The organism is Fuerstiella sp. (assembly GCA_022447225.1).
Lineage (GTDB): Bacteria > Planctomycetota > Planctomycetia > Planctomycetales > Planctomycetaceae > S139-18.
This window is the reverse complement of record JAKVAZ010000012.1, coordinates 115,344-173,014: the sequence shown is the minus strand read 5'-3', so window position 1 is coordinate 173,014 and position 57,671 is coordinate 115,344. Positions and strand designations below refer to the sequence as shown.

The window sequence follows — 57,671 nt, the reverse complement described above, 5'->3', positions numbered from 1 at the left end:
GGGACGAGCTGCGCCCCTGCGTCCATCAATTCCCTTCTCCGGCACATTGTTGAAATAGGCGTAAAGCTGGTAAAATTCCCGCTGCGACAGCGGATCATACTTGTGATCGTGACAGCGTGCACAACCGGCGGTCAGTCCGAGCCAGACAGTCGCAGTCGTATCTACCCGATCAACGACATATTCCACTTCGAACTCAGCATCCAGACTACCGCCTTCGTCGTTGATTCGATGGTTGCGGTTGAAACCGGTGGCCAGCTGCTGAGATATTGTCGCGTTCGGCAACATGTCCCCGGCCAGTTGTTCGATGGTGAACTGATCAAACGGCATGTTGTCGTTGAAAGCGTGAATGACCCAGTCTCGCCACGGCCACATAAACCGTTCCCAGTCGGCCTGGTAACCGGCACTATCCGCATAACGTGCTGCATCCAGCCATCCAAGCGCCATGTGCTCGCCATAGGCAGCAGAGCCCAGCAGTCGATCAACAACACGTTCATAAGCGTTGGGAGATTCGTCCCGCACAAACGCATCGACGTTTTCCGGAGTGGGGGGTAGTCCGGTCAGCGCCAGTGTCACACGACGTATTAATGTGAAGCGGTCAGCCTTCATCGAAGGCCTGAGTCCCTCCTGCCGGAGCTTTGCAATAATAAAGGCATCGATTTGATTTCCAGGATTTGGCTGTACCTGCGGTACAGGCGGCTGTCGAGGTGCTACAAAAGACCAGTGAGCTGTCCAGTTCGCACCGCTGAGTACCCACCGCCGAAGCACATCGATTTCCTCAGGTGTGGGCTGGTTCGGTGAATCCCGGGGCGGCATTTGTAATTCGTGATCGTGGCTGCTGATCCGAACCAGAAATTCGCTGTGTTCCGGATGCTTCCGATTGATGACACGATACCCTCCTCTGTCAACGAACAGGCTGGCTGGTGTATCGAAACGAAGGTCGGCTTTGCGCTGCTGGCTGTCGGGACCGTGACACTCCAGACAATGATTTGCCAGAATCGGCAGAACGTCCCGGTTGAAATCCGGCGGAGTGGCCCCGTGAACTAGGGTTGCCAACAGGCAATACACACCAGGAACGGTGAAGACATTCGTAGAAAGATTAACGTTGATTAATCGCATGAGTTCAATTGAGTAGTGTCAACCAAGAATAGGGTGGATCACGTTTCCATAGACATCAGTCAACCGAAATCTGCGTCCCTGATGCTTATAAGTCAGGCGTTCGTGGTCAATCCCAAACAGATGCAGCATGGTAGCCTGAAGGTCGTGAACGTGGACCGGATCACGAATGACGTTGTAGCCGAATTCGTCGGTCTCACCGTAGGTGATTCCCGGCTGAATACCTCCACCCGCCAACCAGATCGAAAAACAGCGGGGATGATGGTCGCGACCATAGTTAACGGCTGTTAATTTTCCCTGAGAATAACTGGTACGGCCAAATTCACCGCCCCAAATTACAAGAGTATCATCCAGCAGACCACGTGCCTGAAGATCGCGAACAAGAGCGGCTGATGGCTGATCGGTTTCCTCACACTGACCGCGAATCTGTTTCGGCAAATCTCCGTGCTGGTCCCACCCCCGATGAAACAACTGCACACATCGGACACCTCGTTCAACAAGCCGCCGCGCCAGAATACAGTTGGCTGCGTAGCTGCCGGGCTGTCGTGACCGGGGACCATACATTTCAAACGTGGCTTCGGTTTCGTCTGCCATTTCGGTCACTTCCGGAACTGATGTCTGCATTCGATACGCCATCTCATACTGACGAATGCGCGCCTCCGTCTCAGAATTGCCGAATTCATGTTCGTTCAATTCATGAAGTCGTCGCAAGTGATCTAGCTGATTTCGGCGAGCTGCAGCCGTGATACCCTTCGGGTTGTTCAGGAACAGAATCGGGTCTCTTCCGGACCGAAAGCGAACACCCTGATGGCTGGCCGGCAGAAAACCACTGCCCCAAAGACGTGAGTACACGGGCTGACCGCCCTGTCCTCGCGTGGTCATGACTACGAATGCCGGGAGATTGTGATCTGCAGTGCCCAGGCCGTAGCTCAGCCACGCACCAACGGAAGGACGTCCTGATAACTGAGTTCCCGTCTGTAACAATGTGATTGCCGGATCGTGATTGATCGCATCAGTGTGCAGTGACTTCACAAAACACAACTGGTCTGCAATCGCAGCCGTACAGGGCAGGAGTTCACTGAGCCATGCTCCGGATTCGCCATGCTGCCGGAACCTGAAACGGGAACCCGCCAGTGGCCAGTGTGCCTGACCGGCTGACATGCTCGTCAGACGCTGTCCCTGGCGAACCGATTCCGGCAGATCACTTCCATGGAGCGCGTGGAGCGTTGGTTTATGATCAAACAGATCCAGCTGTGAGGGAGCACCGCTCTGAAACAAACAGATCATTCGCCTGGCACGTGGCAAAAAATGGGCACCCTTCGCCAATGAAACGCCGGTTTCACCACGGGCAGCTCCCGACAACATAAGTTCAGACAACGCCAATGCGCCGACGCCGTATCCGGTCCGTTGCAGCAAATGTCGTCGTGTGACATGGTTCAAAAGCGAATCACGTGGAATCAATGGCTGGCCGGAAAGCGAGCGGCCGGTCGTTGACAGTGCGAACTTTGGATTCAGCTGAGCGGTGACCTCAATATTTCGATTCATTGATTCGGTCCTGTCCATTACCCGGACGCATCATTGCTTGATCTGAAACTCCAGAAAACCCATCATGAGCTGGACGACGGCTGTCATGCCGGCGAGTTCCTGAGGAAGAAGTGTTTCATCGGTTGCTTGTGTTCCGACGTTGACAAGTTTGGCAGCGTCATCCGGATTTTTCCGGTAGATAAGCCGCTGAGCGGCATGGGCAGCCAACAATTCCCGGAGCTCCTCATCTCGGGGAAAACGACCGGTGATTCTGCGAAACGCTTCGACAACAGCCGGTTTAGTGTGCCGTTTTTCCTGGAGCACGCGGGCAGCCAGTACTCGGGCTGCTTCCACGAACTGAGGATCGTTCAGGAGGACAAGTACCTGATTGGGAGTAACGGTGGTTTCACGCCGTGCCACACACACTTCACGACTGACCGCATCAAACGCCATCATGTTGGGAGGTGGAATCGTGCGTTTCCAGAATGTGTACAGGCTCCGACGGTACTGTCCGTCTCCATCATCCGGTGCAAAGGTACTCTGACTGACCTCCTTCCAGAGTCCTTCAGGCTGGGTTGGCTTTACACTGGGGCCACCCACGCGATGTACAAGCAGATCACTGGCCCTGAGGGCCGCATCCCTGATCTGTTCCGCACTCAGTCGATGTCGCGGCCCGCACGCCAGAAGCCGATTCTCCGGATCCCGTTCTGAAAGCGTTTTTCGCGGTCGTGACGACTGGCGATAAGTGGCTGAACCGGCAATCAGACGACATAAAACTTTCACGTCCCAGCCACTGTCCATGAACTGTGCAGCCAGATAGTCCAGCATTTCCGGATGTTCAGGGGGCACACCCTGGTTGCCAAAGTCCTCAGGCGTAGATACCAGTCCGTGTCCAAAGAACATTTTCCAGACCCGGTTAACGGCAACTCGAGCCACCAGAGGATGATCACGGCGAAGCATCCAGTCGACAAGTTCCTGACGGTTACGGGGGGACCGGCGGCCAGGATCAAGAACTGCGGAAGGCACGCCTGCGACGACTTCTTCACCGGGCTGGTCATAAACCCCCCGGTTTAACACTCGTGCGATTGCCGTCTCTGATTTTTCACGCATGACCATAATCGAGCGAAGCGTTCCGACGAATTTGTTTTCAGCCACTCGGGCACTTTGAAGCCTGTGCCTGGCATGCCGGTAGTGTTCGTCTATGCGCTCTCGATAACATTCCCAAACATCATTACGATCAGCAGGCTGGAATTTTCGGTGTGCAATTCCTGTCAGTTCGGCATTCGTCAGACACAGGTCGTAAAGACGAAATTCGTCGACCGCGCCCTGCTTAAAACCGGGCTCTGACATACGAGCACCAACTTCAAGTGGTGCGGTTCTGTCCGGCGGCAGGAGCGTTGTGTCGTACAAATTGTCGCGAACAATATGCAGTGGAGTCAGCGTCCCGTTCAGATGGATATTGATGCCGGCGGAACGACTTGAGCCGTCGTAGGTGATGCTGACATGCGTCCATTCACGACGCACAAGAGATGACCGGGTGGTCACACGCAACGCGTTTCCGGGCCAGAAGTGACACAGACTGAATTCGATTCGCCCAACGGGATCGATGGCCAGTTCGATCCCGCGATGCCCGACCTCCCACACCGGTTTCGTATTATGACAGACCACCATGCGGTCACCGAATTGTTCCGGTCGAAGCCACATCGTTATTGAAAATGGATCCGTTCGTTCGAACTGGCTGTGATCTTTAAGTTGCACTCCGGCATCACCGGAAAAACGTACGGCCTGGTTAATGATTCCATTAACCAGAACTGCTGTTTCCGGCAGTTGATCGCGTGTATCAAACGACAGTTGAAGGACCGGCTCCGGAATGACGGGAGAAAAGGATGTGTTTGTTTCCTGCCATTTCCGAAATCGTGATTCGGCGAGGGACTCTTCTTTAGCCAGCCCCACCTCTGCCCGGGAAATGTTTGCCTTCAAAGCTCGGTGCTGTATCTGCTGACGGTCAGTGTACACAAAGGTGTTGGGTGTGGGCGTTGATGTCGTCTTTTCCGCATAAGTTCCCAGTTCGTCAATGTTGGCGAACATGGCATACAGTCGATAGAAATCCTTCTGTGAAATCGGGTCAAATTTGTGGTCATGACAGCGTGCACATTCGATCGTCAGGCCCAGAAAGGCGGTTCCAAAGGTCTGCGTACGGTCCACAACGTATTCAACAACAAATTCTTCCGGCAGTACGCCACCCTCAGCGTTTTGACGATGCAGACGATTGAACGCCGTAGCAACCATTTGATCCTGAGACGGATTCGGAAGCAGATCACCCGCCAGTTGCCAGCGAATGAAGTCACTGTACGGCAGGTTTTGATTGAAAGCTCTGATCACCCAGTCTCGCCAGGGCCATAAATGGTTTTCGTTGTCGTTGTCGTAGCCAAAAGTATCTGCGTAGCGTGCCACATCAACCCACTGTTGAGCCATCTGTTCACCAAAGGCAGGAGATTCCAGCAGACGACTGATGACTTTGTCCCAGGCAGACTCTGATGTATCGGAAAGGTACGCATCGATTTCATCAATTGTCGGAGTCAGTCCGGTGAGATCCAGGGTGAGTCTTCGCAATAGACGTTCACGATCTGCCTGCGGATTTGGAGCAACATTCTCCTGCTGTAGACGCCTGAGCACAAAGCAATCGACAGGATTCCGGGTCCATCGCTCGGGGTCGCTGACGACGGGCAGTTTTAATGGCGGTACAGACCGAAAGGCCCAGTGTTGTTCGTACGGTGCGCCTTCTTTAATCCATGTCTGCAAGGCCGCAATCTCATCCGCGTCAAGTTGCCGATTGGTATGAGGCGGTGGCATGCGCGAATCGGGGTTAACAGCAGTGATTCGCTGAATCAATTCACTCGCGGTCGTGTCGTGAGGCACAACCGCTCCCGATTCGTAAGCAAGTGCAGAAATATCGAGTCTGAGGTCAGCTTCCTGGCGATTCGGTCCATGACAGAAAAAACAATTGTCTGAGAGGACCGGACGAATATCGCGAGAAAAGCTTACCGTCTCTTCCGCAAACAGCGACACGGCGGAAATCATAAACCATCCCACTGATGGTACCAGCACATGAAGTACTCTGATTCTCAAGAGTTTTACCCTCACTTCATCCGCAGAAGTTCGAGCAATCTGTGTCCGATCGATAAGCTGACACCGATCACCCGAACGAACCGCTCCAGCCGCGGGCTTTCTCGTGTTGACAAATAGAGTCCCGAACACATCTGCCCGGTGTCACCGCACTGCGGTATCAGGCGATACATACAGGGCCGTCCGGATTCATGCTTTTTGTTTTATTGTTCTTCGAACAGCTGTAATGCCAGCAAGGGATAGGCCGTCCCGCTGAATGTGATGAAATGCAGCCGATCTGTATTCAGCGAACGTGTCCACCAGCGACCGGATTCACGCTGATGCTGTTTAAGCCAGACGACGCCGCGGTGAACAGCTTCTGAGGTGCCTGGCACCTTCAGTTGCTGCAGAACAATCAAAACAAGCCCGGTCATATGCCCGTCGCTCATTGCTGCCGATGACGCCGCACCAGTACTGGTATCCAGTAATTCGCTTCGCAGTTTCTCTGCCCGGCTTCCATCCCCCCATTCTTCCGGTAATGCGAAATCTCTCATATTCCACCCACCATCGGAACGTTGGTTCTGCAGAATGACAGAAAGGATTTGCTCCTGCTCCTCCGATGACACAATTCCGTCCATGCGTGTTGATGTCCACAGTTTGAGCACTTTTCCATAATCGTGTGGCGGAGGCGTATCCCGCAGATAGGTTTTCAGACGTTCAATTCGTTCCGTGACTGATTCGTTCACGACGTCAGCCAGCCAGTCCGGGCACGCCGTCAGCGCCATGGCTGCCATGGTTGCCTGCTGATAAGCACTAGATTCCAGTGGAGGCCAGCAGGAGACCGCTCCCCACGCACCATTGTCATCCTGAATCTCCAGCATTAGTTTCAGAGCAGCATCCGTTTCATCGGAAACGGCTTCAGAGACATGAGCGTCCCACTCAGCAAGGCCGGCAGCCAGGTAAATCAACTGTGCGGGGCCAACTCCATCCCTGAGTTCGTCTGCTTCTGTCTGCTGCAGTTCCGCTAATTGTTCAACAAAGAATTCCCGAACCTCGTCGGAAGGTGGCCCCAGTGTGGATGTCAGTGACGGTCGCATGAACAGATACGTACCGTTGGTGTGGCAAGTGATGCACTGTTTCTCCCTTGTCCAGGCTACGGCTCCGTGATCAAGATACGCACCTGCCCGGTCAATCGATAGTTCCGCGATGGGCTCATCGGAATGGGCCGGCGGGATACTGATCCCTTCCGACTCATATTGAGGTTCCGGTGGCTTGGGTTTGTCCGGAGTGACGGAATCATCCTCGGCGTGACATATAGACATCACCATCAGTAACACTGCACAAACCGCACATCGTTTCATTGTTTAAACTCCTGAATCACTAAGATCAGGCTTCTGCGAGTTTTCTCTGAAGAAGCAGCACCTTCACAAGTTTAATCTGTCCACCAGCTGATTGAAGACGGACCATACGTCATTCACTGATAAATCTGGTTTTCAGTCGTTGACTGAATGAACAGCCAAAGCGGGTTGCAGGGCTGGTTAGCGTACAGGATCGCTGCAGTTACCGGCCTGAGCCGTGCACCAAAGAATCGTCCGACATCGCTGTAAAACAGGAACAGGAAACATACTGAACCCGCTTCCTGCATCCTGGATGTATGATCGGAGACCTGTCAAAACGCGAACGGAGTTGCTTCGTGCACTCTGTCCTAGGCGCTGACTCGACGGGGCGGAGACACTGAGCGAAGTGGCACGACGGAGTCCGAGTCAGACGAAGGAAGAAGCGATTCTGTCAGAAGACTCTGTTGTCGCCTTAGCTCGGTCAACTGCTGAAGGATTGATTCCTGCTGCAGCTGCAGATTCTGTTGCCCTTCTTCCAGTTTCAGCATCAGCGAATGCACGTCGTCAATCGGAATGACATCGCGTCGTTCAGATGCGTCGGAATCATCGTACAGCAGACGTGCGGCCAGTTCCCGCCACCCCTCCAACGGCGAATGGTCCAGCTCTTCGACAACCGTAAGTTCTTCTTCCAGAGCATCAACGATTTCTTCCGCAGTGGCTTTTGAGGCATCAACGGTATCATCACCAGTTAAGTTCGACGAAGCCGCTTCACTACGCAACCGCTGGAACACCAGAGTATACGGGCCCATCTCCAGCAGGTCTCCGTCACTCAGTGGCGAATCCTGTACAGGCTCGCCGTTAAGCAACACGGGAGGCGAACTGCACTGGCATAAAATCCGGGCGTTGATGCGGTCTGCAACAATCACAGCCAGCAGCTCGGGAATCGAGTCATGCCCGAGCCTCAAGTGACAAGTCCTGCCGCGGCCGATATTGAACCTGCCCTCCAGCAGGGACTCCAGTCGATGCGGGCAGGATGGTGACGCCACACCGATCCAGGCCACGGCATCTCCATTTGTCAATTGACCGGAAACTCGCACATCACCCTCCGTGGTGACGGATCACAAATTAAGTCAGGGAAGTCAAAGGATTAAAATCCGAACTGCACTTCTCCATTTTGTTAATCGACAGCACAATTGATTCGCACCGAGCAAAACCAGTCAAATACAGCAGTCTACGCAGTAGATTTAGCGGATGTTTCCACGAGGCGTGGCTGCTGTGCCGTTTTTGCGGATGCGGCACAGGCTTCGGCAAGGCCTGCCGGTCGTGCGGTTCTGCTGTGAGTCGTTAAATGTCCTCGATTACCCGACTCTGTAACAGGCTGATACCGCGCATCAGGCATTTGGCCCGTCATCGTGGATAGGACGCCATTCGGGTACTCAGATTCTGTATCGGTTGAATTGCCTGATCGCACATACCGTTGCGCTCTGGTCCTCTGGTCTCAGAGGGATTACCGGCGAAAGATCATATGAGTGCAAACGAATGATCCTTCAACCACGTCGGGATTCCGCTAGAATTGGTCTGAGTGGCGCTCACTTTACTGCGGTTTGTTCGATCTGGAGGAAATGATGCTTCGTGTGTTCGTAAACGGTGAACATCACACGCTGCCCGACAATTTCACAATGGCCGAACTTCTGGAGCGGCTGGGGATCAATAATCGATATTGTGCCGTCGAGCAAAATCACGAAGTAATTCCCAGAGAGAATCACTCTGACACACGTCTAGCTGACGGTGACACACTGGAGATTGTCACGCTGGTGGGCGGTGGCTGACCGTAGTTCGAATGACTATTGAATTTAATCTCAGGACAGACCAGGGCGAACTCAAATGACGGCCGTAGACACCGCGACATCAGACACTGATATCCAGCTGGGAACTCATCAGCTGAATTCACGTCTTTTCGTCGGTACAGGAAAATATAGCTCGTATGAGCAAATGCAGGAATGTCTCGCGCTCAGCGGCGCCGAGGTCGTCACGGTGGCCGTTCGGCGTGAGCGTCTGGTCGACGCGGACGGCCGTAATATTCTGGACTTTATTGATCTCAAAAAATATACAATTCTGCCTAATACAGCCGGCTGTTTTACTGCGGAAGATGCTGTACGAGTTGCCAGACTGGGACGTGAGATTCTCCGAGGACTCGAAAATTGCGGTGCCGACTGGGTAAAACTCGAAGTCCTCGGCGATACCCGCACACTTCTGCCGGATCCGGTGGCAACAATTGAAGCCTGCCGCCAACTGGTTGATGACGGATTTCAGGTGCTTTGTTATACGTCTGATGATCCAATCAGCTCCATGCGGCTCAAGGAGGCGGGAGCGGTGTCGGTGATGCCTGCCGGAAGTCCGATCGGCAGCGGTCAAGGAATTTTGAATCCCGGAAATCTCAAAATCTGCCTGGAATATCTCAAAGAAGACGATGCAGCGTATCCTGTAATTGTCGATGCCGGAGTCGGAACGGCCAGTGATGTTGCGGTGGCTATGGAACTTGGATGTGACGGTGTACTGCTTAATACCGGGATTGCCGGAGCCGCTGACCCACCACGAATGGCCGTAGCTATGCAAAACGCCTGTCTGGCGGGGAGGCAGGCGTGGCTGGCTGGACGTATCGCTCGAAAACTGTATGCCACTGCATCCAGTCCGGACGAGGGTGTAATTGCCATTCGACCACCCGGAATTGACTAAACGTCACGACGGTAGAGTCCATTCGGGAATCATCGATTCTTTCGAGACTACAAGCCAACAGAAAAACTGTGGCGCTGCAGCAGGATTCAGTAACGTCTGCGGAACACTGCCGTTTCTGAGGCTACGGGTTGGTTCCGTCCCGTTTGGAAATGGCCCAACTCCGGGAAGCACACTGTTCGTTCCGGACACCGGGTACATCATCAGGCTCAGTACATAACCGCAGTGTGAATTTGAGGGGACGCCGTCGGGAAGGTGCCTTTGAAACGGATACCGGGATCATGATGATACAGAGTCAGTTTACTGTTTAATCATGAAATGGACTGCGTTGTTCCAAGGTCCGTCGCTCGCTCACCAGAAATCAATGCCGAGCCGATTACCGGTGTCAGCCAGATTACCAATGTTTATTCCAGCCCCTGATCGGCAAGCCAGCGTTCGGCATCGAGCGCTGCGGCACAGCCCGTACCGGCTGCAGTAATCGCCTGCTTGTATCGGTCGTCAGCCACATCACCGGCTGCAAATACGCCGTCCACACTTGTGTTGGTGCGTGGAGGCTGAGTCCATGTCAGATAACCACTTTCATTTGTGTCCAGCTGACCATCAAGGAAGTCCGTGTTAGGAGTGTGCCCGATTGCGGAAAAATAGCCGGATACGCTCAGCTGTTCTGTCTGACCCTCGTCATTGACGTTTCGAATGCGTACTCCGGTAACACCATTTTCATCATCGCCGAGTACTTCATCGATCACGGAATTCCACTTGACGTGAATCTTTTCATTGTTGAGTGCCCGGTCGGCCATGATTTTACTCGCTCTAAATTCGTCGCGACGATGAACGATGTAAACTGCAGACGCATACTTGGCAAGAAACGTTGATTCTTCCATGGCACTGTCACCACCTCCGACAACGACGAGCGGGCTGTTCCGAAATCGGGGCAATGCTCCATCACACACGGCGCAGGCTGAAACTCCCATATTTTTGAAACGGTCTTCGGACTCCAGGCCGAGATAATTGGCTCGGGCGCCAGTAGCAATGATCACCGTATGAGTGTCAAATTCGGTTCCGCTCAGGCTTCGAACCTTAAACGGACGATCTGACAGATTGAGTTCAGCGATGTCATCGGTGACAACCTCGGCACCAAAGTTGGTGGCCTGCTGACGCATGAGTTCCATCAGCTCAGGACCGGACACTCCCTGTTTTTCGTGTGGAGCCATGTACCGGCGTTTGCTGTCGTCAATTGACGAGTCAAGGTATCCTGTCATATCACCGGACGGAAACCCGGGAAAATTCTCGACTTCAGTAGTAAGGGCCAGTTGTCCGAGCGGCAATGTTCCTTTCTGGCGATTGTCTTCGTTAAACGCCCCCTCGTAGACCACAGGTTTCAAATTTGCCCGTGCCGCGTAAATTGCTGCCGTCCAGCCGGCCGGCCCGGATCCGATGATTGTGACACGTTCCGTCATGAGAATTCCTCAGCCAGGACACACTCAATGTCCCGTCTTCTTTTACTGCATCAAAATTAAGACCAATAAACTCCGTCACACCGTGGGCACAGATATTCACGGGCACGGCATGCAAAACATACACTCAACGCCGCAAATAAAAAGCAAACCTTCCCCCTGACAGCCGGCCGTTTTGTCTGTTCTATGCCTGACTCACAACCGCTGATACAGATTAGCGAAGTGCCTGAGCGAGGACAACAATGTCATTTCCGGTGCGTAGTCGCGATGGGAACAGGCATCCGTGATGCACATGGCGACGCAGCCCGGGCGTCAATGTCGGCTATGGAAATGGAACACCAACATGAGTCCTTACATCCGGTGTCTGGCCTAGATGTCGTACATGTCGCCCGGCCCGGGCACCAGGGGGGCTTGATCGCAGCAGTCATAAATGAGCTTACCGAGTGATTCAGCAGCCTGCTGTTCCCCGTGGACGATAAACGCCCGGCCAGTGCCACCGTTTCTACGCAGACACTCGAACCACCATTTGAGATCTTCGGCATCGCCGTGGGCCGAAAGTCCGTTAATGGTTTCCACGCGACAGCGGCGTGAATAAGGACGGCCGAAAATCCGGACGGTGTCCCGCTGTTCGACAAGCTGACGACCCAAAGTCCCGCGTGCCTGAAACCCGATAATCAGAATCGTATTTAAGTCGTTTCCGACAGCATGTTTTATGTGGTGAACGACTCGACCATGCTCACACATGCCGCTGGCGGAAATCACCACAAATGGTTCGGAAGAACGGTTCAGTGCAACGCTTTCGCTGCGTGACTGAATATACGTCAGCCCGTCAAAGTCAAACATGTCATCATCGAATCGCAGGGTCGCACGCACATCGTCGTCCACGTGTTGCTGATGCCCGCGGTAGATGTCGGTCAACCGTGTGGCCAGAGGACTGTCGATATAGACCGGGATACGACACAGTGACTGTTCGTTCCGCAGTTCATTCAGCAGATAGACAATCAACTGGGTTCTTCCAAGACTAAATGCCGGAATAACGACTCGTCCCCCCCGCAAAGCCGTCTCACTGACCACACGCTGCAATTCGGCTTTGACGTCACCGGAATGCGGGTGGATCCGGTTACCGTAGGTGGATTCGGTAATCACCACGTCGCAACGGTCGACGGTTTCGGGATCAATCAGTAGCGGTTTGTCCCGACGTCCCAGATCCCCCGTGAACACGATTCGCTTCCATTCTCCGTTTTCCATCAGTTCGAGTTCACAAATCACGGAGCCGAGGATGTGACCGGCATGGCGAAATCTCAATCTCATGTCTTCGGCGGGTACGTCCCAGTTTCCCATTGTCAGGTACTCAAACGACCGGCAGACTTTTCTCACATCGTTTTCGTCATACAGAGGCTTGATTTCAGAAGCACCGCGTTCCCGCCTTCTGTTCGCGTATCGTGCATCTTCCAGGTGAATTCTGGCGGTGTCCCGCAGCATCACTGCCGCAATATCTGCAGTTGCGCGAGTACAGTACACCGGTCCGCGAAATCCGGCAGCGTATAGTGCGGGAAGACGTCCTGAGTGGTCGATGTGGGCATGAGAAAGAATCACGCAGTCGACATGTGGAGGATCGCAGTGGAATTTCTCGTTCTTGAGTCTTGTTTCGCTTTCCGGTCCCTGAAACAGCCCGCAGTCGAGCAGAACCCGCTTGGTATCAGTTTCGATCAGATGCTGGCTGCCGGTGACTTCACCCGCAGCTCCCAGGAAAGTAATTCGCATTCGATGTGTGTCTGTGTAACGATTTAATCGTTGTGTGTCGGATGCTTTAAAAACTCCGTCAACAGTGTGCTGTGACTGTCCATGTGTGACAGACGAATACGCAACTGGATTTCGGTTTGCCTCACATCATCACAGCGGCGACCGTCGTTGTCCGGTTTCATTTCCCCGGCGTTGAATTATTACAGATTAGTACTGTCGGAACTCTCCGGCCGGTCACTTCCGCCAATCGGAACCGTCACCACTGCAGTTGTAGCAGACGCCCCGACTGAGTGACCAGAAACAGACGTTCACCGAGTGGACCTGCGGCGATGCGAGTGGGTGGATCCATCGACAGATCGCCAGCCCACAGCATGTCTCCTTCAAAATTCATCCAGTAGACTCTTGACTCGAGTGTTAAGACGGCCATTCGTCGCCGGCTGGCGGAGACACTGACGGTCGCCGGTATGCCATCCAGCATGAAAGATCCCCGCTGATGTCCGCGACCATTCAACATCTGAATACCGTGGTTAAATCCGGCCAGCAAAATTCGTCGCCCACAACCGGACACGGCTAGTGCTCCAACGTTGCAGGAAAGTTGCTGGCTCCACAATGCTTCACCAGTGAGAGAATAGCAGCAGAGATGACCGAATTCCGCGGCACCGATCAGCCGGGGGCGTTCGGCGACGAACTGTACAAAGTCTAGAGTCTGTGTCGTATTGAATTTTGCTATCTGCTGTCGGTCCGTTGTCACGATATGCGCCCGGGCCGAATTATCACAAATCGCCAAATGACTACCATGCGGAGTGATTGCGATTGAACGCACCTGTCCTGTAATCCTGACATCCCACAACGTCTGCAAACCGGAATCGAAGCAAATGATTTTGTTGTTTCCGACGATCGCCGCGCCAAAATTTCCTGTATCGGCCCAAACAACAGACCTCACACCTTCAAAATTACGATTCGTTTTCAGAAGAGATCCATTCCGGTGCAGTAGTGTCAGTGAGCCGGCTGCCGTGGCCAGGATCAGAGACGCGGCTTCTGCACCGTAAGCGATGTCGACGATACCTTCAGGAAACACATCGTCGAGTACGACCTCTGGAAAAGTACCCTGACTGTTTTGCAGCAGTGCATGTTTCACGTTTTGTACCTACTCAACCGGAACACCGTGACGGGGCTACGAATAGTCAGCTGTCAGCTTCAAAAACCGTTGACTCGTCTCCAGCACGTCATCAGCCGCGTCTTCAAATACATAGTGACCGGCACTAGAAATCCTGTGAACTGCTGCATTCGGAAAACGCCGTTCGAACTCGTAAAGGAACTCAGGTGTAAAACACCAGTCTCTCATACCCCAGATGAGCTGCATTGGTCTGTTTGCCAGTTTCGACAAAGATTCCTCAACCCTGACCAGCGTCTGATAGCTGCGATGAGTGGGTTTCATGGGAATATCCAGAACAAATTCCCTCACGGCAATACGGTTCTCGACAGAATCATAGGGTGCCAGCAGACCCGCTTTGGCAGATGATGTTAGCGGTCGAGTCACCGCCATTTGCACGGCCGCCAGCGAAAACAAATTCATTCGCTGAACACCGAATGGTCCCAGCAGGGGAATCCGACAGGCAGAGATTCTTAGCGGAATTCGGCGACTTCGAAATGCAGCCGTGTTCAACAGAACGAAACGGGAAAACAGATCAGGTTGCCGTCCGGCGCATCCCATGCCAATAGCTCCTCCCCAGTCATGCGCAAACAAGGTGACGTTTCTCAGATCGAGAGCAAGTATCAGCTGCTCCAGCCTTTTGATGTGCTGCTCCAGTGTGTAAACATCTGTCTGCGGTTTCTCTGAAAAGCCGCAGCCAAGATGATCAATCGCGATCACGCGATAATCCACACTCAGGTTTCGAATCAAATGCCGCCAGGCAAAACTCCATGTTGGATTTCCGTGGACCATCAACAATACCGGACCACTGCCCTCGTCAACAAAATGCTGAATCGATGCGCCGATCCGAATCCAGCGGGACGTAAACGGAAACTCTTCCGTAAAACCATCCCGACTCTGAGAAAGGTTCAGCAGGTCATCGGGAACGTCTGTGTCGTCTAATAACACGATTGGTGGCATGACTCAGTCCGCGTCTGATGTGACGGCACACATTAACTGATTAATTCAGCAATTTGATTCAGTACTGCAACGATGTCATCAGGTTCGTGATCAACGGTGAGTGAAAGTCTAAAGCGACTGGAGCCGCTGGGGACCGTTGGAGGTCGAATCGCAGGTACGAACCAGCCGTCGTGCTGTAACTGCATTGAGATCGCCATGATGTCCTGCTCCCCGGGAACCGTCACCGCAAGAATAGGGGCTTCAGCGGGGCCGAGGACGTTTAAACCTGCAGAACGGGCGCACGACCGTGCAAATCGGTTTCGTTCCATCAGTTTCAATCGCCGCTCCGGTTCTGAGCGGACGATCTTCAAACTTTCAAGAGCGGCCGCACACACAGCTGGCGGAAGAGCAGTTGAAAAAAATTGAGTTCTCGCACGATTTCGCAGCCATTCAATTGTGACCCGACTGCCGGCTGCAAATCCGCCCAGACATCCTAGTGCCTTACTGAGCGTCCCGATATGAACATATGGACGCACCTGAACGTCGGCTAAATCACACGCTCCACGCCCGCCGGGCCCGACGACACCGGTTCCGTGAGCATCATCAACAATGACAGAAAGCCGGAACTCATCCGCAATGTCACACAGTTCCCTCAACGGTGCCACACTACCATCCATACTAAACACACCGTCAGTGATCAAAAATCCGAACTGATAGTCGGACCGTATCTTACTGATCTGAGACACCAGATCTCGAAGGTCGTGACGACTATAAACCGAAACCGCTGCCTTTGTGGCTCGCATGGCATCAATCAGACTCGCATGATTTTCCTGTTCACTGAATATCACATCCTGAGGTCGTACAATTCCCTGAATGGTACCCAGATTGGCAGCGAATCCCGTGGGAAACAGCAGAGCCGCTTCACATTCTTCAAAGTCCGCCAGTTGGTCCTCCAGCTCGGCATGCAGGCGGGATCGTCCTGCAATCAGGGCACTGGCGGTCGCTCCCGCCTGACGGCCCGCTGCTTCTGCAAAAGCGGCGCAAACACGTGGATCATGGGCAAGACTCAAATAGTCGTTGGATCCGAAATTGACGAGTTCCTGACCTTCAATGACACATCGTCCGTGTGCCAGACATTCAACCTGCTTGACAAAACGTCTGCGTCCTGATCTTTCAAGGACCTGCAAACGCTGCTGCAGTGCAGTTTCCAGCGAACCTCCCATCAAACGAATTCCCAGTACAGCGTCTCATCTTGGTTTCGCATCAGCCGGCACTGTTCAGCAAGTGAACAGTCGAGCATCCTCAGTGTGACACCGGGCCACGCGCTGACATCGGGCCACTGCCCGCGCAGTTCCAGAAATCCCGAAAACAGACGTGATACGTGACCTCGATCTCCGGAGACAGGACCTTCCCACGTGAGGTAGTGCCGACGGTGAACGGTCAGCGCAGTCGCCGGAATGAGTTTTCCGCCCCGAGGCATTTCGTGAAGCCTCCAGGACGCCAGGCCTGCACCATCTTCAATCAGAAAATCCCAGTGTAAGAAAGGATGATCGTGTTCAAGGAGGACGAACTGTCGGCGCTGCACTGAATTCAGTGCCACGTCATTAGAGGACACATCAGAACAATTGAATTTCGCTGACTCATTCATTGTCATCACCGGAACGCAGGACAGGTCTGCAGTACTGCTACAAGTTCAGGTCTATTCACTCGTGTTCCGAAGTTTCTTTGTCCGTTCTCGTTAGTGAGTCATTGACCAGATCGATCAGGATCTTCGCAAAACGTTCCGGGGTACGAAGACTCACATCATGCACATTGTCAGGAAGTAATTTCTTTTCCAGGTCGGTTAATCACAAATTCTGCCGGTTCCGGAGAACGCACCGAGCGATTTTTCAGTCGCATCTGCATCAAAGTATACCACGCCCTGTCCGACTGTACTTCATCCTGCCTGAGTTGTTAACAACATCCGCAAAGCAGGGAATCACACCAGCTAACCGGCAACCGGATGTCCAGCGCAACACGAAGATCCTCGGTTGAGGCAGACGCACTTTGATTTAGAAGGATAGTTGCACAGTTTTTTCGTCAGCCGCATCTAAACTCAGCAGAAGGTGATCAATTACAGTCTTAATGTCGTTGCGAAAACCGCTTTTTCAGCAGAAACAACGGAGAAGTCGACTCGTAGGAACTGCAGTGAAACCTGCTGAGCAGCATCGCGATCCCGATGGCAGGCCATCAGATACTGCAGAATCAAATGTCTGCAGCGTTCGGTCAGCCGAACTCGCGCCACTGACATTTCGGGACCGTCTTCCGGAGGGTTCTGACGAACATCAGCCCACAACGTTTCAATTTGACTCAGACGAGGACCTGTCACCGGAACACATCTGCGGCAGAAGAAACAGCACCGAATCTCTACAAAACACGTCGAGCCTTCTCTGCAGCAGCAACCGCCAGTTCATCACACCGTTCGTTTTCGGGATGACCGGTGTGGCCCCTGACAACGGTGAACTGGACTTCATGCTTCTGAATCAGTGCATCCAGCGTCTTCCAGCGTTCCACGTTTCTGACCGGTAGAAATTTGTTACCACTTTTCCGTTTCCACCCATGATGTTTCCAGCCTGCAATCCAGGACCGACATCCGTCGGCAACATATTTGCTGTCGGTAACCACCTCGACCCTGGATCGACGACTCAAACGACTAAGGCCTTCGATCACAGCCTGCAGTTCCATTTGATTGTTGGTGGTATCCAGTTCGCCTCCACTGAATTCTTTTTCACTTTCACTGGCCGGATGTCTGAGGATACATCCCCAGCCGCCGGGACCGGGATTGCCTTTACAGGCGCCGTCTGTGAACAAACGCACAAATGACAGCGGGACGTCAACATCAGACATTGATCAGTACTCGACAACATCGAAACCAATGAATGCTCCCGGATTCATTCCGCGAGACCTGGCAGAACGTGATCAGTTACTGCACAGCCCAACCAGTTCACAGAAGCGATCAGCGCTGCTGGTCTTAACGTTCGCGAAAAACAATGCGGCCGCGATTCAGGTCGTAGGGCGACACTTCAACAACAACACGGTCACCAGGCACGATGCGAATAAAATGCTTCCGCATTTTTCCGGCAACGTGGGCCATTACTATATGGCCATTTTCCAGTTCCACACGAAACTGAGTATTCGCCAGCGCTTCGACCACACTGCCTTCAACCTGGATTGCTTCTTCCTTTGCCATGTTATTCCGATAATTCTGAGTATATGTCAGCGGCGAGTCAAAGACATGCTCGGTGCGCAAAACCGGGCAGGGTCCACGCCATCAATAGCTGTTGAGTGGCAGAAATTCGCGGCCATGGTAATCTGCGAAACAGCAGTAACCTCGGCCGAATCAAAACATCCCGAACAGTCGCGAGCCGGACCGGAATTCGACTGCAACCCGTGAACATCCGGTAATGCAATCCGTCATCTCTGGCAAGCGGCAGTGATTCTGACAGAATGAAAAATTTCTGAACTGTCGTATGGTCGCAGTCTCTCGCCGGAAACTCAAGCCGGATTTTGATTTACTGGCAGATCAGAATACGGAATACATGTCTGATTCGGGTTCTCAGTACTGCGACGCCTGATTTCGGCCGGTATCGCCGGTACTCATCAAAGGAGTTCACCTTCAACACCGATGACAAACCCCTACTCTCACATCGAAGAGATTTCACGTGACAGTAACCACCTTGGTGTGGTGCGCATTCCGATCGAACAGGACGTGCCGCTGTCCGCACGTGTCCGCGCGATTGTGGACACGGCTGAATTTCGAAGACTGGCACAGATCAGTCAACTGGCTCTCACCTCTCGAATTTATCCCGGGGCCACTCATACCCGGTTCGAACATGCCTTGGGAGTGTATCACAACTCGCTGGCTTACCTCTGGCAACTGGGTAAGGACGAGCGATTTGCAGCGACGGTATCGGATCATGACGCCGAAGTATTGATTGTGGCGGCTTTGCTTCATGACATCGGACATTGGCCGTTCTGCCATCCGATTGAAGATCTGGCTTTGCCTGATATGCCGCCGCATGAGAAATTCGCCGGCCGGTTTCTTGGTAAAGACAGTGAGCTGACTCGGGTTCTGCAGCAACACTGGAATGTCGAACCATCTGAGATTCTGGACTTGCTGACCAGTCAGTCACCTGAACACAGCAGCCGTCTGCGCCGTTCCATTCTTTCCGGACCGGTTGATATTGACAAAATGGATTACCTGCAGCGGGACAGCCAGCATTGTGGGGTGCCATACGGAAGAAATTTTGACCGCAATCGCCTCATGGCATCACTGATTGTTAATGAGAAAGGAGACGGATTGGCAATTACCACAAAAGGTCGCACGGCAGCAGAAATGATGGTGTTTGCCCGTTACGTCATGTTCAGTGAAGTTTACTGGCATCACGCGGTCAGATCAGCAACCGCAATGTTTGCGCGTGCTTTCTTCGAAATCCGTCATCGTCTCGATCTGTCACAATTGTTTATGATGAATGAACCGGAGATGATTCGTTCACTGTTTGATGCAGCCGACACCAACACAGAACGGCTCATGACCGGACTCTTTGGTTCACATCGACGCCTGCACAAACGACTGGCCGAATACAGTGTCTATAGCCAGAATCATCTGTATCAGTCATTGCGACGGATGCCCTACGAAGATCTGGTCCGGTGTTCCAACCGGCTGGCCGAACTCCTGGGTTCCGCGATTAATGAGCCGGTTTCTGAAACAGACGTATTGATCGACGCGCCTCCAATTCATCGGGAGGTTGAATTCAAGGTAGACGTTTACGACTCTCGGTCTCAAACTTGGCAGAAACTGGTTGATGTGTCGCCGATCGTCAGCGCCATGTCGAACACCGCGTTCGACGACTGTGTGAAACGCGTACGTGTTTTTGTGGCAGAGCCTTTGATTGAACGACTCAGAAAACTTCCGGATCTGGAGCGTCTGGTTCAGGATGCAATCGATCATTAAGTTCGCCCGCACTCCGTATACCTTCGTCGTCACCACAAACGATCGGCCGAACCTGTTTCAGGTCCCGATTCGTCAGCGAGTAACCGCGGCGTTTGTGATGTTCTTCCGTACTGACCATTTACTGAACCTGAATGCTGCACATAATCGATTAGTTCCGTCAGAACAGCATGCCGAGGCGTGTCAATGCTGTCCGGACTCACGTGTTCACTGCCCGTTAGGCAATTGACTCGACTCTTCTGCTTCGTAGAATGTGCCCATGTCTCATCGAACGCTCATCGCGATTCCAGTCTACAACGAAGTTGCACATGTTGTAGCGGTTCTTGACCAGGTCAAATATCATGCGGATCGGGTTCTTGTGGTCAATGATGGTTCCGACGATGGAACCGCTGAGTTACTGACCGCAATCGACGGAATCACAGTTGTAGACCACCCGGAAAACCTCGGTTATGGTGCTGCTCTGGCAACGTCGTTTGAACACGCGGTGTCAGGTGGGTTCGACGTACTGGTCACAATGGACTGCGACGGACAGCACCAGCCGCAGCTGGTGCAGCGGATTGCTGAACAGGTATATGCAGATGGAGATCCCTGTGACATGGTGTCCGGATCAAGATATCTGCAGCCATTCTCCGAAAATACGTTTGTTCCGACGGAACGCCGAGAAATCAATCGTCAGATCACAGCCTGCCTCAACAAGGAGCTAAATCTCTCCATTACAGACGCGTTTTGCGGTTTTAAAGCTTATCGTGTCTCTTCTCTGGTTGATCTGGAAATCACTGTAACTGGTTATGCAATGCCACTGCAGTTGTGGGTTCAAATAGCCGATCTTGGCTGGAACATCAGAGAGTTCCCTGTTCCGCTGGTGTACACCGACGAAAATCGAAGTTTCGGCGGAACCCTGGATCAGGCAGAACAACGCATGTCCTACTACCGTGCAGTGCTGAACAGTGAACTGGAACGACGCGGAATGACTCAGCGTTTTACCGCAGAGTGTGGTAAACAGTAACCGACGATTATTGATCCTGTGCTGAAACACTCTGACCAAACTCCGGCATCGAAGGTCTGCCTGTGTGCGGTCGGATCTCCCGAAAAGGTCATCACGGACAGCTCTGGTCCGTCGGGCTGTGTGTGTGTTCCCTCGAATCCGTTGGCCGAGGAAACCGAGTACATGCCGGGCCACTGCTGCTGAATTGGTGACCCCGGGTTTGTCCGTAGTAGTCGATTCACCTGACAACCGAATCTTTCGTACAGATCGACAAGACGCCAAAGAACAGTAACAGCATAATTGAAACCCCTGGCAGACGGCAGTTTCTTTACGGCCGGCTAACACAAAACATTACCTTCTCGAGTGAGTCACTTATCTGAATCCTGCGCGGATTGCCCCTGTCGGTAGATTTCGGATCAGTTGCAAGTTTGTTCGTCCGACACCCCGTTCCTCGTCTCTTACATGTAAAGGCGAATCCAGTTGGGGTTTTCCACCCTTCTTAATCACGATGAGAACCGCATTCTCCTGCCATTCTCGGACGAATTGCCACGACGGCACTCGTATATTGCCGCGAGAAGGATCTGCCAAGTACACCCATTCGCCGTCGAACCCACGGAAGAGCACAAAATGATCGTAACCATTCGTTACGATACCCACGATCAGCGGAATTTTTGACTTCGTCAGTTGATCAAAACTAACCCGTCCGATCGTTGACAGGTAACCCCGCCTTACTGCCAGACGACGCAGGTCTGTGATTGCCAGGCCGTTTTCAACACGTTCAAAAAGTTCTTCCTGCGGCAGCATTTGACGCAGATCTTCGATCAGGATTTCTTCGGTGACCCGGTCCTCCCAGTAATAGCGCATCATGGTACCGAGAATCGCCGCACCACACGAAAAATCCCGTTGCTGCATGAGAATGTTACGGTTTCGTCGTTCTATCCAGTTTTGCACCGGCTTCTGAAAAGAACGGTTTCCGTCCCGTACTGGTGCACCGTCATACTGGGCCAGTGTCGGACGGCAGAGGACTGTCAGCAGCAGAACCACTATCGACAGACAACACCTGACTCGCAATGCCGGTATTGACGTCTTTGGAGCAATCATGTTCTGCATGGGTCCCATAGCCCAGTCCGCCTTATTCCCATGTTTCAATAACATGCGGGAAGCATCCCGTAACAAATCCGATTGTCCGAATCCGTGTGGAACCGCCTCCGCCATTCTTTCCCGCCTGTGCTGCTTCTGCTGTCTGCGAGGTCCGAGTCCTTCAGACGCAGTACGACAAATACGGGATTAATAGGTCACGACCCAGCCCAATGTCGCGGTACTGGCATCATCAGTCACGCCAATCTGAATAAATGGTTCCTGCAAACAATCGCCATCCGCAATGGTTACTGCAAAACGCATCGTGATCGGTTCAAGCGTCGACTCCGGCAGGCGCTCGTTATTAACCTTCGATGACAGAACGTAGGCTCCCAGTACTGCACTACTCAGAGTAACTTTGTTATTTACCGCAAACCCCACACCGAATCGATAGTTGAATTCCATTCCTGGCTCCACATGGATCGTTCGGCCATGGAATCTATCATCAAACTGGTAAACCAGGCCAAAACCGTGAAACACAATCAATGGATCAATCGTACGAATAGACGTAAGACTCGCTGACAATGCAAAATGGCCAAGGCCCATTTGCGCTTCGGGTTCCAGAAAATTGGTCAGCAAAGTCGTATTGCCGGTTGGAGCTGTCAACGCAAGCGAGCCAATGGTATCCGGCTCACCAGGACCCGGATCACCCAGCACGCATGTCGCTCCAACGGTTACATCGCCTATCCACCCAACATTGTCGACGGCATCATATCCCGGAAATGCCACCTCATTCTTGCTCCATCCTACTGGAAGGTTGGCGAAAAGTTGTACACCATCGGCGACCCCGTAACGCAATGCGAATGGCACGTACAGAGTCCGTCTTAACAGCCGCGCGTCCACGACATCATCCGGTCCGGACACGTAGTCAAGATAAACGGGTCGTCGGTTTTCGTACAGCGAATAAACAAACCCAGTATCAAACTGTGATTTACCAGGTGGAAGTAGCGGACTGATGCGTCGCAGAAACGCATAACTTCTGTCTTCCGGCGCCTCACCGTACTTTTCATTATCTGTATCAGCGGTTGGGGGCGCGTTGTTCTGAACACCCTGGATCTGATGGGGCACTGGTGGTGGCACTGGTGGTGGCACTGGTGGTGGCACTGGTGGTGGCACTGGTGGTGGCACTGGTGGTGGCACTGGTGGTGGTTCCGACGCCGGTGAATTCTGCACTGGAACCGGCCCCGGTACGTCCTGCTCACCTCTATCTGACAGGAACTTAAAGAGACTTTTTGACCGGATCGACTGAACGAACAAACTGTGACCACCCAGGCGAGTTTTTGTCTCCTCCCCAATCTCTGTCCGGAGTGACTGGACGACGACATCGTGGCCGCCTATTGGAACCGTCTGGGACAACGATGCTTCGATCTCTGCCTGGCTCAGCCAGGTGAATCTCGGAGGAATTTCCGCTCCACTACAAGCAACGCACCAAACGAGACCGAAAACTCCAACCAAACATTCACCGTATCGTCGGATACGTGAACTCAATTTGCTGCATCGGTTGTCGACACATGTGGTCATTATTGACTTTCCGCCAACAAATCGCGTCAGGGCTTCACTTACGCATCCATGACACCAGTTTGATCTACTAGCACCACTGATCGGCCCGGATTGCGAGAATCCCTTAGACTCATGAGATACGGGGAATTCGTTTTTACTGACAACTGCAGCAAAATCGGCAACCTCTTCCTAAACTAGCTATCTAACCGAGACGACAGACATGCAAAGTAAATGGCCACCTGTCAACGCATGGAGAAATAATACGTTAGGAGGTTTAGGGGCGATTTTATTGATCCGAACGGTTATTCCGGCGCTTAATAATCGGCTTAATGGTCACGATCGCGCAAGTCGATTGTTCGCAACGGCAGACTGACTTTGACGCCTGTTCTCAGTTTCGTTGAAGAAATAATCCGGTTCATGAAATGACCTGGTGTTATCGCGAGACTCACTGCCACATCTACAGGCTTTCGGGTGAGTGGAAAACGGAGAATCAAAATGAATGTACGTCAATTCTGCGCAGCAACAATGACAATTATTGCCGCAGTTTCTGCCGTTCAAATGCAGGCAAGGCTCCATGCTGACACCCCATTGTCTGCTGTATCCGAACTACCTCGCTGGTGGAACGCAGAAAGTAACGTTTTATCGGACACGAAGATTCAGAAATCGGGGTTGTCCACTCCTGTGATCACCTTAACCAAGCACACAACACCGAGTGATCGAACTCGGTGCGGTTCGTGTGGTAAGGGCTGTAGTGATGTAGAATGTGGGACCGACTGCTGCAGCGACTGTTGCACAGCAAGTTGTTACCGCACCTGTGAACCCGACCATCTGTTCAGTTTTGGGATCGATGCAACGTTCCTGCATGCGGAACTCAATGATGCCACAAGCTCAATCCGAACTTTTGATGAACTTGGGGACTCGATCCAGAATATGTCTGCCAATGTTGGGGACAACGCGGAACTAAATGGTGCACCACGAATCTGGCTCGGAGCCGAGCGAGGCTGCTGGGGAATCAGGGGACGATGGTTTGACTACCGTGCAGGAGATGGACATCTTGGCACCCCGAGTGCGTTGCCTGACCTGATTGGTATCAGCAGCCATCTACGCGCCTATATGGGCGACATCGAGCTCACTCGAAAATTTTGCACTCCGATCGTCACAGGCCGCTTTTCGTTCGGTGCGCGACGGGCATCCATCAACTCACAGACCGGTGTGCTCCTTCGAACCACTGTTAATCCTGCTACGGTCCAGGGCGATGCTTATGATTTGTCGGCCACCGCAGATACCGACCGAAGTTTTGACGGTAACGGCATCGTGATGGGTATAGAAGGCAACAAACCGATCGGCGATCCATGTCATGGCCTGAGCTGTTTCTTCCTGGGCAGAGGGTCCTACCTCTGGGGCAACGCACGGGCAACGTCCGCAACCTCGACCAGCATTTCAACCCAAACGCCCCTATCGGCCAGCAACAGTAACGACTTCGCTGTTGCCGGGACGGACGAAGCTGAAATGTCCATTGCTGAGATACAGGTTGGTCTCCAATGGACACATCAACTCGAGTGTTCCTGCGCCATCGCCTTTATGCGACTTGGCCTCGAGTGGCAACACTGGGCCGGGAATTCCGACGTGCGTACAGGCAGCTTCGGAAGATCGTTCGCCAATCCTGGACCGGAGATTAATGCCTTCGCCAATGCGGGAGACCAAACTCTGAATTTAGTCGGTCTGGCTGCAAGTGCGGGCTTCACGTACTGATCGCAAAATCGCAATCAACGGCACAGGTCAGTCACCAACAGACACACAGAAAGCCACAGTCAGCAGCGGTGCCGACTGTGGCTTTTTGGTATCGACAGTTTCTCAATCAAACCGCGACACAAACAGGACAAATCCGGATAATCAGGACGAAATCCGAAACCTTCGATGTGTCTCTATCGTGCCGCAATCGATTAACGACTGCTTGCCCATGCTCCGCCGGCACTGCCAACTTCCACGGATCGGGTCAGTGAAGAAACGTCGCCATTAGCGGCCACTCGTTCTCGCACAAGAACGCCGTAAGATACGGATTCTGATCCACCGGCAGAATCCGATGTGCCCCGATTCAATGAACCCGCCTTGTAGCGGTTGATTGTTCCGCTACCGCCAAACGGAATGCCCACGCCGGAAGCGCTTCCGCCGCTGACGTAAGTGAATGAACCCTGACCGCGAACATTCATTCCATCGACGTCTGAAACGACCTGGACGTCGGAAAGTCCAAATGCACTAAGCATCGTCTCTGAAATCTGACCATCGGCGGCAAACGCCTGAGTTGCTGTAACGGCCAGGACCATAGCCAGACCTGTAACTATCTTGCTCATCTCTCGTACCCCTAAGTAAAACATATGTATTCCGGAATATCCGTTCCGGGCCGGCCCGCTCCATCGACTGCAATCGCAGTTGTCCAATATGGGCCAGCTTGGGTCTGGGACTGACCCTGTGTCAACGATTGAATTTGTGAAATTGTTCGATTGACACTTCCAGTCCGGTCACTCCGGTTGATGCGTTTCACGCCAGGAACGTCATCAGTGAATACCAACTTCAATGAACACCATTAATATGGGGTAATCACATCATCCGAACGCAGGACGTTTCTACGAGATCGACTGCCGTGCCAGGGGGATTTCGGACTTCGGCAACCGTCGTTCTGCGAGAAATCGTGCCAGAACGTCGGTAACGACACGTCAGCGACGATCGGCTTCAACAGACCTGTCACTGAAGTGGGGCAAAGCCAATCCCCTCGCGTGGATGGCGACAATTCAGCGATCCGGGGCACTCCTCCCGTCTCCAAAACAATCATCCAGGTCACGTCAGGGAATAATATTCCTGAATCGACAGTCGCTGGTTTCAGGCCGCCGGTAAACGGCAACAACTTTCATGCCATCGACGAATTTCTCGTCTGTTTGCGACGTGTTTGGCACGGATGAAGAATCGGAGCGGAGCCGGATATACCGAATTTCATTCTTCGGTGAATGCGATAAACACGCCGTGCTGTTGCCTATGTCGCAACGGCTGCCGGCTCCGTGACCAATCTCCGGAGCATTCCTGCTGGCTATTGCAAAAAGAAATTCACAGCCAGCAGGTGATTCATCCGGTTCGGGAGTGATCGGCGATCGATGAATTGATTCAGATAACCGATCTCAACGCGGGATTTGGTCTGTTCCGGACAGCGATTCCATCCGAAGCCGAAAAATACACGGTTCTGGTTGAAACCGGCCCGTGTACCGAAATCGGTATCATTCAGATGAATGAAGACTTCATCCCAAAGCACCATGGTCAATCGTTTGTCCACGGAAATCGGTGCCCGCGCAGCTGCAAACTGCCGAAAGCGAAGTCCGGTATCTTCACCTGTTGTTAGAAACCGCTGCTCGAAGCGTGGACGCAATCCAATACGGAAGTCACCCATCTGGTGCGACCACGTTAGTTGTTGCCAAATACGGTTTTCATCGAAGGTTGGCCCACCACCGATTGGATCGGTGCGGATCCAGCCATAGCCCATCCACGCTGTGGTACTGTCAGTGAGTTTATAACCGATTCCTGGCCGGACAATGCTGACGTCGAAGCCGTCCGAATCGTCCTGAAAGCGGGCATGTCCGTCGAACCACCACCGCCAGCGTGACGGAATGTCCGAATCCGAGTAAATATCGCCCTGAGAAAACACGGCCGTCCACCAGCCCTCATCTTCAATCGTCTGAGCACGCACGGGCGACGACAGCAATCCATGAATCAAAAGGGCCAACAGCACCAAAATATGACTTCGACGCAACATGGTGATCCTCCCTGAATCGACACTCTTTATCGTCACCGGAGATCTTCGACCAGTAATCATCTGCTATGAATGAAGATTTCAGTCCGCACAACCCCGAAGTTCTCCGGCGGAATCTGCAACTGCGCCTGTTTTTCAGGGCTTCTGACAGACGATGACTGAGTCAGCAGTCAATGCCGCCTCGCAACATCCGACGTTCACCGGCATGAATACCTCAGGCCGGTTTGGAAACTCTGAGAAGACGCGACAGAAGCCCACTGGCCGAGCACGTGGAAGCGGCGACCGAAGGCGAAGGTCGAGACCTGGCGTCGATGAACAAAAATGATTTTGCCCAAGATTTGTCCGCCAGGGCCACTGAAATGGTCGAAAACGGCGAATCCACCAATGAAAAAACACCGGGGAATTCCGGTGTTTTTTCAGGGTTTCGCTCCGGTTCGGAGGAACAAGGTGGACCTAACTGGACTTGAACCAGTGACTTCCACGATGTCAACGTGGCGCTCTAGCCAACTGAGCTATAGGTCCGCGATACTGAAATGTAGCTGTTTTCACTCATGATTTCAAATCTTTTGAATTGAGTTATCCCTGATGGCCGGTCTGCGTAACTTCGGTTTATGGAACAGCCGTCGTGACCCCCATTGATTGATTCCGCAAACAATCGGTCGGAACGCATCCATTCAAACCGAACACAGCAAACGTGTAAAACTGTGGCGTATTGTCAATTGAAATGAACTAATGCTACCCGAAGGATTCAAGCTGAAGTTGGCGGCACCTGTCAGAGCACAGTGGAACATTTAATTTCTTTCGGATCCGGTCTGTACCGACGTTATTGTCCCGCTCTGACATGTTGTTATCCATCACGCAAGCCAGGAATTAACAGATTGCACATCACCCCATTTTCCTGATGAGTTGCGAGTTAGCAGTGTGTGCAATCCGATCTTCATTGGACTTCCGTAGCCGGAAACGCCATAAAACCACGTCTGACTTCGAACAACTTCTTTATAGATAATTCTGACGTCATGCTCGCAGGTCATTTCACCGAACGTCGAACTGTAAAACTCATTGAAGTCGATGAGCCGCAACTTCCGTCTGCTTCCGAACAGCCCGGACAAATAATCTTCCAGCCGGAATTGACGTGTCTGTGTGGATCTGATCTGCCGTTCTTTGACGGGGATTTCGAAGGCCACGATATCCCGTATCCTCAGCCGGTTGGTATGTCACTACACGAAATGGTGGGTACCGTTGTTGACACTAACGGAAAACGCTGGACTCCAGGCACGCGAGTGCTGGCGGTTCCCGTTGAACAAAAAGGACTGGTGGAGCGATATGTTCTTGATGAATCGCGTTCTATAGCGCTTGATCCGCGATTGTCCGATGAAATTGCGTTGATGGCCCAGCCCTTTGGTACGGTGATCTGGGCACTGCAGAAATTGCCCAATATGATCGATCGCGATGTGGTAGTTCTGGGACTGGGGCCAATCGGACAGATGTTTGTCACCGGACTCAGAAACATGGGTGCCCGACACATCATCGGTATCGATCCCCTTTCGGATCGCGCCGAAATTGCCACGCAAATGGGTGCCACAGAAGTGATCAGCAGTCACGGTAAAGATGCGATCGAACAGGTCAAAGCAATTCTGAATGGTGAATTGCCACAGGTCGTCATCGAAGCCGTCGGGCACCAGGTCCACGCTTTCGACGCCGCCGTTCAACTATGCTGCGATCATGGTGATGTTCTTGTTTTCGGTGTTCCCCCACTTTCCACGCAAATTAATCTGCGGGCTGCGATGTGGAAGAACGTACGGGTCCTCACGTCAATTCATCCCACATTTGAACGATCGTTTCCGCTGGCCATGCAGTGGCTGGGTGAAGGGCGAGTGGATTTGTCACCCCTGCTGACCCATCGATTTCCTCTGGCCGACATTCAGCAGGCCTTTGACCTGTTTCGTGACCGCAAAGACGGGGCAATTAAGGTCCTTGTCGAGTTCCCGGCGCTGATTCATGGTCGACCAGCCTGAATTACCAACGCTCGTTCCGAACAAATTGCCTCATCCGGCAGGCTTGGCAAACCTGGTCGCCGCGAACACACAGATACACGCGGTCAGAAAACCAGGGATTGACGACCGTCAGTCTTGCAGCAGTTTTCCCGTTATCTCTGTCCACAGCGAGTCAATCTCTGAGATTGCTCTGGTGGGGCGACCTGCCTTGCGAAACCAGTATCCGGCATTTCCCACGTCCCCTTCAATCAGATGCAGGAGTGCATGAATCCACGAGCCCACAGGTGTGTGGATTTCCTGTGCGATATTGTGAGCCTCCTCCCAGTGTCCGGATTTGGCGTACCACATTGCCTGAAGCTCGAGTGTCAAATTCAGCGGAGGTTGATCCGCAAGTTCGATAGAAGCCTGAAACTGTTCGACTGTTGTCTGGACCATAGAGCACTCGGACGCTGCAGAAGCAAAACAACAGTGACGACTGTTGTTGAAGTTGAGTAAGTTTATCGTGTTTGTCCCGTCGCGAAAGCCTGCAGATGAGACACTTAGCACACGATTCCCGATCCGCATCGTGTATTGGTGACAGTTACCCGTACCATCTGTTGTCTGACCGACTGTTCAATATCCGCCGTAAAATTCCTGAAGAATTCGTAAAGAGGTTTCCCGGGTCACAGGAGTGGTCAGGAACGACCGGTGGGACGGGGTTAACGTTTCCACCTGAGGTGTTGTTGATCAACGTCTGGCCGGCCGTGAATTCCAGGCTCGATGTTCGTTGGGGAGAAGACACAAAACTTTCATATCCGGCCCGCTGCCCATACGGCCAGCTGTTCACGGTTAATTTTGACATTGTGACGCGTGTCCACCGGCAGCGCTGCACGAAACAGGATCCTGTGAATTTCCGCCGTCAGAGGGCTCAGCGCCCCAAGTTCCCGCAGTTCCTGCTCAAATACTGCAATCTCAGATGCGTCCCCCGGAAAATCTCCCTGTTCCGGCTCCACTACAATAACGGGGATCTGCCTGCCTCTCTCTCCAATCCCTACCAGGGCACATCGGTAAACGTGATCGTGCTGGTTGAAGATGGCTTCACAGCGCACGGAATACATCGGACCGACGGAGGTAAAGACCACATGAGCTTTTCGACCACAGAACCAGAGTCGTCCGATTTCGTCGAAATATCCCACATCCCCCATTCGATGCCAGAATGTGTCTCCGTCCTGTATTTTGGCAAGCCGGGTGGCATCCGGTCGACGATAGTATTCGCGAGTCGCCACGGGACCGCGGACGATAATCTCACCGATGTCACCAACAGATAATTCGTCTGCGTCCTCGATCGACGCAATCGGATCAAACGTGATTCGCACGATCCGGACGGTCATTTGTTCGAAGACGTAACCAACACAGGTACCTGCTCCCTGCGATGTGGGTCCTGCGGTGGATTCCAGCACCTCCCTGCCCCCGATAGCTGCGACCGGCAGACATTCCGTGGCTCCGTACGGGGTGTGGATATCGGCCGACTCAGGTAATGCATTCGTCATTCGTTGCAGGACATGGTTTGGCACCGGGGCCCCTGCCGACAAAATGCGACGCACCGTCGGGAGTCGAATTCCGTGTTCACTGCAATGTCGCCCGATCCGATTCCACATCGCCGGTGAACCGAATGCCTGAGTCACTGTCTGCTCCTGCATCGCGGTAAGAATCTTCACCGGATCAACGTGAGCAGGTCGTGCCGGATTCATCTCGGGCACAACGGTCGTCACCTGCATTGCCAGGTTGAACAGAGCAAATAGTGGAAAGCCAGGCAGATCCACTTCCCCGGGTTGAATAGCGAAGCGATCCCGAATCAGATCCACCTGTGCGTCGAACATACCGTGTTCATACAGCACCCCTTTCGGGGGCCCCGTGCTTCCGCTGGTAAATATAATAGCCGCAGGATCCGTGGACGTTGTCTCCGGCAGTGGTACGGAATCATCCGCCCCCAGTCTCAGCAGATCACTGTAACTGGTACACCCCAGCAGTCCGGCTGCCCGTCCAACACAAACATTGACCCTTGATGCACGGAATCGTCGGAACATGATCCGCCGAATCACCTGAACAATTGGAATTCCACAGAATCCATCCGGCTCGATTTCATCGAGACAGTCAAAGATCCGGGAACGCCCCATACCAGGGTCAATCAATGTACAAATTGCACCACTGCGGAATATCCCAAACGTAAGAGCAATGAACTCCAGAGAGGGAGGAACCATCAGCACCAGACGCATTCCAGGCCTGATCCCCAGCCGGATCAGCCCACGGGCAATCTGACTTACCGTGCAGTCCAGTTGTTCAAACGTTATCTGATCGTAAACGCTGCGCCCGGAAGCATCTCTGCGCTGAGGAACCAGAACAGCCTGTCGGTCAGGGACCAGCCGCGCCGATATGGTCAGTCGGTCTGCGATGTTCAGGTCCGACTCTGTCATTGATTTCGTCCTGTCTTCATACCGGTAGCATAAAAAAGACACTGGGGCATTTTCTGAACAAAGCCAGGTGTATCGGCAAGCTTAATTATCCCTGCACTCTCTGGGTTCATCAAATCAGCCTGCGAGACGGCCCGCAAGCTTATGATTGAAGTTCTCCATGAATCAAATGTTGATGCATTAATTCAATTTTGAGCCAGTCTGTTCGACAAACCTTCCCTGCGGTGCTTAAACCAGACCGAGTAATGTAAACGACTCACCAGGACACACAGGTCCGGCATACGACCCAATGCAATTGTCTGTCGATGGTGTCAGGCGACATGTCATATATTTCTGATGCCTGATTCCCAAACAGGTTAATACTGAAACACCTGCCGAACTTCCGGCAGAATAATATTATTGGAACACTGTGCTTGCGGAGTACTCAACAGCGTGGTTCCGGAAATGCCGACTTACGTCCGTGATCCCTATTGTGAAAAACAGTCGCTTGTCCTGGTGCGAACGCAATCCTCGTCTGAGAACACAGGAGCAACAATTCCCAAACCAGACTGGTCAGTGTCAATCCGCCGAATCGAATCCGTGTGACGTCACTGTCAGGCTTACCATAACATTCCCTGAACGGTTAAGCGGTCGACAGCTGTCAAACTGGAATCCTCTTAAAAACGGGTTGATGAAATGCGGGGACAGCGGAAGCCAGGTGCTGAAATGATGGCTGGCAGGGATTCATTGAGCCACTCGGATCAGTCTTCCTGCCTGCGAAACCTGAGAGTCTCCCTGAATAACGACAACACCATCGCCGTGCCTCTTCGCCCTCCTGATCCCGACAAACTCAATATATGCTTTCCTATGACTTTGCGTTCGGGGTCGAATCGAGCTGAAATCAGTGATAAATTGGTGATATCAATTTATTGGCTAATCGGAGCTGCCTCCAATGCGAGCTGCCTGCCTTGTCGTACTTTCAACTGTTATTTCAACCTCAGGTGTCACAGCGAATGAACTTCAGCTGCTTCCTTCAGAAATTCACCTCAGCGGCCTCAATGCACGACAGCGAGTGATCGCTGAGTGGTTTGACGGGACCATCGCATACGGTTCTGCCAGTAACTGTCGACTAAAAACCCGCGACGCGACCATTGCAGTGGTAGAAAACGGAATCGTGCTGCCTGTGTCGAAAGGCGTTACGGATCTACAGGCATTCGTCAACAATGAATTACGAGCCACTGTCCGCATCACCGTTACTGACACGGCGTCGGACCGTGACTGGTCATTTCGCAACCATGTGCAGCCGGTCCTCACCCGACTTGGATGTAACAGCGGAGCCTGCCACGGAGCTCTGGCCGGCAAAGGAGGATTTCGCCTGTCCCTGCGCGGCTACGATCCGGAAGAGGATTACTTCAACATGACCCGACAGCACCTGGGGCGTCGCGTCGATCCGACGAATCCCGGGATGAGTCTCATTCTTGTCAAACCAACCGCAGCGGTCGCCCACAAGGGGGGGCGTCGAATGGAAACAGATTCCCTGAATTACCGTGTGATTTCTGACTGGATCGCCAGGGGATATCGCGGACCACAGCCGTCTGACCCGACTCTGCAACAGCTTGAAATTCTGCCCAAACAGGTGATTCTGAGAAACGAAGATTCACAACAACTGCTGGTGATTGCTCATTATTCAGATGGCCATTCAGAAGACGTAACCCACTGGGCTCGATTCGCGTCTTCCGACGAGGCCGTTGCTCATGTGGATGCCGACGGTGTCACCACGATCGTTGGCCCCGGTAAAGGGGCGGTGACCGCATACTTTGGCAGTGAAGTCGTGATTTCCCGGATCACAGTCCCCTTCGAACAGACGGTTGATCCCGGAGTTTATGAAACGGCCGGTCGGCGAAACTTTATTGACGAGCTTGTGTTGCGGCAGTTACGACGCCTGAACCTGGAACCATCCGCACAAACAACCGATGAGGCATTTATTCGTCGGGTCCATCTCAATACAATTGGCACACTCCCGACGGCTCAGGACGTCCGTGATTTTCTGATGGACCAAAGTCCGGTGAAACGTGACGATCTGATTGAACGACTGCTTGCTCGTCCCGAGTTTGTCGACTACTGGACATATCAGTGGTCTGATGTGCTGATGATCAACGGCAACCTGCTTCACCAGCAGCAGGTGAAAGCCTACTACAGCTGGCTGCGCGGTCATGTGGAAAAAAACACACACTGGGATGAAATCGTCCGTGAGCTGGTGACGTCAAAAGGATCAGGTCTTCAATACGGGGCTACCAATTTCTATGCCCTGCACCAAAAACCCGAAGACATGGCGGAGAACGTGAGCCAGGCCTTCATGGGGCTTTCGATTGGTTGTGCCCGCTGCCACAACCATCCACTCGAAAAATGGACCAACGATCAGTATTACGCCTTTGCCAATCTGTTCTCCCGCGTACGTGGCAAGGGCTGGGGCAGCGGATCCGGCGGTGACGGTAAACGCACACTGGTCACGGTATCAACCGGGGAACTGACACAACCCCGCACCGGAAAACCACAACGACCCACACCACTCGATGGAACACCGATTTCCTTTGAGGACACTCGCGATCGGCGGAACCACCTGGCTGACTGGCTGGTGTCCAGGGAAAACACAATGTTCGCACGTTCGATCACGAATCGTGTCTGGAGAAACTTCATGGGCATAGGACTTGTGGAGCAGGTGGACGACATGCGAAGAACCAATCCGGCCAGTAACGAAGAACTGCTGGCGGCACTTGCCGCGTATCTGGTCAGTGTGGATTACGATCTCAAATCGCTCATGCGCCGGATTCTTCAGTCAGAAACGTATCAACGAAGCAGTGAAACTCTGGTAACGAATCAGGGAGATACTCGGCATTACTCACGTTCATTTCCGCGTCGCCTGATGGCCGAAGTCATGCTGGATGCAGTGAGTCAGGTTACGTCGGTGGCAACACCGTTCACCGAACTCACAGGTCCAGGTGGTAACGTACGCCCGACGGATTTCTACACTGAAGGAACTCGGGCGATCCAGCTGTACGATTCTGCGGTTGATTCCTATTTTCTGAAAACGTTTGGACGTAATCAGCGACGGATTACATGTGAATGTGAACGCAGCAACGACCCCAGCATGGTGCAGGTGCTGCATATCTCAAATGGTAACACTCTGAATGAAAAGCTCACGGCTGAAAACAATCGGATCACCAAATGGCAGGCCGAATTTGAAGGCAACGACTCCAAACTGCTTGACGAGATGTTTCTGACGGCACTGTCTCGTTTTCCGCAGGCCCATGAACGGGCAGAACTGGAGAAAATGCTGGACGCCACCATGCCAAAGGACCGTCGCCAACTGCTGGAGGACATCCTGTGGGGCATGCTGAGCAGTCGTGAATTTTTGTTTACGCATTAGCGATAAATGAAATCACGCAGCGCACTGACAGTCGACGCCGGGGGGACTCGCACCGCACGTGCCTCCTTCTGACCGAACTATCGCCATCAGGACTGTGCTGATGTTCTAATCTTCTGCCAGCCAGGTATGTGCAGCCGCTTCGTCTTCTGCGTCAAAGTATTTGATGCTCGACATGGTGAATGGTTTGCAAATCGCTGCCATCCATTTTTCCCACGACGTTTCACCAACCATAGCAATCTTTTGGATTTCTCGGCAGTGTCGTGTGGCAAACTTAATGTCTTCCCAAACGGCCCCCGCTTCCCAGCCGTGGAAGTCGTGCATCACAAACAGAATTCGAATGTTTCCCACGCTGCTGATGCGTTTGTCGACTTCCGGCTCCAGAGTGTGGTAATCAGCAGCAGACAGTTTGCCGCTGACTGTGACTGATAACGTACTGGTGTCGGTGGTGAGTTCGATGGTCATGCGGATCTCTTTAAGTCTCGCCGAGCAGTTGTCCAGTCCACAACAGGGTTGTGGTGCTGTTATACGTCCGCCATCATCGAAATTCGACCGCGTGTAGCGGAGAAGCACAAGTCAGAACAATAGATGCCGACTCCTGGTAACACGTGCTTCTCAGCGAGAGCACACCGCAAAGCCCCCATGTTGCCGGTTTTCGCCCGGGTGCTTATCTGTTTCCTGTGTTAATAAACAATGTTTCGCACCGGTCTGATTCCGGAACTGCATATCTATTTCATTGCAACAATATGCACCCGTTGTGCGTCGATCGCCAACTCGTCGGTATCCGTGTCGCAGATGGTGCCCTGGACAACGAGCAATTCGCCTTCCGCAACCCCCAGAAGTTTTCGTGCATCCATCGGAACCAGCTGTCCATCACCTGCCATGCAGCGCACAAGAGCGATATGGTCCATAATATCCCGTCGGCAAAACGGACACTGATGCGGATTGTGATCCTCAGATCCGTCATGCCCCGTGGCATCAGTGACAACGAAGGCCGCCTGATCCCGGGTCCACGGAGACATCTCGCCGGCATTGATTCTTGCGCGAACGACAACAACGCTGCCCGCTCCAAGTTCTCCAGAGGCGAGACGTCCCTTGATTTCACTAATGGGAGTGGCGCCGGTTGGAGGTTTCTGCACGAGCCATTCTGCTCGCATAGACGTTACTTCATCACTCAACGGAACATTGCATCCACTGCCAGCGATCGCCATGCACAACAGTATCAACAACGGAACTCGTTCACCGTACCGTGATCGAAGTAAATTCATGACGAAGTCCTCGTCTTGAAGCTCAGGAGGATTAATTCAACGATTCCGGGATCTGTAACAGCCCGAACAGCTGCAGTCCTGCAGGAAGAGGGCCGATTCGCCGTTTGGGCTGTTACAGCTAAACAATGTTTAAGAATGCGGTGCAGGATCATTCCTCCTCCGCCTGGTTTCCTAGGGAATCCGCGGATTCAGTGGATTCATTCGGTGCCCCAACGGACAGAGTCGCTTCCCGCAGTGCTGACAGCGCCGTGTCAATCTGGTCGGAAACTTCACTGTAAGTCTTACCCTCGTCTCCGTGGAGAGTACTATCAACAGCACCAAACAGATCGAACAGTGATTTTATATTTTTTTTGACGAGGTCCCGCTGTTCGTCCGAGAGTTCCTGTCGTTCGACGAGTGCGGCGATGTCCTCAAGCAGGTGTCCGACATCGTGTAGCGGACCATGGGCGGTATCAATATCGTCTGCGGCAAAGGCATCACGTACTGTGTCACGCAACTCGGTCAGTTCCTTAAGTCCTTCTTCAAGAGTGCCCGGATGGTCGTGGCCTGAATGACTCTCCTCTTCACCGTGGTCATGCTGGCCTGTGTGATCCGGGGATAATGTCGAGGTGCCGGATGTTGAGTCTGAACAACCGAGGATCAGCAGGCTCAGCAAAGACGCCGTCAGGGTTAGTGGGATTCGTCGCATGGTTTCTCCAATTTCAGAGTATGGTTCAATGATCAGAAAGTAAGTGCAGATATTAGTGTTTCGGCCGCAGTCTGCCGGGGCAGAGTACCGAGTTGTCGAGCTTCACATAAATACTGATATGCAGGAACAGGCCATCGTCCTGTACAGGGGCACTGTACCGTGCGGGAGCTTCGCCACTCGTCCGGCCCCATGGTCACACAACCGTGTCACAGGATACCTCCCGAAATAAACGCCAGTTGGCGCCACAGACACTGATGGATCACCAGTACCGTGGGGAACAGCCACCAATGCGCCGCCCCGGTGCGTTCTGCCATTGACAGTGACCAGGCAGGCATAACACCTGAGTTTGACAGATTATCCTCTCCGGGGGGGCCTAACATTCCGGTGTCTTCCGAAGACGAATCTTCGTCAGTTAACAGCATCGTTAAATACAAGATCAGTTTCATGGTTGCACACAGCACACTGATCATGACGATGGCCTGCCAGCCGAGTGCCAGCCCGGCCAGAACCCATGTGAACAGATGCTGAGGGACTCCGACCAGCCTGCGAATCGTGTATCCGGCCACCAGACCGGTTAAAGCTCCGTTCAACAACGGCATGATCACCTTTGTCGTGTATCTCCACGCAGGACCGCCGGCCTGCGAATGGATATCGAAGGTAAACGGCAACAAATGTGGACACGTAAGGACTACGACAGTAACCAGAGTCAACGTAATGACGATGGCCCGGCTCGGCACACACTTCTCGTCGCGTTCCATCATTGTCCAGCACAGCGTGGCACAAATCACAAAACAGTGAAACAGATACAGCCCAACCAGATCCCATTTGGTATAGAACAAAATCCAGAGTACTCCGGCATAGGTGTTCGGAGGACGTCCAGGAAGATTGGTACCACCGGTTATCAGTTCCACGAAGTACAGCAGCAGAAACAACAGGCCGATAGTCAGTTCTACCAGTGGATATCTCGCCGAAATCATGGTTTGGCAGTTGCGACACTGTCCGTGCAGCTTAAGCCAGCCGATCAGTGGCAGATTGTCGCTACTCAAAATCTCCGCACTGCACTGCGGACAGTGCGACGATTTCGCGAGTACCGAAATCCCGAGTGGAACGCGGTAGATTACCACGTTCATAAAGCTGCCCACACAGCTGCCAATCACAAAAAACCAAATGGCGCTCATTGATTCGCAAAACCGAAACAGCATGTTTTGAAGTAGCGACAGCCGGTCCAGTTCGAGATTTGGATTGGGAGCCGGGGGAGCCTGCAGATAGGCTGCTTCCTCGACAAGCGGAACGATGATGGAATAGATAAGAATAAAGCCAGTCGTTCCCCACTGAAGACATCGTGTCCCATGGCGGACGAGCCCGGCATGAATATGTGTGCGGCTGTCGGGAGTTTGCAGCAGTCGATTGATCTTAAACACGATTTCAGCCAGATCCACACAACCAAACAGTCCCAGCAGAACCATGGTAATGCGAAGGGAAAAAATTCCGTCGCTGAACAACGTTGTGTTGATGGGTTGCTGGAACCGAAGGGACCATGTCACCAGGCCCAGTAGCGTTAAATTCACCAACGGGAAATACCATCGCCACGTCACCCCCCTGATCGAACGCAGAGTGATCCATGCCGAAGTCGTGATGCCGATGATCATCACGTTCGGACGTTCGATCGCTGCCAGACAGGCCACTGCAATGAACACCGCATGCACGATTACCAGCATCCGGAGATATTCCGAGTACAGCACGGGTGGTCGGTCTGCTGAATAAACGTAGCAAGTCTTCATCACGATTTGCTTCCTGCAGTGACGGCAGACCCGTCACTGGAAACTATCTTTGGCGGACAGCAACGTATGCACCGTTGATTGCGCAGATGTTCAGATACCATCAGCCGCACTTTTTATTGTTCTGTTGGAATGAGTCCTCATGATGGCAGTCATGAGGAGCAGCCTGTTTTTTGCGTATGGAACAGTCTGGATGCCTGACGGGTGCTGTACTCTTCCGCTGCCGCACAGTCAGCCATCAAAGACGGGACTGACCGCACACGGCTCTTCGATGATTGCTGTCGGTGCGGACGCAGATACAGAGTCAGCACACACTGCAGGTCAGTCAAATTACTGGCCAACGCGAAAAATCAACCTGCACAGACTGTCGAAGACAGACAGCACAGAAGACCCGGCGTTCCTCGGAACGACCAGCGAAACACCGCATTCAGCCTGGTCCGCTCCCCTACGAGCGATGTCAACGCAATGCGGAGCACGGAGACCGACTGGTCAGCCACGGGGAGGGCCGCGCACAGGAACCCTAAAGCGGCGGAGAATATGGTCCACCGGTGCCGTCATCGGCCCCGCAAAGGCAACTTGACGGGTGCACAACGGAGTTTTTGTAACTTCAGCGTTGAGTTGAGCTGCAAACAACACCCTGCAGATCGGACATTCAAGAGGATCATGCGGCCGGTCTGGAGACTCGGAAGGGCAACCGTTCCGGTCCGTACAGACCTCGGAATCACTCTTTGTCTTCCGCGCATGGTGATCGTCGCTGCAGGCAGAACTGGTTGAGCGCACAGAATGATACTGGTGGCAGCAGACCACCTGAACCTCTGTGGTGGAATTCCCTGCGCGAGGCGACGATCCGGTAGTCGGACACGCAGTGTCAGAGGAATGCTCACAAGCGGGATGCAGCCATTCAGCAGCCGGCAGCAACAACTGAGAAATGGCTGCCAGGAGTACAATCACCGTCCTGAATAAATTTTGAACCCTGCACATGCGAACGATTTGCAGTAATAAGGCTCCAAGTTTGACCGATTATCCAAATGATACGCTCAGTGGGCATGAACCAGCAACGCAAAGTAATGGAATTCGACAGGAGACTAAAAAAATAGAATGACTCAAAGAACAGTACGAATTCGACGCGAAATGTTTAATCGCGGTGGCCACCGTTGTACAAACACGGCAAACGGGGACAGCCAGCCGTTGATCCTGACTTTACGGCGGAATGATACAGCTCTGCGACTGTTCGCCGCATAACACGGAAGGCGAAGCTTCCGCAGCCAACACAGGCTTGTCGAAAGACATAGAACACCAGTCGTCGGACCTGAGCGGCGTTGAAACATCCAACGTCTGGATACGAAAGCTGCCGGACGAGACCTGCAGGGGAGATGTCCAGCAGCGAACTCATCCGAACCCAGCAAACAGTATTTTTTTCTGTTTTTGTTTACCCCCGTTTGGAACCCTGTGATCCTGTCCGGAACGGCCTCCGATTTCCGTGAGGTTACTCAGAGTCCCCACCACCTCCCGGAAAGTCTCGGCGCGCCGGAGATACCTCCTAACCGGATTACGGTACACGAGCAAAACGACCGACCGGTTATAGTAACTGAGTCATAACATGGCAGGGTGTTCGAAAAGTGCGACCGAAGGGCTATGCTGCGGGCTTCAGAGCTGCCGGAGTGGAATCATGATGCCTCCCAACTGCTGTCTGTGTGATAAAGGACTCGAAACCGGGGCCGAATGCAAACTGCTCTGCTTTCACAAAACTCCAGAGCAGGAAAACTGGTACGCCGAAGCCGATTCACGTCTGATTCCCGACCACCCGCCGAACTGTGCATGGTTCTGCAACGATCATATTGACGCCGCGGAGGCACTTGTCGATCTTGACCTGGATCAGGCATTAGAGATTTTGCGGACCTGAGTGCACGGCAGACACGAAACTCCTGATCAGACGCCGGGAGATTTATCAGCAACCATACAGCGATTTCCGCCAGGCAAATCTGCTCAGCACGCTTAAAAACACTTCACGCGACGTCTAAACTCAGGAAGAACCGAAGTGACAACCAGGCAGAAGATGTCTGTTCGAATTCGCACACGCCGAGCCACCTGCAACTCCTTTAATCCGCACCAGTGGGAACGCCCGAATGACTCATTGTCCCGGTAACACACAACCCAGCCGAGGCCTGAAATCCGGTATTCGTCGTCGAGAATTCATGACCTCACTCGCTGCCGGCACTGCCGCATCGGGTCTCGCTTCCGCCTCCTCGGCATCTGCCACCAAACCGGCCAACTTGAGAGTTGGTGAAGGCATCGCAGACATCACACCTCCGGTGGGAATCGAACTCGGCGGCTTCCATCGCTCTCCGGGAAACGAACGCCGCGCTCGGGGAATTCGGCAAAAGTCGTTCGTTCGGGTGCTCTTCGTGGAACACCACGGAACACGGGTCATATTGATTTCGCTGGATGTCCTCGGAATCGGTCACGTGATGGCAGCGCGCATGCGTCAGAGTGTGGCCAAACAAACAAACGTTCCCGCCGACAATGTGCGTTTATGCGCCACTCATACCCACTCGACGCCCGGTTTCATCTTTCTGAGGCAGTGGGGCACAATTACGCCGGAATACGTAACCAACGTAGAGAAGCAGATCACCCGCGCCGTCGCTTTAGCCGTTGAGGACCTCGCACCGGCACAGATTTCCATGGGAAAAAGCCGTGTGGTGGAAGGCAACTTCAACCGCACGACCCGGACATGGAAAAACGACGACGTCTTCAGCACCGAAAGCACACACGACGACCGCTGGCTCGACAGGATGCTGCATGTACTACACTTCGAACGCGGTGGAAGCCACAGAGATTTGCTGTGGTACCACTTCTCTGCACATCCGGTGTGCTTTGCAGACGAACTGGCCGGACCTGATTACCCGGGTATCGTGGCCGAACTGGTGGAAAAAAATCACAACCTTTCCCCCGGGTTCCTGCAGGGGCACGCCGGAGACGTCAACCCGGGACCAGGACCATCACGCGGCCCCGGCGACGAAACCGCGGCGGCAGTCTACAAAGCAATTACGCAGGCACTCGACAATACGCAGCCCCTTGAGATCGATGCGCTGGTTTCGCATCGCCACGTGTACGGCATTCGACTGGATATTCCACTGTTCACCGAGTGGCTCCGGCAATACAGCGACGATCCGGCCGAGTGCGTACGGGGACACTGGGTGGATGCCCGCTTCGCCAAAGCCTGGTACGAAGACAATGCTGACCGCGATCTCACCCGGACAACACTCGATCGAACCATCAGCTCCATCAAGTTGGGACCACTGGCAATGGTGTTTCACCCGACGGAACTCTACAGCTATTACGGACTCTCCGTACGACACAGAAGCCCGGTGGCGGACACACTCGTTGTCGGCTACACCGACGGCATGACCGGGTACCTTGCCGATCCCACCGCTTACGCAACGGGCGATTACGGCTCGTTCACCGTGCCCAAAATCCTCGACTATCCGCCGTTTACCCCGCAGTCCGCAACACTGTTGGCAGATTCGATGGTGTCAGCGTTGAGGGAAGTCTGCACGTAGGATCTCGGCCTGCCGGTTCAACGTGTCGACATCCAAATCATTCGCAGCATTGAGACCAACAGCAATTTCGCTTCAACGCACCATCACCCAGAATGCAAATTCGCATTCCTGGACATCGAAGTCTGTTCACATCAATACCTTCAGAAATTCAGGCTGAGATTTTGTGGGTATACAACAATAAACCTATACTGATTATCTTGCGTTTTTCCGGATTGATGTTGTCATTGAAATCAGGACAACAAAGTTCGGTCTGAAATTTCGGACCGCCAACAGCCCCATGAAGTTGCAAACACCCGAGTTCAGACACGTCACGCCAAATTGCGGAGCCGAGGTGCGGGGAATTGACCTGTCTCAACCGCTGGATAAACGCTTGGCCGCCATGCTGACCACGGCACTCGCCGAGCACTGTGTGCTGTTTTTCCATGATCAGCATTTGACACTGGAGCAACACAAAACAATGGGCCGTTGTTTTGGTGAACTGCACATTCATCCCGCATGGCCGAGACTCGTCGAAGGACATCCGGAAATCATGGAGATTTTCGTTGACGAACACACCAAACGTATTGCCGGAGAGGACTGGCACTCGGACGTATCCTGTGATCGCGAACCACCGCTGGGAACCATTCTGCACATGCTTGAAACGCCACCTTCAGGCGGTGACACATTGTTCTCGAACATGTATGCGGCTTTTGACAGACTCTCGGTTCGTATGCAGCAGTTACTTACAGGATTAACAGCGGTACACGACGGTGAACACGTCTATCGCCGCGGCTACGATAACGAACAGCAACGAAGCGAAACCTATCCGCGCAGTGAACATCCGGTGATACGAACACATCCGGTCAGCGGACGAAAGGCGCTGTTTGTTAACCGCACATTCACGACTCGTATCGTTCAGTTGCCCCGACAGGAGAGTGATGCGATCCTTGAAATGCTGTTTCGCCTGGTGGAACAGCCCGAAATTCAGTGCCGTTTTCACTGGCAGCCAGGATCGGTGGCGTTTTGGGACAATCGCTGCGCCCAGCATCATGCTTTATGGGACTACTACCCGAATCGTCGTCGTGGCCTGCGTGTCACCATTCGAGGTGACGCCCCGTTCTATCGTGCAGACAGTGATGAAGTCAGTGAACTGAACGTTTGATACAGAATTCCGTTCGTGTTTCATCGTCTCCACCGTTTTCTTTTTAAGCATGACAGCGGAGGTAGACTTGTGCGGTGTCACCTGCGTGACCATTCGGAAGTGACATGCAGGAAATCGCCCTGTGGTTCCACTCGCGAACCTGCTATTTGACGTCCTGGTCTGCCAGGTCTTCGGTGGTTGAACTTTGTTCAGCCGGCTGTCCCTCTGACATTTCTGTCTCCAGTGCCGCCGGATCGTCTGTTTCACCAGGCCGGGGACCCAGGAGTTCACGGATTTGCGTACGTTCAATATGTTCATGTTCCAGTAGTGCATTTGCCAGTGCATCCAGTTCAGCACGGTGACGAATCAACAACTCAATGGCGCGGTCGTGAGTTGAATTCATGATCCGCTGAACCTCGATATCGATGATACGGGCAGTTTCTTCGCTGAATTCCCGGTAGGTATGCATTTCCTTCCCAAGGAAGGGGTGTTCTTCAGACTGCTTAAACGATACCGGACCAACTGTTTCCGACATTCCCCAGCTGGCGACCATCTTTCGAGCCAAACTGGTTGCGCGTTCAATGTCATTTTCGGCACCTGCCGAGACTTCATTGAAAACCAGTTTCTCTGCCGCACGTCCCCCCAGCATCATCACCAGTCTCTTACGGAGAATGGTTTCACTCACGTTGTAAATTTCTTTCTCCGGCATCAACTGCGTAACACCAAGAGCTCGGCCACGAGGAATAATCGTAACTTTGTGAACGACATCCATTCCTTCCTGGAACCATGCCAACACCGCATGTCCTGCTTCATGCCACGCTGTCAGTTTCTTTTCACTATCATCCAGCTGTTCTTCGCGCATCGCTCCCATCATTACGAGATCCTGAGCAAACAGGAATTCGTCCATGGAAACTTTTCGTTTGCCGTCACGTGCCGCTTTCAGTGCTGCTTCATTGACAAGTTTCTGCAACTCAGCTCCGGAGTAACCAATCGTGGACTGGGCCAGTGCATTCAGACGGACATCCTCGTCCAGCGGAACTTTACGCGTATGCACTTTCAGTATACCCAGTCGGCCTTCCCTGACAGGTAAATCCACAGTCACATGCCGATCGAACCTGCCGGGACGCAGCAGAGCGGGATCCAGCACATCCTGACGATTCGTGGCTGCCACGACGATGATTGATTCCGTCTGGCTGAACCCGTCCATTTCACTAAGGATTTGGTTCAATGTTTGTTCACGTTCATCGTGACCGCCACCAACACCGGCGCCACGAACACGACCCACTGCGTCGATCTCATCAATGAATATGATACACGGTGCCTGTTCCCGGGCTGTCTTAAACAGATCACGCACACGCGTCGCACCCACGCCGACAAACATCTGAATAAATTCAGAACCATTCACGGCAAAGAACGGCACTTCTGCCTCTCCGGCAGTTGCCCGGGCCAGCAGTGTTTTGCCGGTCCCCGGGGGACCGACCAGCAGGACACCACGAGGAATCGTGGCCCCCAGACGTGTAAAATCATCCGGCGTTTTTAAAAACTGTACAACTTCTTCGAGATCCTGCTTGGCGGATTTCAGTCCGGCAACATCGTCAAAGGTGGCCGCTTTGTCATCTTTTTCAAATCTTCGTGCCGGGCTGCGAATGAACGACCCCATCATTCCGCCACCACCAAATGGGTCACTGGAACGGCGCAGCACAAACCAGATGACCACCATCAGCAGCATACTAAAACCAAGATACGTCAACACCTGCATGCCGACCGTCATTTCACTGTGCTTAACTGCCAGCGGCTCAATTTGGTAAAGCGCTTCGCGCAGTTCGCTGTCCTCTTCCCAGCCCGGAAGCGGTGTCGTGTTAAAATCAATCTGAAGTTTCCCGGTAATGGATTCGGGTTTTTCAGATTCATTCGGCAGGTTCACCCACGTCCCGGTGAACACGTCACCGTGAGCCATATGGTAAACCTTCAGTGACTTCACATTGCCCTGGAGCAGTTGCGTGCGGAAGAAGTTGTGTGGAACACTGGTTCCGTGATTCGACGGAGAATCGAACAGGAACCACACCAGCATCAGCAGGCCGGCGATGATCAACATCGGCATCATGCCAAGTCCGCGACCTGGTCGGGATTCGCTGGTCGAATCTGAATTGTTCCTGCCGGCAGAGCCTGACTTGCGGACTGAATCTGAATCCGACTGACCGGAACCGGATTCATCCTGTTGTGTATCGTCGGCGTCTTGATCGTTGGCGGTCATATCTTTCTGTATCCAATGTCGGCTCGCTGACATCAGTCAGCCAACGTGTGAACCGGATAAGTTCTGGAGCCTGACTCAGTCGGGCTGCGGTCGTGAAGTTCACAGTTTAACGTAAAAGCAAGGTGCTCCGTGAATTCAATAGCTACCGCGGAGGACTGCAACACGCCAATCCACGCAATTGGGTGACCTCAGTACACGTTATCATGTTTAAACAGCGAACGCCCCATCGACAAACCCAAGGTTGGCTGCCCCGGGAATTCAGGCAGTGAGAGGAATTCTGACAACAGGTCTCAAAAAACAAGCGGGAACGCAATGCTACCTCCGCATGCACCTGAGAACCGAATACCGCAGGGCTGCTTCATTTCTGACCTGACCCGGTTTGGCTGGACTCACCGCAATTGGAGGCAGCATCGCATACCCGCAAAAGGTCGGATGCTGCAGCTCACATTATTTCGCGCGGAGGTGCGAACGCAAGGCACTCATCCGGGGAAATAGCGTTGTTTTGGCGCTTTCCGAAGGCAAAAAACTAACAAAGCTCGATGTGACGCGTTGATGCTTAACCCGTTGTTTATTTTGTAATGCATTTTTTTAGCGCCCAGACCCTTCAGGATCACTTTCAGGAAACCAACACCGAGTTCGTTCCTGCGGAACCGATGAGACCGATCCGGTGATCTGTAAGTCGGGGGGGCAGACTGCAACGTACAACACGAATCTCCGATAGCAGTGCCGATGGCGGCACCCTGCTCTGCACGGCCCCCAGGCTGTTTCCCGATTCAGAACCCACAGCGTCTCACAGTAGCTTCCGTTTTGCGGTCATGAGGCAACCAGTCGCGAGGCAAGATTGTTTTGCCCGCCCACATCAGTCAGGCGACGAACCCGCCCCTCAAAATAATAAGTGAGAGCTTCGTGATCGATGCCAAGCAGTCCCAGAATGGTGGCATGCAGGTCGTTGACGTGGACCTTATCCTCAATCGCGTGAAATCCAAAATCATCCGTCGCCCCGATCACTTTACCACCCTGCACTCCCCCGCCGGCCAGCCAGGCGCTGAATCCGTACGGATGATGGTCTCGACCACCGGATCCCTGACGAATCGGGGTGCGGCCGAATTCACCAACCCACACCAGCAATGTACTGTCCAGCAATCCTCGCCGATCAAGATCTTCAATCAATCCGGCGATCGGCTGATCTGTTTTGGCCGCCTGGCCTTCATGGTTGCCCTTACAGTCTCCATGGGCGTCCCAACCGGCACTGATCAGCTGAACATACCGCACTCCTCGCTCCACCATCCTCCGAGCCATGAGGCACATCCGGCCAAAACGGTCCGCCGTGCCGTTTTCAATTCCGTAAAGATCCCGAGTGGCTTTTGTTTCACCGGAAAGATCGATGAGTTCCGGGGCCGCCGACTGCATGCGATACGCCAGCTCGTAGTTCGCAATGCGTGCATCCAGTCGACTGTCTCCGGGGCGCCCGGCCAGATGCTGCTGATTCCACGCGTTGATCTGGTCGAGCAGTAATCGCTGTTCCCGACCGGCAACACTCGGATGACGCTGCAGGTTCTGGATTGGCACACCTTCGGCACGCATGGGAGTTCCCTGATAAACGGCCGGCAGAAAACCGGACGAGTACATCGATGCGCCATTACGAAAAACACTGTCCGTCATTGCGATGTAGGATGGCAGATTATTACTCTCACACCCAAGCCCGTAGGTGACCCACGCTCCAACCGTTGGATGCGCCAGCAGTCGGGTTCCCGAGTGCATCATGATCATGGCCGAACCATGAATGAACAGTTCATGGTGCATCGATCGAACAACGGCCAGACGATCCGCGTGGCGACTGAGTTTCGGAAACAGACTTGAGATCGGCAGCCGACTTTCACCATGGCGCCGAAATGGAAATTGTGTCGCCATGACCTGAGAATCTGCCGTGTTGATCTGGGCCAGATCAAAGTCTCGTAACTCTTTCGGCAGCAACTGTCCGTCATATTTCGCAAGAGCCGGTTTTTCGTCGAATGTCTCCAGATGACTGGGGCCACCCTGCATAAACAGAAAAATGACGTTCCTGGCTGTACCGGGAGCATCAGGCGACTGAAGCGCCAGCGGATTGCGAGTGCGGGAGGCTTGGGCCTGTACGTCATCCGCCAGCATGCTGCCAAGGGCCGTGCTGCCAAAGCCGAGACCACCGTTGAACAGAAAATCGCGACGTGAATTCACAACAGATCAATCTACGAATGAGAATTCAGACAGATTAAACAACGCCAGACATAACTTGGAAAGCGATCGGGCTCTTTCCGGAACGGCCGTCGACAGCGACTCAGGAGGATCCGTTAACCTCTGACTTTCTTCTGCCTCCAGTGAACGAAGCAGCTGCAGCCCTGATTCTGTTTCATCCTCGTCGGGCAGACGACTCAGTGCCAGTTTCCAGGCCCGAATAACCTGATTTCGCGGATCACTGCCCGATTCCTGCACGATTCTTCCTGCCATGTGCATCGCCTGTCGAAACACAGAACCATTATTCAGGCCCCACAATGCCTGGGGAGCCACTGTCGTTACATCGCGTACAGGACAACTCTGTGAGGTGACGGGTGAGTCAAATACCTGAAACATGGGAAATTTGAAATTGCGACGCACCAGAATATAGAGCCCTCGACGTGTGTGCTGCGCGGTGTCTGCAGACACGACCCAGTGCCATTTGTCCCGCAGTGAAGCGATTTCATCATCGGCCAGGGCAGGAACAACAGGCGGGCCACCCAGGCTGAGGTTAATTGTTCCGGCTGCTGAATGTACCGCGTCCCACAATGCTTCCGCCTCCAGTCGACGACGATTCATTCTCCACAGCAGCCGATTATCAGGATCTTCTTCCAGGTGTCGCGACGAACTGAAGCGACTGCTGTGCCGGTACACCGAGGAATTCATGATCAGTCGGTGCAGATGTTTGATGCTCCATCCACTGGCCACGAATTCCGCTGCCAGCCAGTCAAGCAGTTCCGGATGCGACGGTTCTTCCCCCATGAAGCCGAAATCATTCGGAGTTTCAACGAGACCTCGCCCAAAATGCCAGTGCCAGATTCGATTGACCATCACACGGGCGGTTAACGGATGGTCTTTCCGTGTCAGCCACAACGCAAACTGCTTTCGCGAATCAAATCCGTCAGCCAGTTCTGCTGACGTCGATGTTGCGGACGCCAGTGAAATCGGCAGAGCCGGAGACATCTGCTGTTGTGGTTTCTGTAATTCCCCTCGTTCCAGGACATAACTTGGCTTGATCAGTTGCGGGTGCTCGCGACCAAGAACGCTCACCGTCGGAATGTGCATCAAGGCATCATACGGAATTGTTTCCTGACCACCGGTCCTTTCAGGTAACGCCAGTACTGCCTCGCCGATTGCTGCCAGCAGCCTCTGCTTTTCCTGGGTTTGGTCGGGTGACAGTTCTGTTCCCGCGGTCTGTACTTCAAACAGCTGATAGGCCCGACGCGCTTCTCCGACGGCTACGATCCGAGGAAAATTCTGCCGCCAGTCGGCTTCACCCATGGCGTTCCACAACGGCAGCTCGACTTCTCGAGAGGATGAAAAGATCGCCTGCAGTGAGAAATAGTCTTCCTGAGTGAATGGATCGACCTTGTGTTCGTGGCATCGGGCGCACGCCATCGTCAGTCCCATGAAAGCCGATGCGGTTGTATCCACCCAGTCAGTAAGCGTTTCATAGTGCAGCCGACCGGCATCAAGTGCCGATTCATGCACACGGGGCCCCAGCGAGTAGAATCCGGTACCCACGCGAGCTTCCAGATGCCTTTGCTTGGTCTCCGGAATTACATAAACACGTCGGGGATCCAGGTCAAGGTTGTCCGGCCAGAGTTCGTCACCGGCGATCTGTTCCTGGACGAAAATATTGTACGGTTTGTCGTCATTGAAACTCTTGACGACATAGTCGCGATACCGCCAGGCATTCCGGTAGTAAATATCTGTTTCATAGCCTCCGCTGTCAGCATAACGAGCCACATCCAGCCAGTGCCGTCCCCACCGCTCACCATAATGCGGGGACTCCAGAAGTGAGTCGACCAGTTTCATCCAGCCGTCCGCAGACAGTCCGGCGGAAAACTGATCCATCTGTTTCTGAGTTGGCGGCAGTCCCAGCAGATCAAAACATGCGCGCCGCACAAGTGTGTGCCGATCAGCCGCTGGTGCCGGTTCCAGTTCTGCCTCTTCAAGTTCGCGATAAATAAACCGATCGACAGTATTCCGACATTTTGCTCCATAATGCAGGTCGACAGTTGATGGAGGATCAACAGGGACAACTGGCTGAAATGACCACGGATAGGCAGAAAGATCCTCATCCGCCGTTCCGGAGACCGGAATGCTGAAAAGCAATAACGAAATAAGTCGGGCTTTATACATATCGACTGCCAGTCAGCCTCTGTTTTAAAACACGCTCAGGGATACTGTTATGCATCAGACAACGGTCAGGATCGAAAATTTTTTCTGTCAGAACACTGTTTCAGCATGTCTCATGCTGAGAGTAAACACGATGGCTGACACATCAGTTCCAAACTGAATTTGTTCCTGTTCCGCGAGATGTTTGGTGCCGTCTGCGAAGCAGACGATATCAGCACTGACAAATCAACAACGGTCAGTCAATGGAAACGTCAGGAGTGGTTAAAAACATCGATGCTTTGTGATTGTTGAATTAACTGGCCATTCGATCAGCTCAGTCGTTCCCTGCCCGGAATGGCGAACGGAGGACTGGCCATGTCCCCGCCATAGTTGAGTTCTGCCGGAAACATGTCAAGTGCTGAACGATTGACGGCAAAGTCCCATGTAACAGTTTTACCCGTATAGGCCGCCATGCGTCCGATCACTGCCGTCAGGGAACTGTCAGCGGTGTCGTTGAGTTCCACGATCGGGCGGCCCGAAATGATCGAATTCACGAGATCTTTGTGTTCCTGAAGGTATGCGGCACCGATATCACCCGACATCGACCATAATTCTGTTCCGTTACGATCGGTCATCAGTGAGCCTCGATCACCACCGTAGATCGTCATCACACCGTCTGTCCCGTAAATAACATTGGAATTATCTGTGTCCGTGTTGGGCATCTGACGACACATGAATGAACACATACGGTTGCCGGGATAGATAAAATCGATGGCCATATTGTCCCACATCTGACTGTCACCGGGCCGAGTGAATCGCCCGCCACCGCCATAGGCCAGTTCCGGCGGCCCCCCCATGATCCAGTTCATCGTATCAATATTATGAACGGCCTGTTCGACAATCTGATCACCTGACAGCCAGATGAAATGCATCCAGTTGTAAATCTGATACTCCGTATCGCTCATTCCGTCCTTCCGCGGACGGTACCAGATTCCGCTGGCACAATACCGCATTTGCGAACTGATGATTTCGCCAATGGCTCCGTCGTGGATTCGATTAACGGCTTCGAGATAGCTGGTCTGACGACGATACTGTGTTCCGGTCACTATTGACGTGCCGTTGGCTTCGGCCAGAGTATGCGCCTTGAGGCAGATCTTATATCCGGCCGGATCAACGCAGGCTGGTTTTTCCGCAAATATATGCTTGCCCGCCTGGACAGCTTCCAGAAGGTGTCGAGGTCGAAATCCTGGCGGCGTCGCAAAAAGAACCAGATCCACATCCGGGTCATCGAGGATCTGTTTGTAACTATCCAGTCCTGTGTGAATCTTTCCTGCCGCCACTGCCGCGCGAGCACCGTACCTTGGTTCCATTCGGCGTAATAATGATTGCGGCTTTCGCTCGTTAACGTCTGCGATCGCCACCAGCTTCACATTGTCATTGACGCTCATGGTGTTTTCCACCGCGCCACTCCCCCGTCCGCCGGCACCCACAAGTCCCACGCGGACCGTGTCCGAAACGGAACCGGGTTCTGTCCCCCGAACTGAACGGGCCGCCACACCGGCCGCCGCGACCGTACCCGATTGCAGAAAAGAGCGTCGGCTTGCAGATGCCTGCGGGGTAAGAGCGTCATTACTGAACATGTCAAACCGATACGGTCAGGAGTAAGCGTAGACGAACCGCGGCAGATTATAACATGGTCCGCAGACGTTGAAATACAGTTGGCTTCTGACAGGTTGTCCGTAACCAACGGACAACCTGAACGCGGGTTAAAGATCGATGTCCTGACCTCTCTCGTTACCACACTGTACAACACGATGACTGCCCCCGCTCAGCTGACTGACAGATCACAGTCTCAAATTCGCACTTGATCACCAGACGGATCCCATCTGATGCAGTTCACCGTTAAGTGACGTTTAAATGAATCACGACGATTGTAGGATGAAACACAGCCGGAGAACGCAGGCCACGTATTTACAGAAACCGGAACAGCTTACAAACAACACTCCGGTACTACTGAACTACGAAAGACCAATGTGTTAATTTCGACGGCCACGAACACACCAAAGTTACGTCTCCGTCACTCCATTCAGTCAGTCGCTCGGTCGGTCGTTCCCGACCGGCAGTCCTGATCCGAGCGACTGACGGTCCTCGAATGCTGCGTGCGAACCGGAACGGACCGCAGGAACCTTGTCAAAGCGATTGGCAGAATATCGAAGGCATCCGTAATAAATCGCGATTTCCGGGCGGCGCCATCCGCCGATTCCTTTCTTAACGAGCAAACGCCGTATGATCGGGGTTGCCGCGTGACTCGATATACGCAAGCAGGTCGAGAACCTGCAGCTGGTCATACGGATTCAGCATCCCTTTCGGCATCGGCGAAATATTCGACAGCGTCATCTGTTCGATCTCGCTTTTATTGATCGATGTTGGAGGCTTATTCGACAATGGATCACCTGTAATTCGAATCTCCGTGTCATCCTCAAATATCAAAAATCCCCTGTGCACCCTGCCATCCAGGGTAACAACGGATCTGGATTTAAATTTGTCATCGATTTTCCGCGACGGTTCTAGAATGTGCGTGAGTAATTCAAGACCACGCACGTTTTCGCCGAGCTTTGTGAGGTCCGGACCAAGGGTGCCACCCTTCCCCTCGCCGATGCGATGACAGGAAAAACAGGAAGCACCTAAAAACACGAGTTTGCCCTGCTGAAAAGAACGCCCACTTAGCGGACGCATTAATTCGTCACGAAAGTCCTCGACCCTCCAGTCGCGGACAGCCGTATCCGACGATGCGGAAACAACAAAGTGTGATGACGCATCTTCGTCAGCCAGAGCCCTGATAAATAACAACAGGGAATCGATCTGGTCGTCACCAAGTACACCGGCATAGATGGGCATCCCGGATTCACCGTTCACGGCACCAGCCGCTACCTTTGCGGCAGGATTCAAGATCGATTCCCGGAGGTACGATTCGTCGGCCGTTACAGACTCCCCTGTCGAAATCAGCTTGCGTTCAGATCCGTAAAGACCAAGCCAACTGGGACCGTTTTTGCCAACCGCCGAACCATCGACTGAATGGCAGCCGATACATCCCACCTGTCGGTATAACCGCGCACCACGTTTTATCGTTGGCCTGGCCGGCGGCTTTGATGCCGGAGGAACTGTTCGCCTGCTTAGATCGACCTCATTGCCTGCAAAACCATGCGTCGTCAGATCGATTTTCCGCAGAACATGAGCAGACAGAAAGGTTTGATGCCGAACCGGCTCATCATTCTGAACGGCGATCTCGTAGCTCACTTCGATCTGCATGACTGCACGCATGCCGGGAATACCCAAAAACACAGATTGCTGATCCCTCGAGATCTGTACCGACGATACCGGAAGTGTTTCGGTTCCGGACGTTCCATCGAGTCGATAATGTCCACTCCCGTATTGACTGGTACGTTTGTAATTCCACCGTCGAACGGTGTAGGCGCCGCGACTGGATGCAGTCTCCAGATCGAGCGGGTGGTCGAATCGAAGAAGAATGCCGCGACGCGCCGTCTGAACTTTGCACGGGACTGTCCAGGGCTTTGACGAATCCGTACGAACCCTTCCGAAAAATGTCGCATTCTGTGCCAGACTGCCCCAAACCTTAAAGCCGGTTAAATACAACAATCCGTCGGCGGGATTGATCGCGGCTTTGAGCAGCGGATTTGATCCGATGTTCAGGTCAAGGGGTGTGGCACCGCCCTGGATTGCGAGTTCATCCAGGTCTGTATGAAGCTGCATTATGCGGGGAGGCTGGTAGCTTAGAAGGATCGGCCTGTTGTTCAGTGGTCCCATCTCCGCATTCCGAACCCACATCACTGACGCGGCCGATCCGCATTCGGCATGTGGGATCCAGGTCAACGGGGGACTGACAGGCCGGTCATCAAGCGACTCGCTGCGCCGAAAACCATAGAATCCGTCCTGTTCGATGAAGCTCACGGGAGTGGACGGCACCCAGTTCCCCTGCTGATCGGTCGCAGCAATTTGTCCTGTCTCAGGATCATACCCTAAATACGGGTGTCGGAACCCGGTGGCAATCACCTTCACATCACTGCCATCAGGTGAGACCCGAAGAATCGCGCTGTAAGTTCCCCTCTGACCGGATTTACTGACGAGGAAACTACCATCCGTTTCCAGTTCAAGGGATAGAGCAAAATCACGTGTTTCGGCAGTCTGATGAATACGGGAACAGAAGAGTTCGTGATAGTCAGCCTCTCCGTTGTTATCGCGGTCATGAAGCCGCCAAAGACCGCTCCGGTCGTAAACAAAAATCTCTCCGTCCCTGATTCGAATACTAAGCGGTTCATGAAGACCGGACGTGAATCGAGTCCACACGACTTCCTGTGATTTGGGTTCAAGACCATCGCAAAGCCAGACATCGCCATCAAACGTCACCAGCGCGGCACGTCCGGATGTCCCAAAAAAACTGATGTCAGCTGGCCGGACGGCCCGTCCATACGGATTTTCCAGCGGCAGCGGAAGTTCCTCAAGATTAAGCGCAGCGCCGCTCTGCGCTGCCGGCAGTGACAGGCGAACGGACTGTTGCCAGCGTCGAACCGAACGGTCCGACGAATTCACTACAACACCACGAGATTGCCGGCGGGATTTGGCCGCATTCCGCCTGTCGGTATTCGTACATGACACGGAAACCGTTTGAAGTTTTTTGGATGGTTCAATGCAGCAAACCACATGCTGACGAATATTCGTGAGGATGCCGGAACCGTGGCATTGAAAATCGACCTGGTCTGAATTCCTCGCGATGACAACATAAATCGGTTCACTGTGCGCATTGACCTGCAATCGACGAATGAAACCGTCCTGAACGTGTTCAAATCGCTCATTAACGCGTACTTTGCCGGCGATCTCATATTGGATCTCAACACCATTCGTCAGATCAATCCCGAGAAAACGCGCTAACCTTCGGTCAAGTCCTCCGTGACAGATCTGATCTTCATCTGTCCGAGCAGGACGTGGATCTCCAATCTGTGGCGAGCCAAGTCCAACGCCCGCGTAAATACCGTTTTGGAACCAGATCTCCCCCTTCGGCTGCGGCAATGTCCCCAGCCCCGGACGCACCTTGATGAAATTGTAGGGATAACTGTTGCAGGCCATATTCGCGTTGACGAACGGCATGTCTTCCGCTGTCCATACCGCAGCCACTCGCAGTAAATCAACGTCATAGGCCAAAAAGCAGTTATCCTCCAATGGAAACACGATCGCACGTGCGATGAGATTATCCTTGACTGATTCTCCGTTCACAGATCTCGCGTCGACCGTCATCGAGAAAAATGGAAAATCCGATTCAATAAATTCCTCCCACGGCCAACTTTCATTTTTGGTTTCGTCCTGAGCGATTGATGACGTGGTCACCAAGCCGACTGTCAACAGGAACACCCCAAATTTGCAAAGCATCATCATTCTTCGGTGACTGGTCATGGTTCAACAACCGTAAGGCCTGGTTCTGTTCTGTTCACTGTTTACCTCACAAACTCCCCAAAACACATTTTCAGCATGGTACCGGACCAGACACCAACAAGCGTGCAAACACCCATACATCATTGGCTGACGTGACGCTTCGGATACGGTTTCAGACAGGCGCAGCCGGCAGCGAAACATGTTCACAACGCCCCTGTACAAACAATCCTCTTGGGGATCCGGTGCAGCACAGAATCAGAGCAAACACGGATGATAACGACTGAAACTCCGCGCTGCGGAATTCTTCAGCATACGCCGGTTGCCTGGAGCGTACCAGTGAAGTCACTGCAACCTCAACAGTGCGGCGGTGAACAATCTCCGCTGGACCTGGGATAATACCGAGTGTTCGTCTTTTGCTGCCGTACGAAACAACCGTAGGACACCACACACGCTTCGAGGCTTCAGAACCCCGATCAGTCTCAGGACTGTGTCTCGTCAAGATGCACTGGGATGTCGAGCCTGGATGATCCACGAATGACCGTCACAATCACACGATCACCAGGTTTGTTCGATTCGATATACCCAAGGAACTCATCCGCGGTTCTGATCGGCTGCCCGTCGACAGCCACAATCATGTCGGCCGCTGAACGGTCTGTTCTTTCGATCACAATAGGTCCGCGGCGTTCCCGTGTAACACGAGGACCACGCAGACCTGCCTGTTCGGCAGGGCCTCCTGGTGTCAAATGAATCACCAGCAGCCCATCATCCGTTTCGTACACAACCTGGATACCGATATCCGGGCGAATCACTCGGCCGTGGCGGATCAGTTGTGGAACGACACGGTTAATCAGACTGGCGGGAATCGCGAAACCGATGCCCGAATTTTGCCCGGTATGGCTGGCGATGGCCGTGTTGACGCCAATCAGACGACCGTGCGAATCGAGCAGTGGTCCACCCGAATTTCCGGGATTGACCGCTGCATCAACCTGAATAATGGATTTGATAGACCGGTCTCGAGTGATCTGCAATGAGCGATTAAGGCTCGAAATGATTCCGGTAGTCATCGTCCGTTCAAGTCCAAACGGATTACCAATAGCAAACACCCTCATTCCGACTTTGAGTTGGCCGGAATCACCCAGTTCAATCGGAAACAGTGTCTCAGGCGATGCGTCAATTTTTATGACAGCCGTATCGTTCACCGGATCAGCACCAACAAGCGCAGCGACATACGTTTTGCCGTCATACAATGTCACTTTCACCTGACGCGCATCTTCAACCACATGATAATTGGTCAACACATGACCGGCCTTGTCAATGATCGCACCGGATCCGGCTCCTTCCGAACTGCTTTCAAATAAAAACAGACCGTCATTTCGGACGGTACGAGTGGTGATATTGACAACTCCTCGGTTGTTCCGACTGTAGACAAACGCATTTACTGCCTCTTCGTTCGTGAGTCCGTCGGCGTTATATCGTGGTACGCTCTGCTCTGTCTTGCTCAACGGATCTGTGAAGTGTGTCAATCGCTGTGCGTGAACCACATTTTGATTTGTCGGATTAACCAACCACATGGCCCACAATGCCCCGGATAGTCCGAAAACAAACGAAACCATCGCCTGTTTCATCTCAGCGTCTCCTTCACGATCAAAGTCTTGCCGTCACATACCACCGAGCAGGTCCGACATTCCGGCATCGGCCCTGTCCTGTCGTTATTCGATACCGCACTCTGATGATACCGTCAATGCGAATACAGGCCCGAAGACTGTGCCAGCCTGCAATCATTCACCGTGTTCCTGCGTTTTCGATAAAACATGGGTTCTGCTGGCATGGC

At 53.2% G+C, this 57,671-nt stretch carries 41 protein-coding genes, 1 tRNA gene and 1 other RNA gene (1 of these 43 only partly in view); 11 read left to right on the top strand and 32 right to left on the bottom strand.

Annotation, left to right across the window (positions count from 1 at the left end):
* From MK110_14860 to MK110_14840, 5 genes are all read right to left on the bottom strand, one after another.
* Positions 1 to 1,116: the 5' end (the start) of a PSD1 and planctomycete cytochrome C domain-containing protein gene (locus tag MK110_14860; GenBank protein MCH2212582.1), read on the bottom strand. Its footprint begins 1,251 nt before the window's first position; the window shows 1,116 of its 2,367 coding nt (coding positions 1–1,116); it begins with the start codon at positions 1,114 to 1,116; its stop codon lies beyond the left edge, outside the window.
* 18 nt (positions 1,117 to 1,134) lie between these two features.
* Positions 1,135 to 2,658 carry a DUF1501 domain-containing protein gene (locus tag MK110_14855; protein MCH2212581.1) on the bottom strand — a complete coding sequence of 508 codons (1,524 nt, stop codon included), beginning with the start codon at positions 2,656 to 2,658 and terminating at the stop codon, positions 1,135 to 1,137.
* A gap of 30 nt (positions 2,659 to 2,688) precedes the next feature.
* Positions 2,689 to 5,766 (bottom strand): DUF1553 domain-containing protein, encoded by a 3,078-nt coding sequence (locus MK110_14850; GenBank protein MCH2212580.1) that lies wholly within the window; start codon positions 5,764 to 5,766, stop codon positions 2,689 to 2,691.
* A gap of 200 nt (positions 5,767 to 5,966) precedes the next feature.
* Complete coding sequence (locus MK110_14845) at positions 5,967 to 7,103, bottom strand: hypothetical protein (GenBank protein ID MCH2212579.1); 1,137 nt, start codon at positions 7,101 to 7,103, stop codon at positions 5,967 to 5,969.
* Between the two features lie 344 nt (positions 7,104 to 7,447).
* A complete protein-coding gene (locus tag MK110_14840) occupies positions 7,448 to 8,176 on the bottom strand; it encodes an FHA domain-containing protein (protein MCH2212578.1) in 729 nt (242 codons plus the stop codon).
* A gap of 528 nt (positions 8,177 to 8,704) precedes the next feature.
* On the opposite strand from MK110_14840, the gene thiS reads away from it, so the two are divergent.
* Together thiS and MK110_14830 are read left to right on the top strand one after the other, a co-directional pair.
* Positions 8,705 to 8,908, top strand: coding sequence for a sulfur carrier protein ThiS (gene thiS, locus MK110_14835; protein MCH2212577.1), 204 nt, complete (start codon positions 8,705 to 8,707; stop codon positions 8,906 to 8,908).
* A gap of 55 nt (positions 8,909 to 8,963) precedes the next feature.
* Positions 8,964 to 9,815: a thiazole synthase gene (locus tag MK110_14830; protein MCH2212576.1), complete on the top strand. Its 852-nt coding sequence runs from the start codon at positions 8,964 to 8,966 to the stop codon at positions 9,813 to 9,815.
* Between the two features lie 401 nt (positions 9,816 to 10,216).
* On the opposite strand, the gene MK110_14825 is transcribed toward MK110_14830, so the two are convergent.
* From MK110_14825 to infA, 9 genes are all read right to left on the bottom strand, one after another.
* Entirely contained in the window at positions 10,217 to 11,269 is a 1,053-nt protein-coding gene (locus tag MK110_14825) for an FAD-dependent oxidoreductase (protein ID MCH2212575.1), read from the bottom strand.
* Between the two features lie 366 nt (positions 11,270 to 11,635).
* Positions 11,636 to 13,030 (bottom strand): MBL fold metallo-hydrolase, encoded by a 1,395-nt coding sequence (locus MK110_14820; protein MCH2212574.1) that lies wholly within the window; start codon positions 13,028 to 13,030, stop codon positions 11,636 to 11,638.
* Positions 13,031 to 13,265: 235 nt separating this feature from the next.
* A complete protein-coding gene (locus MK110_14815; protein ID MCH2212573.1) occupies positions 13,266 to 14,147 on the bottom strand; it encodes a hypothetical protein in 882 nt (293 codons plus the stop codon).
* 36 nt (positions 14,148 to 14,183) lie between these two features.
* A complete protein-coding gene (locus MK110_14810) occupies positions 14,184 to 15,122 on the bottom strand; it encodes an alpha/beta fold hydrolase (protein MCH2212572.1) in 939 nt (312 codons plus the stop codon).
* Positions 15,123 to 15,154: 32 nt separating this feature from the next.
* The gene (locus MK110_14805) at positions 15,155 to 16,324 is read right to left on the bottom strand and encodes an 8-amino-7-oxononanoate synthase (GenBank protein MCH2212571.1); all 1,170 of its coding nucleotides are present in this window, start codon (positions 16,322 to 16,324) and stop codon (positions 15,155 to 15,157) included.
* Positions 16,324 to 16,749: a hypothetical protein gene (locus tag MK110_14800; protein MCH2212570.1), complete on the bottom strand. Its 426-nt coding sequence runs from the start codon at positions 16,747 to 16,749 to the stop codon at positions 16,324 to 16,326. The genes MK110_14805 and MK110_14800 overlap by 1 nt, the downstream gene beginning before the upstream one ends.
* 465 nt (positions 16,750 to 17,214) lie before the next feature.
* Positions 17,215 to 17,469 carry a hypothetical protein gene (locus MK110_14795; GenBank protein ID MCH2212569.1) on the bottom strand — a complete coding sequence of 85 codons (255 nt, stop codon included), beginning with the start codon at positions 17,467 to 17,469 and terminating at the stop codon, positions 17,215 to 17,217.
* Positions 17,470 to 17,507: 38 nt separating this feature from the next.
* Positions 17,508 to 17,987 carry a ribonuclease HI gene (gene rnhA, locus MK110_14790; GenBank protein ID MCH2212568.1) on the bottom strand — a complete coding sequence of 160 codons (480 nt, stop codon included), beginning with the start codon at positions 17,985 to 17,987 and terminating at the stop codon, positions 17,508 to 17,510.
* Positions 17,988 to 18,111: 124 nt separating this feature from the next.
* Positions 18,112 to 18,330 (bottom strand): translation initiation factor IF-1, encoded by a 219-nt coding sequence (infA, locus tag MK110_14785; GenBank protein MCH2212567.1) that lies wholly within the window; start codon positions 18,328 to 18,330, stop codon positions 18,112 to 18,114.
* A gap of 435 nt (positions 18,331 to 18,765) precedes the next feature.
* Between infA and MK110_14780 the strand changes: the two genes are divergently transcribed.
* Both MK110_14780 and MK110_14775 read left to right on the top strand, forming a co-directional pair.
* Positions 18,766 to 20,094 (top strand): HD domain-containing protein, encoded by a 1,329-nt coding sequence (locus MK110_14780; GenBank protein ID MCH2212566.1) that lies wholly within the window; start codon positions 18,766 to 18,768, stop codon positions 20,092 to 20,094.
* Between the two features lie 256 nt (positions 20,095 to 20,350).
* A complete protein-coding gene (locus MK110_14775; protein ID MCH2212565.1) occupies positions 20,351 to 21,097 on the top strand; it encodes a glycosyltransferase family 2 protein in 747 nt (248 codons plus the stop codon).
* A gap of 351 nt (positions 21,098 to 21,448) precedes the next feature.
* Here the strand turns inward: MK110_14775 and MK110_14770 are convergent, their stop codons facing one another.
* Together MK110_14770 and MK110_14765 are read right to left on the bottom strand one after the other, a co-directional pair.
* Entirely contained in the window at positions 21,449 to 22,231 is a 783-nt protein-coding gene (locus tag MK110_14770) for a cysteine peptidase family C39 domain-containing protein (GenBank protein ID MCH2212564.1), read from the bottom strand.
* 132 nt (positions 22,232 to 22,363) lie between these two features.
* Positions 22,364 to 23,281, bottom strand: a complete 918-nt coding sequence (locus MK110_14765) for a hypothetical protein (GenBank protein ID MCH2212563.1) — start codon at positions 23,279 to 23,281, stop codon at positions 22,364 to 22,366.
* A gap of 5 nt (positions 23,282 to 23,286) precedes the next feature.
* Here MK110_14765 and MK110_14760 point away from each other — a divergent pair, with 5 nt between their 5' ends.
* On the top strand, positions 23,287 to 23,436 hold the full coding sequence (locus tag MK110_14760; GenBank protein ID MCH2212562.1) for a hypothetical protein: 150 nt from the start codon (positions 23,287 to 23,289) through the stop codon (positions 23,434 to 23,436).
* Between the two features lie 1,207 nt (positions 23,437 to 24,643).
* On the top strand, positions 24,644 to 25,465 hold the full coding sequence (locus tag MK110_14755; protein MCH2212561.1) for a hypothetical protein: 822 nt from the start codon (positions 24,644 to 24,646) through the stop codon (positions 25,463 to 25,465).
* A gap of 191 nt (positions 25,466 to 25,656) precedes the next feature.
* On the opposite strand, the gene MK110_14750 is transcribed toward MK110_14755, so the two are convergent.
* From MK110_14750 to MK110_14740, 3 genes are all read right to left on the bottom strand, one after another.
* Complete coding sequence (locus tag MK110_14750; GenBank protein ID MCH2212560.1) at positions 25,657 to 26,064, bottom strand: hypothetical protein; 408 nt, start codon at positions 26,062 to 26,064, stop codon at positions 25,657 to 25,659.
* Positions 26,065 to 26,795: 731 nt separating this feature from the next.
* A complete protein-coding gene (locus MK110_14745) occupies positions 26,796 to 27,512 on the bottom strand; it encodes a DUF2490 domain-containing protein (protein MCH2212559.1) in 717 nt (238 codons plus the stop codon).
* A 445-nt stretch (positions 27,513 to 27,957) separates the two neighbouring features.
* Positions 27,958 to 28,031, bottom strand: a tRNA-Val gene (locus MK110_14740).
* Positions 28,032 to 28,525: 494 nt separating this feature from the next.
* On the opposite strand from MK110_14740, the gene MK110_14735 reads away from it, so the two are divergent.
* Positions 28,526 to 29,524: a zinc-binding dehydrogenase gene (locus MK110_14735; GenBank protein ID MCH2212558.1), complete on the top strand. Its 999-nt coding sequence runs from the start codon at positions 28,526 to 28,528 to the stop codon at positions 29,522 to 29,524.
* A gap of 108 nt (positions 29,525 to 29,632) precedes the next feature.
* Here the strand turns inward: MK110_14735 and MK110_14730 are convergent, their stop codons facing one another.
* Positions 29,633 to 29,938, bottom strand: coding sequence for a hypothetical protein (locus tag MK110_14730; GenBank protein ID MCH2212557.1), 306 nt, complete (start codon positions 29,936 to 29,938; stop codon positions 29,633 to 29,635).
* A gap of 353 nt (positions 29,939 to 30,291) precedes the next feature.
* Positions 30,292 to 31,956, bottom strand: coding sequence for a fatty acid CoA ligase family protein (locus MK110_14725; protein MCH2212556.1), 1,665 nt, complete (start codon positions 31,954 to 31,956; stop codon positions 30,292 to 30,294).
* 928 nt (positions 31,957 to 32,884) lie between these two features.
* On the opposite strand from MK110_14725, the gene MK110_14720 reads away from it, so the two are divergent.
* Positions 32,885 to 35,359 carry a DUF1553 domain-containing protein gene (locus tag MK110_14720; GenBank protein ID MCH2212555.1) on the top strand — a complete coding sequence of 825 codons (2,475 nt, stop codon included), beginning with the start codon at positions 32,885 to 32,887 and terminating at the stop codon, positions 35,357 to 35,359.
* A 105-nt stretch (positions 35,360 to 35,464) separates the two neighbouring features.
* On the opposite strand, the gene MK110_14715 is transcribed toward MK110_14720, so the two are convergent.
* The 4 genes from MK110_14715 to MK110_14700 form a co-directional block, all read right to left on the bottom strand.
* A complete protein-coding gene (locus tag MK110_14715) occupies positions 35,465 to 35,821 on the bottom strand; it encodes an STAS/SEC14 domain-containing protein (GenBank protein MCH2212554.1) in 357 nt (118 codons plus the stop codon).
* A 263-nt stretch (positions 35,822 to 36,084) separates the two neighbouring features.
* Positions 36,085 to 36,624, bottom strand: coding sequence for a hypothetical protein (locus MK110_14710; protein ID MCH2212553.1), 540 nt, complete (start codon positions 36,622 to 36,624; stop codon positions 36,085 to 36,087).
* A 148-nt stretch (positions 36,625 to 36,772) separates the two neighbouring features.
* The gene (locus MK110_14705; GenBank protein ID MCH2212552.1) at positions 36,773 to 37,312 is read right to left on the bottom strand and encodes a hypothetical protein; all 540 of its coding nucleotides are present in this window, start codon (positions 37,310 to 37,312) and stop codon (positions 36,773 to 36,775) included.
* Positions 37,313 to 37,518: 206 nt separating this feature from the next.
* On the bottom strand, positions 37,519 to 39,093 hold the full coding sequence (locus MK110_14700; protein MCH2212551.1) for a prepilin peptidase: 1,575 nt from the start codon (positions 39,091 to 39,093) through the stop codon (positions 37,519 to 37,521).
* 1,666 nt (positions 39,094 to 40,759) lie between these two features.
* On the opposite strand from MK110_14700, the gene MK110_14695 reads away from it, so the two are divergent.
* The 3 genes from MK110_14695 to MK110_14685 all read left to right on the top strand — a co-directional run bounded on the left by MK110_14695 (position 40,760) and on the right by MK110_14685 (position 43,791).
* Entirely contained in the window at positions 40,760 to 40,993 is a 234-nt protein-coding gene (locus MK110_14695; protein ID MCH2212550.1) for a hypothetical protein, read from the top strand.
* Positions 40,994 to 41,216: 223 nt separating this feature from the next.
* Positions 41,217 to 42,650, top strand: a complete 1,434-nt coding sequence (locus tag MK110_14690; GenBank protein MCH2212549.1) for a neutral/alkaline non-lysosomal ceramidase N-terminal domain-containing protein — start codon at positions 41,217 to 41,219, stop codon at positions 42,648 to 42,650.
* Between the two features lie 331 nt (positions 42,651 to 42,981).
* Entirely contained in the window at positions 42,982 to 43,791 is an 810-nt protein-coding gene (locus MK110_14685; protein MCH2212548.1) for a TauD/TfdA family dioxygenase, read from the top strand.
* 142 nt (positions 43,792 to 43,933) lie between these two features.
* On the opposite strand, the gene ftsH is transcribed toward MK110_14685, so the two are convergent.
* The 7 genes from ftsH to MK110_14650 all read right to left on the bottom strand — a co-directional run bounded on the left by ftsH (position 43,934) and on the right by MK110_14650 (position 57,465).
* Positions 43,934 to 46,024, bottom strand: a complete 2,091-nt coding sequence (gene ftsH, locus MK110_14680; GenBank protein ID MCH2212547.1) for an ATP-dependent zinc metalloprotease FtsH — start codon at positions 46,022 to 46,024, stop codon at positions 43,934 to 43,936.
* A gap of 311 nt (positions 46,025 to 46,335) precedes the next feature.
* An RNA gene (gene ffs, locus MK110_14675) (signal recognition particle sRNA small type) lies at positions 46,336 to 46,433 on the bottom strand.
* Between the two features lie 404 nt (positions 46,434 to 46,837).
* Complete coding sequence (locus tag MK110_14670; GenBank protein MCH2212546.1) at positions 46,838 to 48,238, bottom strand: DUF1501 domain-containing protein; 1,401 nt, start codon at positions 48,236 to 48,238, stop codon at positions 46,838 to 46,840.
* Between the two features lie 6 nt (positions 48,239 to 48,244).
* A complete protein-coding gene (locus MK110_14665; protein MCH2212545.1) occupies positions 48,245 to 50,392 on the bottom strand; it encodes a DUF1549 and DUF1553 domain-containing protein in 2,148 nt (715 codons plus the stop codon).
* A 332-nt stretch (positions 50,393 to 50,724) separates the two neighbouring features.
* On the bottom strand, positions 50,725 to 52,035 hold the full coding sequence (locus tag MK110_14660) for a Gfo/Idh/MocA family oxidoreductase (GenBank protein ID MCH2212544.1): 1,311 nt from the start codon (positions 52,033 to 52,035) through the stop codon (positions 50,725 to 50,727).
* A gap of 628 nt (positions 52,036 to 52,663) precedes the next feature.
* Positions 52,664 to 55,837: a c-type cytochrome gene (locus MK110_14655; GenBank protein ID MCH2212543.1), complete on the bottom strand. Its 3,174-nt coding sequence runs from the start codon at positions 55,835 to 55,837 to the stop codon at positions 52,664 to 52,666.
* 482 nt (positions 55,838 to 56,319) lie between these two features.
* Positions 56,320 to 57,465: a trypsin-like peptidase domain-containing protein gene (locus MK110_14650; protein MCH2212542.1), complete on the bottom strand. Its 1,146-nt coding sequence runs from the start codon at positions 57,463 to 57,465 to the stop codon at positions 56,320 to 56,322.
* Positions 57,466 to 57,671 lie beyond the last annotated feature (206 nt).

Coding starts and splice junctions, on each gene's coding strand:
- MK110_14820 (MCH2212574.1), bottom strand. CDS start 13,030: ATGCGAATTACTTTCCTGGGAGCTGCGGGTGAAGTCACCGGCAGCCAG.
- MK110_14745 (MCH2212559.1), bottom strand. CDS start 27,512: ATGTTGCGTCGAAGTCATATTTTGGTGCTGTTGGCCCTTTTGATTCAT.
- MK110_14810 (MCH2212572.1), bottom strand. CDS start 15,122: ATGCCACCAATCGTGTTATTAGACGACACAGACGTTCCCGATGACCTG.
- MK110_14805 (MCH2212571.1), bottom strand. CDS start 16,324: ATGGGAGGTTCGCTGGAAACTGCACTGCAGCAGCGTTTGCAGGTCCTT.
- MK110_14750 (MCH2212560.1), bottom strand. CDS start 26,064: ATGAGCAAGATAGTTACAGGTCTGGCTATGGTCCTGGCCGTTACAGCA.
- MK110_14650 (MCH2212542.1), bottom strand. CDS start 57,465: ATGAAACAGGCGATGGTTTCGTTTGTTTTCGGACTATCCGGGGCATTG.
- MK110_14695 (MCH2212550.1), top strand. CDS start 40,760: ATGATGCCTCCCAACTGCTGTCTGTGTGATAAAGGACTCGAAACCGGG.
- infA (MCH2212567.1), bottom strand. CDS start 18,330: ATGGCAAAGGAAGAAGCAATCCAGGTTGAAGGCAGTGTGGTCGAAGCG.
- MK110_14710 (MCH2212553.1), bottom strand. CDS start 36,624: ATGAATTTACTTCGATCACGGTACGGTGAACGAGTTCCGTTGTTGATA.
- thiS (MCH2212577.1), top strand. CDS start 8,705: ATGCTTCGTGTGTTCGTAAACGGTGAACATCACACGCTGCCCGACAAT.
- rnhA (MCH2212568.1), bottom strand. CDS start 17,987: ATGTCTGATGTTGACGTCCCGCTGTCATTTGTGCGTTTGTTCACAGAC.
- MK110_14700 (MCH2212551.1), bottom strand. CDS start 39,093: ATGAAGACTTGCTACGTTTATTCAGCAGACCGACCACCCGTGCTGTAC.
- MK110_14715 (MCH2212554.1), bottom strand. CDS start 35,821: ATGACCATCGAACTCACCACCGACACCAGTACGTTATCAGTCACAGTC.
- ftsH (MCH2212547.1), bottom strand. CDS start 46,024: ATGACCGCCAACGATCAAGACGCCGACGATACACAACAGGATGAATCC.
- MK110_14845 (MCH2212579.1), bottom strand. CDS start 7,103: ATGAAACGATGTGCGGTTTGTGCAGTGTTACTGATGGTGATGTCTATA.
- MK110_14690 (MCH2212549.1), top strand. CDS start 41,217: ATGACTCATTGTCCCGGTAACACACAACCCAGCCGAGGCCTGAAATCC.
- MK110_14655 (MCH2212543.1), bottom strand. CDS start 55,837: ATGCTTTGCAAATTTGGGGTGTTCCTGTTGACAGTCGGCTTGGTGACC.
- MK110_14855 (MCH2212581.1), bottom strand. CDS start 2,658: ATGAATCGAAATATTGAGGTCACCGCTCAGCTGAATCCAAAGTTCGCA.
- MK110_14725 (MCH2212556.1), bottom strand. CDS start 31,956: ATGACAGAGTCGGACCTGAACATCGCAGACCGACTGACCATATCGGCG.
- MK110_14775 (MCH2212565.1), top strand. CDS start 20,351: ATGTCTCATCGAACGCTCATCGCGATTCCAGTCTACAACGAAGTTGCA.
- MK110_14830 (MCH2212576.1), top strand. CDS start 8,964: ATGACGGCCGTAGACACCGCGACATCAGACACTGATATCCAGCTGGGA.
- MK110_14660 (MCH2212544.1), bottom strand. CDS start 52,035: ATGTTCAGTAATGACGCTCTTACCCCGCAGGCATCTGCAAGCCGACGC.
- MK110_14780 (MCH2212566.1), top strand. CDS start 18,766: ATGACAAACCCCTACTCTCACATCGAAGAGATTTCACGTGACAGTAAC.
- MK110_14735 (MCH2212558.1), top strand. CDS start 28,526: ATGCTCGCAGGTCATTTCACCGAACGTCGAACTGTAAAACTCATTGAA.
- MK110_14825 (MCH2212575.1), bottom strand. CDS start 11,269: ATGACGGAACGTGTCACAATCATCGGATCCGGGCCGGCCGGCTGGACG.
- MK110_14800 (MCH2212570.1), bottom strand. CDS start 16,749: ATGAATGAGTCAGCGAAATTCAATTGTTCTGATGTGTCCTCTAATGAC.
- MK110_14755 (MCH2212561.1), top strand. CDS start 24,644: ATGTCTGCCAATGTTGGGGACAACGCGGAACTAAATGGTGCACCACGA.
- MK110_14705 (MCH2212552.1), bottom strand. CDS start 37,312: ATGCGACGAATCCCACTAACCCTGACGGCGTCTTTGCTGAGCCTGCTG.
- MK110_14770 (MCH2212564.1), bottom strand. CDS start 22,231: ATGTTATTGAAACATGGGAATAAGGCGGACTGGGCTATGGGACCCATG.
- MK110_14720 (MCH2212555.1), top strand. CDS start 32,885: ATGCGAGCTGCCTGCCTTGTCGTACTTTCAACTGTTATTTCAACCTCA.
- MK110_14730 (MCH2212557.1), bottom strand. CDS start 29,938: ATGGTCCAGACAACAGTCGAACAGTTTCAGGCTTCTATCGAACTTGCG.